The following is a 57671-nucleotide window of genomic DNA, read 5'->3' on the forward strand; positions in this document are numbered from 1 at the left end:
TATATAAATATGCGACCTTTTCATAGGTTTCATAATGCTTTGTTATTTCAATGTAAATCGCCATGCGATTCAGCCCTTCTTCCCTGAGGTGAATGGTCGTTATTTTAATGTCTGCTAAATGAGTTGTTTGATCGTTGGATTAAAGTGATTCTGATGAGCGGTTATGAAGGGCATCAGGATAGTTCCCAGCGCAAGCATCTCTGGTGACATAAAAATGAAAATTAAGGCATCTTCAATGGCTGCTTGTTGCAGGGGAGATGATATCAAGGCTGATATCAGAGAGAAGACACCTGCAATTACAGACAATGTGCCTATTATCAGACCTAATGTGAACCATAACGACATAAACGCCAGGTTGGTATATACGACTTCAAGGACTACCCCCGAAGTAGTTTCTAGCCAGGAACCACGGAGCGTCGTTGTATGGCTTCTTCCCCAAAACCAGGTCGTATGCGAGATAGTAAATTGCTCATGACCAATCTTACCTTTCATTTCATCGTCGTCATCAATAGCGCTGGTTAGTTTCCGACGGGCTTCATCGATGGAATATGGCGTTGAACAGGAAAAGGTTTCGAGAGGTGGATACCAGATACGGTGTAATTTTTAGGGATCATTGTTCATCCTTGAACGGTCCACGCCCGCAGGCGTGGACGCTATCGTTATTACTTCGCCGGAATTTCTTTCAGCAGTTCAGTCAGAAGCCGCCAGTAATGACCTACGCTTTCGATGTGGACTTGCTCATCCGGAGAGTGTGGACCGGTGATTGTTGGCCCGATAGAAACCATGTCCATTTCCGGATACGGTTTTTTGAACAGACCACATTCCAGGCCCGCATGGATAATCTGGATGTTCGGCGTCTTGTTGAACAGACGCTGATAGGTTTCACGTACCAGATGCATTACCGGAGAATTAGCGTCCGGCTGCCAGCCAGGATATGCGCCTTTCGCTTCGGTTTTCGCGCCTGCCAGTTTACCCAGCGAATCCAGCATGCTCACCACGTAGTCTTTACCGCTGTCGATCAGAGAACGGATCAGGCAGTGAATTTCTACGTTGTTGTCGGTCATGGTCACCACACCGACGTTCAGGGAGGTTTCAACCACGCCTTTGGCTACATCGGAGTTACGAATCACACCGTTCGGGGTGGCGTTCAGCAGACGAATAAAGGTATCGCGAGATTTCGCAATCAGGGCAGCTTTATCGTTCGCTACAGAGTCCAGCAACAAGGCCAGATTCTTCTCTTTTTCTGCCAGTTCGTTTTTCAGGATGTCCTGATAGGTATTCACCAGAGATTTCAGTGCGTCGACTTTATCAGCTGCGACAGCAATGGTCGCAAAGGCTTCACGCGGGATGGCGTTACGCAGTGTGCCGCCGTTGAAATCAATAAGACGCAGATCCAGTTCTTCTGCATGACCCGCCAGGAAGCGAACCAGCAGTTTGTTCGCGTTACCCAGGCCAACGTGGATTTCACCGCCGGAGTGACCGCCTTTCAGACCTTTTAAGGTTAACTTGAAGGTTTCAAAGCCAGCTGGAACCGCTTCACGATCTAAATGCAGGTTGGAGGTGAAGTCGATACCCCCCGCACAACCCATGTAGATTTCACCTTCTTCTTCGGAGTCGGTGTTAATCAGAATATCAGCCTGCAACCAGTTGCTTTGTAAACCGAATGCGCCGTCCATACCGGCTTCTTCGGTCATAGTCAGCAGCACTTCCAGCGGGCCGTGAACCACGTTTTCGTCAGCCAGAACCGCCAGCGCAGACGCCATACCAATGCCGTTATCTGCACCCAGCGTGGTGCCGCGCGCTTTAACCCATTCGCCATCAATATAAGGCTGGATAGGATCTTTGGTGAAGTCGTGCACGGTGTCGTTGTTTTTTTGCGGCACCATATCGAGGTGAGCCTGCAGGACAACCGGTTTACGGTTTTCCATACCTGCGGTAGCAGGTTTACGAATCAGGATATTACCTACCTGATCGCGTTCGACATGGAAACCTTTCTCTTTTGCCCAACCAACAATGTATTCAGCGAGTTGCTCTTCATGATAGGACGGGTGAGGAATAGAACAGATTTTGGCAAAAATATCCCACAGCGGCTGTGGAGATAATTGAGACAGTTCAGACACGTTAAGTCTCCTTGTCGATCACCCGCAAAACAGTATTGCAGGTCACAGGGTTAGCAGAAAATGTTGTCAACACAAGACAGGCTTGCGAGATATGTTTGAGAATACCACTTTATCCCGCGTCAGGGAGAGGCAGTACGTAAAAAGACGCGGACTCATGTGAAATACTGGTTTTTAGTGCGCCAGATCTCTATAATCTCGCGCAACCTATTTTCCCCTCGAACACTTTTTAAGCCGTAGATAAACAGGCTGGGACACTTCACATGAGCGAAAAATACATCGTCACCTGGGACATGTTGCAGATCCATGCACGTAAACTCGCAAGCCGACTGATGCCTTCTGAACAATGGAAAGGCATTATTGCCGTAAGCCGTGGCGGTCTGGTACCGGGTGCGTTACTGGCGCGTGAACTGGGTATTCGTCATGTCGATACCGTTTGTATTTCCAGCTACGATCACGACAACCAGCGCGAGCTTAAAGTGCTGAAACGCGCAGAAGGCGATGGCGAAGGCTTCATCGTTATTGATGACCTGGTGGATACCGGTGGTACTGCAGTTGCGATTCGTGAAATGTATCCTAAAGCACACTTTGTGACTATCTTCGCGAAACCGGCTGGTCGCCCGCTGGTTGATGATTATGTGGTTGATATCCCACAAGATACCTGGATTGAGCAACCGTGGGATATGGGCGTTGTGTTCGTTCCGCCAATCTCCGGTCGCTAATCTTTTCAACGCCTGGCACTGCCGGGCGTTGTTCTTTTTAACGTCAGGCAGGTTACAATAGCTTCCAGTAAGTATTCCTGGAGGTTGCATCCATGACACAGGCTAACCTGAGCGAAACCCTGTTCAAACCCCGCTTTAAACATCCTGAAACCTCGACGCTAGTCCGCCGTTTTAACCACGGTGCGCAACCGTCGGTGCAGTCGGCCCTCGATGGCAAAAATATTCCTCATTGGTATCGCATGATTAACCGCCTGATGTGGATCTGGCGCGGTGTTGATCCGCGTGAAATCCTCGACGTTCAGGCGCGCATTGTGATGAGCGATGCTGAACGTACCGACAATGATTTATACGATACGGTGATTGGCTACCGTGGCGGCAACTGGATTTACGAGTGGGCCACCCAGGCGATGGTGTGGCAACAGAAAGCCTGTGCGGAAGAAGATCCGCAACTCAGCGGGCGTCACTGGCTGCACGCAGCTACGTTGTACAATATTGCCGCCTATCCGCACTTGAAGGGCGATGATCTGGCTGAACAGGTACAGGCGTTGTCAAATCGCGCGTATGAAGAAGCTGCGCAACGTCTGCCTGGAACAATGCGGCAAATGGAGTTTACCGTTCCGGGGGGCGCGCCCATCACTGGCTTTTTGCATATGCCAAAAGGTGATGGTCCATTCCCGACAGTATTAATGTGTGGTGGTCTGGATGCGATGCAAACCGACTATTACTCCCTTTATGAGCGCTATTTTGCACCGCGCGGCATTGCGATGCTGACTATTGATATGCCTTCAGTCGGTTTTTCCTCAAAATGGAAACTCACCCAGGATTCCAGCCTGCTGCACCAACATGTCTTAAAGGCGCTGCCTAACGTTCCATGGGTAGATCACACTCGCGTTGCCGCCTTTGGTTTTCGTTTCGGTGCTAACGTTGCTGTACGCCTGGCTTATCTCGAGGCATCACGTTTGAAAGCGGTGGCCTGTCTTGGCCCGGTGGTTCACACCTTGCTGAGTGATTTTAAGTGCCAGCAACAAGTGCCGGAAATGTATCTTGACGTTCTGGCGAGCCGACTGGGAATGCATGATGCTTCTGATGAAGCGTTGCGTGTTGAGCTGAATCGCTATTCATTAAAAGTGCAAGGATTGCTGGGACGTCATTGCCCAACGCCAATGTTATCAGGGTACTGGAAGAACGATCCGTTCAGCCCGGAAGAGGATTCACGCTTAATCACGTCGTCATCTGCGGATGGTAAATTGTTAGAGATTCCGCTTAACCCCGTGTATCGGAATTTTGACAAGGCGCTTCAGGAAATCACCAATTGGATCGAAAAGCGACTGTGTTAAAAATTTGCTAAATTTTGTCAATTTGGTAAAACAGTTGCATCACAACAGGAGATCGCAATGACGTTACCGAGTGGACACCCGAAAAGCAGATTGATCAAAAAATTTACCGCACTAGGCCCGTATATTCGTGAAGGTAAGTGCGAAGATAATCGATTCTTTTTCGATTGTCTGGCTGTATGCGTCAACGTGAAACCCGCGCCGGAAGTGCGTGAGTTCTGGGGCTGGTGGATGGAACTGGAAGCGCAGGAATCCCGTTTTACATACAGCTATCAGTTTGGTCTGTTCGATAAAGCAGGCGACTGGACGAGTGTTCCGGTAAAAGATGCCGAAGTGGTAGAGCGGCTGGAGTATACCTTGCGTGAGTTTCACGAGAAGCTGCGTGAACTGTTGGTGACGTTGAATCTGAAACTGGAACCGGCGGATGATTTTCGTGACGAGCCGGTGAAGTTAACGGCGTGAATGAAATGTGCCGGATGCATCGCATCCGGCAATATTCATTAAAACTGATAGGTCATGCCAACCGCGACAATATCATCATTGTTGATATTCAGCTTATTATCGCTATCCAGCTGATTGATTTTATAATCAACAAACGCTGACATATTTTTGTTGAAATAATACGTAGCACCGACATCGATGTAATTGACCAGATCTTCATCGCCGATGCCTTCAATATCTTTCCCTTTCGATAAGACGTAACCCAGTGATGGACGCAGACCAAAGTCGAATTGATATTGTGCGACCGCTTCAAAGTTCTGCGTCTTATTGGCAAAGCCGCCAGAGATTGGCGTCATTTTGCGCGTTTCAGAATAGAAAGTTGCCAGATAAATATTATTAGCATCATATTTCAGACCTGTTGCCCATGCTTCTGCACGCTTGCCTGTGCCACGGCTTTGCAGGTTCTGCTCGTTGGTGCGATCGGAGTTGGTATAGGCCCCACTGATGGCGAAATCACTACCGCCAAAGTCATAGGTTAACGAGGTGCCGAAGCCATCGCCATTCTGCTTTTTCACATCGCGGTTTTCGTTTTTTCCTTGATATTGCAAGGTTAAATTCAAGCCATCGATAACGCCGAAAAAGTCGGTGTTACGATAAGTCGCCAGCCCGCTGGCGCGTTTGGTCATAAAGTTATCGGTCTGTGCGGAGGAGTCGCCACCAAATTCCGGGAACATATCGGTCCAGGCTTCCACGTCATACAACGCGCCCAGGTTACGACCATAATCGAAAGAACCCAAATCTTTATATTTCAACCCGGCAAAAGCGAGTCGCGTTTTTTGCTGTGCGGTATCACTCTCCGCTTTATTTCCGGCAAACTCTGCTTCCCAACGCCCATAACCAGTCAGTTGATCGTTAATTTGTGTTTCGCCTTTAAAACCAAAACGGATATAACTCTGGTCGCCATCTTTACTGTCATTATCACTCATATAATGCATGGCTTTAACTTTGCCATAGACATCCAGTTTATTACCGTCTTTGTTATATACTTCTGCGGCCTGTACGGATGCAGATGCCACAATACCCATCACCACTAATGCCAGAGTGCTCTTTTTCATTTTCTTTCCTGATTTTAATTTACGCGCGAATATTCAGCGGGAGAGTCCCGTTGAAAACAGGAAAGTTTTTAACCTGAGATTGTTAAAGATATATTACAGCTTAATAATATTCTTAAAATGTGCTAATTTATTAAATCTGTAATAAAAGCGTAAACAACTGCCGTTACGCTTGCTGATCCCGCGCAACAAAACGCTATGCTTTGCTCGCAGATGGTTGGCAACCGACGACAGTCCTGCTAAAACGTTCGTTTGATATCATTTTTCCTAAAATTGAATGGCAGAGAATCATGAGTGACAGCCAGACGCTGGTGGTAAAACTCGGCACCAGTGTGCTAACAGGTGGATCGCGCCGCCTGAACCGTGCCCATATCGTTGAACTTGTTCGCCAGTGCGCGCAGTTACATGCCGCCGGGCATCGGATAGTCATTGTGACGTCGGGCGCGATTGCCGCCGGACGTGAGCACCTGGGTTACCCGGAACTGCCAGCGACTATTGCCTCAAAACAACTGCTGGCGGCGGTAGGGCAGAGTCGACTGATTCAACTGTGGGAACAGCTGTTTTCGATTTATGGCATTCACGTCGGGCAGATGCTGCTGACTCGTGCTGATATGGAAGACCGTGAACGCTTCCTGAACGCCCGCGACACCCTGCGTGCGCTGCTCGATAACAACATCGTTCCAGTAATTAATGAGAACGATGCTGTCGCTACGGCAGAAATTAAAGTTGGTGACAACGACAACCTTTCTGCTCTGGCGGCGATTCTGGCGGGTGCCGATAAACTGTTGCTGCTGACCGATCAAAAAGGTTTGTATACCGCTGACCCGCGCAGCAATCCGCAGGCAGAACTGATTAAAGATGTTTACGGCATTGATGACGCACTGCGCGCGATTGCCGGTGACAGCGTTTCAGGTCTTGGAACCGGCGGCATGAGCACTAAATTGCAGGCCGCTGACGTGGCTTGCCGTGCGGGTATCGACACCATTATTGCCGCGGGCAGCAAGCCGGGCGTCATTGGTGATGTGATGGAAGGTATTTCCGTCGGTACGCTGTTCCATGCCCAGGCGACTCCGCTTGAAAACCGTAAACGCTGGATTTTCGGTGCACCGCCTGCGGGTGAAATCACGGTAGATGAAGGGGCAACCGCCGCCATTCTTGAACGCGGCAGCTCCCTGTTGCCGAAAGGCATTAAGAGCGTAACCGGCAACTTCTCGCGTGGTGAAGTGATCCGCATTTGTAACCTCGAAGGTCGTGATATCGCCCACGGCGTCAGTCGCTATAATAGCGATGCATTGCGCCGCATTGCCGGACACCACTCGCAAGAAATTGATGCAATACTGGGATATGAATACGGCCCGGTAGCCGTTCACCGTGATGACATGATTACCCGTTAAGGAGCAGGCCGATGCTGGAACAAATGGGCATTGCCGCGAAGCAAGCCTCGTATAAATTAGCGCAACTCTCCAGCCGCGAAAAAAATCGCGTGCTGGAAAAAATCGCCGATGAACTGGAAGCACAAAGCGAAATCATCCTCAACGCTAACGCCCAGGATGTTGCTGACGCGCGTGCTAATGGCCTCAGCGAAGCGATGCTTGACCGTCTGGCACTGACGCCCGCACGGCTGAAAGGCATTGCCGATGATGTGCGCCAGGTGTGTAACCTCGCCGATCCGGTGGGGCAGGTAATCGATGGCGGCGTGCTGGACAGCGGCCTGCGTCTGGAGCGTCGTCGCGTACCGCTGGGGGTGATTGGCGTGATTTATGAAGCGCGGCCGAACGTGACGGTTGATGTCGCTTCGCTGTGCCTTAAAACGGGTAACGCGGTGATCCTGCGTGGCGGCAAAGAAACCTGCCGCACTAACGCTGCAACGGTGGCGGTGATTCAGGACGCCCTGAAATCCTGCGGTTTACCGGCAGGAGCAGTACAGGCAATTGATAATCCGGATCGCGCACTGGTCAGTGAAATGCTGCGTATGGATAAATACATCGACATGCTGATCCCGCGCGGCGGCGCTGGTCTGCATAAGCTATGCCGCGAACAGTCGACAATCCCGGTGATCACAGGCGGTATAGGCGTATGTCATATTTACGTTGATGAAAGTGCAGAGATCGCTGAAGCATTGAAAGTGATCGTCAACGCGAAAACTCAGCGTCCGAGCACGTGTAATACGGTAGAAACGTTGCTGGTGAATAAAAACATCGCTGATAGCTTCCTGCCCGCATTAAGCAAACAAATGGCGGAAAGCAGCGTGACATTACACGCAGATGCTGCCGCACTGGCGCAGTTGCAGGCTGGACCCGCGAAGGTGGTGGCTGTTAAAGCCGAAGAGTATGACGATGAATTTCTGTCATTAGATTTGAACGTCAAAATCGTCAGCGATCTTGACGATGCCATCGCCCATATTCGTGAACACGGCACACAACACTCCGATGCGATCCTGACCCGCGATATGCGCAACGCCCAGCGTTTTGTTAACGAAGTGGATTCCTCCGCTGTTTACGTTAACGCCTCTACGCGTTTTACCGACGGCGGCCAGTTTGGACTGGGTGCAGAAGTGGCGGTAAGCACACAAAAACTCCACGCGCGTGGCCCAATGGGGCTGGAAGCACTGACCACTTACAAGTGGATCGGCATTGGTGATTACACCATTCGTGCGTAAATAAAAACGGGTGATGCAAAAGTAGCCATTTGATTCACAAGGCCATTGACGCATCGCCCGGTTAGTTTTAACCTTGTCCACCGTGATTCACGTTCGTGAACATGTCCTTTCAGGGCCGATATAGCTCAGTTGGTAGAGCAGCGCATTCGTAATGCGAAGGTCGTAGGTTCGACTCCTATTATCGGCACCATTTCAAACTCTTCCCAAGTCTACCGAAATCAACTAAAAGCCCGTATACTGCGGTTCATGGCCCGTATCTTATCTCCTGTTATCAACTGGACTCAACCGAAATCAAGTCGCTGTTGGGGGCATAAGTGGGGGCATTCTGTGTTCGGTCCAGGGAGATGCCCCCAATGAAACTTAATGCGAGACAGGTAGACGCTGCTAAACCCAGAGAGAAAGCCTATAAGCTGGCAGATGGTGCTGGTTTGTATCTTGAGGTTGTTCCCTCTGGTTCCAGATACTGGCGGATGAAGTATCGTTTCAATGGAAAAGAGAAGCGTATGGCCTTTGGTGTCTATCCGGCAGTGTCCCTTGCACAAGCGAGGGCACTGCGTGACGACGCCAAGAAAAAGCTGGCTGAAGGTGTCGATCCATCTTTTGCCAAGAAAGAAGAAAAGCTGGTTCGCGATGTGCAACTCAACAACACGTTTCAGTCTGTAGCACTTGAGTGGCACGGTACGAAGGTGAGCCGGTGGTCAGAAGGCTATGCCTCCGACATTATCGAAGCTTTCAATAAAGATATTTTCCCCTATATCGGCCAACTTCCGGTGAATGAAATCAAACCACTGGTTCTGCTGAATGTGCTGCGTCGAATGGAAAGCCGTGGCGCGACAGAGAAGGCTAAGAAGGTTCGCCAGCGCTGCAGCGAAGTCTTTCGTTACGCCATCGTTACTGGCCGTGCGGAATACAATCCTGCGGCGGATCTAACCAGCGCGATGTCAGGACATGAATCGAAGCATTATCCCTTCCTTACAGTTGAGGAGTTACCAGACTTTTTTAAAGCTCTCGCAGGCTACACAGGAAGCCCGTTAGTTGTTCTTGCCGCTCGTTTGCTGATCCTTACGGGAGTTCGTACTGGTGAGCTCCGAGGTGCTTTCTGGAGTGAATTTGATCTTGAGAAAGCAGTGTGGGAAATTCCTGCCGACCGAATGAAGATGAAACGGCCTCACCTTGTCCCCCTCTCTACCCAAGCGCTGGAAATCGTACAGCAGCTCAAAGTAATGTCCGGGCAATATCCACTGGTGTTCCCAGGACGTAATGATCCCCGCAAGACGATGAGTGAAGCGAGTATTAATCAGGTGTTTAAGCGGATTGGATATACGGGGAAGGTAACGGGGCATGGTTTCCGTCACACGATGAGTACGATTTTGCACGAGGAAGGGTTCAATACGGCATGGATTGAAACCCAGCTTGCGCATGTCGATAAGAATGCGATTCGTGGGACGTACAACCATGCGTTGTATCTGGAAGGGCGGAGGGAGATGATGCAGTGGTATGCGGATTACATTGATAACATTGGTAAATTTAATCTAATCATAGCATCATAATTTCACCTACAAACTTAGCTACTTATTCGTTAGATAAAGTGAAAATACAAGCAGGTCTCCTCCAAAACGGAGGAGTTCCATACCAGAAAATTTCTTTTTTTGCTGAGTTTCATTTCTGCTTTCTGGAAAAAAGTTACATTTACTTCTGAAGATCTGCTTAGTTATGTAAGTTCAAACGATAGATACAAACGCAGGCTATAACGCTCTGTGAGGGATTCAGAAAGTCGATTGAATGTAGTGCCAATGGGGCACGGTAAGATATGTGAGTTTTACCTTTAAACTGACCATGCTAATGGAGGCATAATGGCTCGTATCGCTTGTCTTGGATGGGGTTCCTTAATTTGGGAGCCAAGGGGTTTACCTGTTCAGGGGAAATGGTCTGAGGATGGCCCACTTATATCCGTTGAATTCGCCAGACAGTCGCAAGATGGACGGATTACGCTTGTGCTAGTCGAAGCTGATCGATTAGTGCCTTCCCTGTGGGCGATAATGGAATCAGTGGATCTTACCTCTAGTATTGAGGCTTTGCGTTGCCGTGAAGGTATCCCAATAAAAAATATTGAAAAGCATGTTTGCAGGTGGTCTGCTGGTCAGCCTTCTCCAAAACTGATCCCAGGATTGTCTGAATGGGCTGATACCAATAACGTGGACCATGTGGTATGGACCGGTCTCCCTCCAAAATTCAACGGTAAAGAAATCCTTCCAACAGCCGAAAAAATTGTGAAGTATTTAGAACAACTATCTGGAGAACAAAGAGATAGGGCGGAGCAATACATTCGTCGTGCACCGCGTCAGATCGACACCATGTATCGGCGTATTATTGAATCATCGCTCCAGTGGCATTCAACGGGCGGTGAATAGGCATCTGGTCAGACCTGTGTTGAGGGCTGACATTTTAGCATGTGTTTGAGCTGATTAAGAGGAGGCAGGCTAGGATTTCGCGGGGTGCGTATAAACAGAATAAGATACCTTAACTCAGACTCGAGGACGTCCGTCATAAATGTCAGCCCCAAAACTACTAATTGCGGTGGCAAGTATGCCGTAAATTACCCCACTGCAAACCAGTAATTGTTTACGAGGTTACTATCCCCCGTTTAATCTAATGTTTTGACAGCATTGTTACAGTAGTAATGGATTGCCGATCTTGTTTTAAGGTGAATGCCCAACAAAAGGAGCTGTTATGCTACCCGACCATTTAAAAGGTTTACATTTAAGGTCAGCAGGTTTGATAACCGTTGAAGGCCGGACCATAAATGTTTGGGAGTTCTCGCCCCCAACTGATCCGGCGATTCTTGACAGTTGGGCACTGCATTTTCGTCGGCAATACTGTACAGACCAGGAGCTTCCTGAGCTCTTGTGCGGGACAGGAATGACGATAGAACAGTATCTAAATGCACATATTTTCCCCGACAAAGTCAAGGCTCCCGGGCCATCAATTCGTTCTGGTGATTTCGCTGAATTTCTCATTTCCGACTACTTGGAGTTCACGCTCAATCTGTGGGTGCCCCGAGGAAAATACGCTGACAAAGCCAGCAACAATGAGTCCGTCAAAGGCGTTGATATACTAGGCTTCCATCAGTTGGATATTGCTACTCCCAATCGAGGGGATGCCCTTTATGCCTTTGAAGTTAAAGCGTCTCTTTCAGGTGGTATATATGGTGGCCAGCTCCAAAATGCTGTTGACGATGGTTCTAACGATCAACACATAAGGCAAGCTTTCACGTTAAACGCCACTAAACGTAGGTACCTTCGTGAAGGAAAGACACTGGAAGTGAGCCGAATTGCACGGTTTCAGAATCCTGCAGATAACCCTTATACATATTACTCAGGTGCGGTTGCTGTTCTTTGCAACACAGCTTTCAATGAAGAAGAGCTTGCCAAGACACTGGCCAACACGCACTCAAATGAGGCAGCACTTTATCTGATGGTTGTGAGATCCGATCTTCAGATGAAACTGGTTCATGAACTTTACGAGAGGGCCTGCAAATGAAGGCTGGATTCAATAGCAAACGCCTCTTTGGCATAACACGCTCGAAAGGTAAGATGTACGAGTTTGGTCTGGATGAGTCTCTGCATCTCAGAATGCCTGAAGGTTCAGATCCTTTGCAGCTGTTTATTATGACCGTAGCAACCTTGGGCGACGTTACCGGGGTGCTGGCTGAGCTGTCACTGCCATTAGTTTCTCTTCCCCCTGAGCCGCAAGCGGAGCTGAATTTCTGCGCCAGCTTTTTTGACGCAGTTCTGGATTCAGGATTTGCACAAGGCCTCGAAAGCACAACATTACTATTAGCCTCTGCCGCCTATTATGTGGCTCGACGCCCGGGAAGTAGCTTAGTCCTTGCCCGTCGAATTGAACCTAAAGAAGAAGACAACAATGTTGAGCATTTGCTTCAATGGTTGCTCAAAGCGGACTGGAGGACTTACTGGCTTTTAGACGACAAACGTTATGGGCCGCTGCTAACATCGTTTTCGCGTGCTGTTGCTAACCATTTTGCCGAAGGTACCCAGCTACAAGAGATTGATGTACTGATGAAACTCCTCAGGAATGAGGCTTATAAAATGGGCACTCCCGAGGAAGTGCTTTATGCAGATGTCGCCATATCGATTTGTCGTATGAGGCTTGCAGCATCTGCTTGGGTAACCCTCTCCCAATATTCAGGTTTATCAGTGGATCATTGGCGGCCGGTCATTCAGAGGGAACGCTTTCCTAAAGAACTCTGGCCTTCTCAGATTCTTTTAGGGGAAAGAGGGATATTCAGAGGTGACTCGGGCTTGATTCAGATGCCTACAAGTGCCGGGAAAACTAGGTCGATTGAGTTAGTTCTGCGCAGTGCATTCATGTCTGGGCGCACGAAGCTTGCGGTTGTGGTTGCACCCTTTCGGGCACTCTGCCATGAAATTGCCTTATCACTTCGGCAAGATTTGGCCGGCGATGACATTAAAGTCAATGAACTGACGGATGCCTTGCAGATTGACTTCGTTGAACAAATTGCTGACCTTCTGGGAAGTGCCCCGCCCTCAACATCGAACGTATTAGTCCTCACACCCGAAAAGTTTCTCTATGTGCTGCGTCAGTCCTCTCAGGCTTTGAAACACATTGGTCTTGTCGTTTACGACGAGGGGCACCAGTTTGATACTGGCGTGAGAGGTATAACCTATGAATTGTTGCTCACCGAAATCAAGGGATTGCTGCCTGATACAGCGCAGACTCTACTTATTTCAGCTGTGATGCAAAATCCACAGGCCATTGCTAGCTGGCTGATGGGTGAGGATAAGGCACAGGTTATTGACGGCGCAACGCTATTACCTACGAGCCGGTCTGTTGCCTTTGCAAGCTGGACAGAGTCGCTTGGACAGTTAATGTTTCATGAAAATGGATATGACAAAGAGGACTACTTTGTTCCGAGAATAATCGAAGCGGCACAGCTATCGGGAATTAAAGCAGACAGCTCGATATTTCCGACCCGGACGAAATCGAGCGACGTATCGCTCTATTTGGGTCTACGCGTTATTAGTAAGGGATCCGTAGCTATTTTCTGTGGGACAAAGTTGATTGCAAATGGTATAGCAAAAAGGGCTGTCCAGATTGCGGATGCAGGATATAACACGTTATGGCCTTCAACCTACGCTAATCCTGAAGAAGTCATGGCACTGAAAACTATTATTGAGGGTAATTTCGGTAGCAATTCCTTTCTTTTAAAAGCTGCAAAGCTGGGTATATACACTCATCACAGTAATACACCTCAGGGTATACGCTTAGCACTAGAACATGGTATGCAGAAAGGACTGATTAACTTTATTGCATGCACATCTACGCTTGCACAAGGTGTAAACTTGCCTATTCGCTATCTTATCGTGCAGGGAGTATATCAGGGGGTAGGACGTGTCAAAGTTCGCGACTTCCAGAATCTTATTGGGCGTGCCGGTCGTGCAGGGATGCATACTGAGGGGGTTGTAATCTTTGCTGATTCAACAGTTTGGGACAGAAGGAAAAATTGGCAGGAAGGATGGAAATTTCGAAGCGCAGTGGAGCTTCTCTCTCCTGACCGCGCTGAAGGCGTTACCAGTTCACTCCTTTTATTGTTAAAACCTTTTGCACTCCCCCGTAACCAAGAATTGCCCTTTGCTGGGGGCGATTTGCTGGATTTTATGGATAAGGAGGTTGAGTGGGAAGGCTGGGCTAATCTGGTGGCGGATTCAGACCCTCGCCTCAGTAAGTCGCAAAAAGATGCTCTAGTAAAAGCGCTGTTGAGCTCCTTGGCAGAACGGAAAAAGATGACGCATACACTTGAAAGCTATCTAATGGCAAACTGTGCTGCGATGGATGCAACCGCCTTTGAACAGAAGGCCGGGGAACTTGCACGCGAGACATTGGCGTACTCGCTTGCCTCTGCCGAAGAGGCTGAGAAACTTGAAGAATACTTCAGATTGGTTGCCAGACGTATTGAGTCGGTTGAGAGCTCACCCTTAAAGCAGGCATTCTTCGGCAAGACATTGCTGGGCGCAAAGCAGACTAAATTTATTGAAGTATGGTCAGGCGAACATAGAGCAATGCTGCTAGCGCTGGATTCCTCTAATGGATGGCTCAATGCCGTCTGGCCACTACTGACCGAGCTCTGCGACAATCGTTTTTTCCGTAGCGTCGAGCCTGCAGGTGCAGGGTTCGAGATCGCACTTTCGTGGATGTGCGGAATGAGTTACGGAGAAATCTTCAAGAAAGCATCTCAGATGCAGGTTAAAAAGAAAGCCGGTAAGCGTAAACAAAAAGTGAGTGACGACGATATTCTTAAGTTCTTGGAGAGCATACTGGCATTTGATTGTTCGCTCATTCTGGCAGCTCTTGCACAATTCCTTTTTAGTCCAGAGGAAATAATCGGAGAGCAAGGAGCATCGCTCGCTCATTTTCAGAAGAGCCTAAAAAATGGCCTCCCTGACGCGCTATCCATGAGTATATTTGAGGCGGGATTTGCTGACCGTTTTATTTCTCAAGCTATTCGCGACGCTCTCCTCCAGGATGGATATGGAGGCAGCTCATTTGATGAGGCTAGGCAAAATCATTTAAGCGTTATTGAGCAAGTTGTCAAAGGAACCCCTGCTTATTTCAATTACGTTTTAAGCTCATACTGATGTCTGGTGGACTCGTAGCACGGGCATTATGCTGCATGGGTTCCACCACACGATGCGTACCATTTTGCATGAATAGAAATTTAACACTGTCTTGATTGCGTTACAGCTTGCTCACGTCGATAAAAAATAATCCGCGAAACGTATAACACGCTAGCGCTTAGGTGGGTTATATAGTGATATAGAGAACTCTTTTTTACTTTTAAAATACTAAGAGCTATATATTCTTGAGTCTAATTGTAGCAATCCTTTGCTACAATTAGATTATTCTTACATTTTAAGTAAGCGATTATATCTTAAGTTGAAGGCCTCTTTACCACCTTCCATTATCTCACAAACATTAAGTCTGACATCAGTGTCACATAAACCACCTGCAGATAGTAATTGCACCTGACCGCCGTTAAAATGCATAACATTTATGTACTCAGCATCTCCATTTACAACTATGTTTGGGTTGTGGGTAATGATTATAATTTGTCTTCTTCTTTTATTGCTATGTATTTGAGATACTATTAACTTATTGATTAGAGCATTATCTAAATCATCTTCTGGTTGATCGACTACTATTGGATTATCTCCATGACTTAACAGGAATGCGAGAATTGCAGCGGCTTTCTGTCCCGCAGAACCTCTGTCAATTGAGGCGAACTTCCCTTTTTCAACATCTCTTGCATATTCTACCAGTAAACGGTCTTGTGGAAGCCAATTAATTATTCTTTCTAATATTTCTGGCTGCGACTTTATTTTTTCACATAACGATGTTTTAAATCTGCCATCGACTCTATGTATAGTTACATCTTCACTTGCTGCAATTTTGAATATAGTATCCTTTATTTCTGAGATATATTTTATCGTTTTTCTTAAATCTCCACCATCATTTATTAATTTATAAAGTAAACTATCTTCACGATCATCTTGATAAATGGATGAATTGAACCCATTGCTATAACCTAGAATAGAACGGAAATCATTTTCAATATTGTTTTTATCTCCAAATGGAATGATTGACATTTTAACATATTTATTATTCCCAATTACTGAACGGATGAATTTCTCTCGTTTTTTTTGTAGGCGTCTACGTAAGATGTAACTCAAGGAAATCGAACGATTAAAATCTGTTTTGTAAGACTCAAGTTTATTTTCTTCTTCTACGATTTCATCTAACTGTTTTTGTGTGTTATTTCTTTTTTCGATCCATTGTTCATATTCTTGAGGGTTCAGTTCATGCCCTTTGCTTTCGTAAGTTTGAACAACTTCCTTATACCGATCAATGATTTTTTTACTATTTTTTTTCCATTCAGAGTTATCGAGTGCTTGTACGGTTTGCTGTACAATGTTGTCAATCTTTGCTTTTGATGATTTGATATCAGATATGACTTTATCAATTTCAGCAGTGAAATTTTTATGAATTTCACTTACTTCATTTTCATTTTCTAACTCATGTCCTAAATTAGATAAATCAAGAGGGACTGTGTTAAAATCAATAATTGATTGTAATGCATTGCTCAAACTTTCTATTTGGAAACTATCTTCTATTTTTGTTTGTTTTTTTGATAGCGTTTGATAGTTATTAAAAACATCTTTATGTCCACCCTTTTCAAAGCTGGATATATCAGAGTTTAAGTCATCAATTTGTGCTTGAATAGAGGTTTTTTCAAGAGCGCTCAGCTCAATTTTCCTAATGCTTTTTGCTAAATTAATTGATGTAACTTGTTGGGAAGCCAATTTCTGTTTCCAGCTGGAAATATCTACTTGTGGTGTTCGATCAACTATGTTTAGTAAACTTTCAGGATTAGATGCTAAGGCATTGATTTGCTTTTGGCTATAAATGCTTATATTGAATCTTTCCTCTGGTTTGCCCGGAGCATCTTGCCACTCTTCATTTTCAAATTTTTTTATTTCAATGTCATTATTTTTTGTCCATATAACATTAAATAAATCATCACGCCTCTTTATTCCTACGCTGATTTCGGTATCATCTCTAGTAACTCCATCAATAAAAGAATCTAGATCTCTTTTTATAGATTGTAAGCCGACTAACTCTTCAGATCTACCCATCGCAATTCGTAGTGATTCAACAAATGTTGATTTACCAGCGCCACGTCCACCAATTATAGCATTGAAGAGAGGGTGCAGTTTTATCTCAACAGGTTTTCCTGGGATAATTCCACAGTGGGTCATTTTTTTAATTGTTAGGTTGTTAATTGACAGGTTTGGTAGAGAATTAGGATCGTCAATTTCGTTACTTACGCAGAATTTATTATCGTATAATGCAAGCCTTAAACCATCAATTGTTGGTTTTCCCATCTTGATCCAAGAGGTATTAGCTCCTAGTCTAGACTTTTCATGAGCATCAGAACCTTTAACTCTACCTATATCTTGAAATGTCTTTTGTAGTTCTACATCTACGCTATCAAGGAAGTTTAAATCGACAAATTCTGCTGCAACAATTTTTTTTGCCCATGTACTTATTTCTGAATTGTTGTTTTTTATTCCCTTTAATAGCCCTTTAGGACCATCAATATGCGCAGGAATAGCAATTCCATTTTCCTTGCTTATCAGCTCAATTACTTTATCAACAGATTCGGTAGCGCATGTTGACTCTGCATCTCCATGTCCTTCCGTAATCCCACACATGCCAAGCACACCATTAATTTTAGCTGTGCCACAAGAGGGGTCAAAAATTGATAATATATGAACCCTAGATTGCCCGGTGCTTACGGTTATTTCACATCCTGGGAATAAAATTAATGGGCGATATTCTTGATAGGATGTTTCAAGCGCTTTTAGCTCTTGCTTCAAGATATCAATCCATGCCCCACTAACATGGTCAGTTACTGCAACGCAGTCAACCTCTCTTTCCATCAGGGCAATGAGCCACTCTTTTGCTGTTTCTGCTGGCGCTTTGTAATCTGATGAGGCAGGAGTGTGTGTATGAAAATCAAATTTATACCAATAGCTTCCTACATTAGTGTACATATCAAAGTCCTACTAAGTTATTAAGCTGAAACGTTTTATTGTTTTAAAACATGATGTTAAATCATATTTCCTATTCACATTTTTTACTATTAAATTTTAAAAATTTTGAGTTTTGCTTTCATATATGAAAAAATGCATGTGATGTTGATCGTTTCATTTTTCCGCGTGATAATGAATGTTTCCGTCAGAGTAGAAATTCCTATGAAGCCCCTACAACTCTTCAAAAACCTCTCCGATGAAACCCGTTTGGGCATCGTGTTGCTGCTCAGAGAGATGGGAGAGCTGTGCGTATGCGACCTTTGCACTGCGCTGGAACAGTCACAGCCCAAGATCTCCCGTCATCTGGCAATGCTTCGGGAAAGTGGCCTATTGCTGGATCGCAAGCAGGGGAAATGGGTTCATTACCGTTTATCTCCGCATATTCCTTCCTGGGCTGCTCAGGTGATTGAGCAGGCCTGGTTAAGCCAACAGGACGACGTACAGGCCATTGCCCGTAAGCTGGCATCAGCCAACTGCTCTGGCAGCGGTAAGGCTGTTTGTATCTAAAAAATTTGCCTGTACATATATGTTTTTACGAATGTGAGGTGTTAAAGATGAAAACGTTAACGGTGTTTGATCCGGCGATGTGCTGCAGTACCGGCGTTTGTGGTTCAGATGTCGATCAGGTTTTGGTCGATTTTTCTGCTGATGTGCAATGGCTGAAAGGGCGTGGGGTCCCGATCGAACGTTATAACCTGGCGCAGCAGCCTATGAGCTTCGTTCAGAATGAGAAAGCGAAAGCTTTCCTTGAAGCTTCTGGAGCTGAAGGGCTTCCACTGCTGTTACTCGGTGGTGAAACGGTGATGGCCGGGCGATACCCAAAACGCGCTGAACTGGCTCGCTGGTTTGGTATACCGCTGGAAAAGGTGGGTTTAGCTTCCACCAGTTGCTGTGGTGGTAAAACTTCCTGTTGTTGAGTATGTCAGGAGGACATATGAAATTCTTACAGAATATCCCGTCTTATCTGTTTTTCACCGGTAAGGGAGGTGTAGGCAAAACTTCGATTTCCTGCGCAACAGCTATACGTCTGGCTGAACTGGGAAAGCGTGTTCTGCTTGTCAGTACCGACCCGGCTTCTAACGTCGGTCAGGTATTCGATCAGACTATCGGTAACACTATCCAGCTCGTAACTGCTGTTCCTGGTCTTTCGGCTCTGGAGATTGACCCGCAGGACGCCGCCCAGCAATACCGCGCCAGAATCGTTGACCCTATTAAAGGTCTTTTGCCTGATGACGTTGTTAACAGCATCAGTGAACAGCTTTCAGGAGCTTGTACGACAGAGATCGCTGCGTTCGACGAGTTTACTGGCTTACTGACCGACGTTTCTCTGCTGACCCGCTTTGATCACATCATTTTTGATACTGCCCCAACGGGCCACACTATTCGCCTTCTTCAGCTTCCCGGAGCCTGGAGCAGCTTCATCGAAAGTAACCCGGATGGTGCTTCCTGTCTTGGTCCAATGGCTGGGCTGGATAAACAACGCGAGCAATATGCTCATGCGGTTGAGGCATTATCCGATCCTGAACGAACTCGCCTTGTGCTGGTCGCGCGATTGCAAAAATCAACACTGCAGGAAGTCGCTCGTACTCATGACGAATTATCAGCTATTGGCCTTAAAAATCAGTATTTAGTCATTAACGGTGTTCTGCCTGCGAGCGAAGCAGAACGTGATGCACTAGCCGCTGCAATATGGCAACGGGAGCAAGAGGCGCAGGCAAATCTTCCTGCCGGGTTATCTGATTTGCCGACAGACAACTTATACCTTCAGCCGCTGAACATGGTGGGTGTGTCCGCATTGAAAGGCCTGCTCAACGAACACGCTGAGATAACATCGCTTCCTGAACAAAGCATACCGAACAAGCCAGAGAATATGTCGTTGTCTGTCCTGGTTGATGATATCGCCCGCAGTGAACACGGTTTGATTATGCTGATGGGCAAAGGTGGCGTGGGTAAAACCACAATTGCTGCGGCTATCGCCGTTAGTCTGGTGGATAAGGGTTTTGATGTGCATCTCACCACCTCAGATCCTGCTGCACATCTCAGTACAACGCTCAATGGCAGCCTCAAGAATCTGCAGGTCAGCCGAATCAACCCTCACGATGAAACTGAACGCTATCGTCAACATGTTCTTGAGACGAAAGGCCGAGATCTGGATGAGGCTGGGAAACGGCTGCTCGAAGAGGATTTACGTTCTCCTTGCACAGAAGAGATTGCGGTGTTCCAGGCGTTCTCACGCGTAATTCGTGAAGCAGGCAAACGGTTTGTGGTCATGGATACGGCACCTACCGGGCATACGCTATTACTGCTTGATGCTACCGGGGCTTATCACCGTGAGATTGCCAGGAAGATGGGGGATAAAGGTCATTTTACCACTCCGATGATGCAGCTTCAGGACCAGGAACGCACCAAAGTCTTGCTGGTCACTCTGCCTGAAACCACACCTGTACTGGAAGCGGCAAACCTGCAGTCCGATCTTGAACGTGCGGGGATTCATCCCTGGGGCTGGATTATCAATAACAGCCTTTCGATTGCACAGACGCAATCGCCGCTGCTTTGCCAGCGCGCCCTACAAGAGCTTCCTCAAATCGAGGTTGTGAAAAACCAGCATGCAAGCCGCATAGCGTTAGTACCGGTAATGGCTGCTGAGCCCACTGGCATCGAGAAACTCAGAGAGCTGGCCGTTTAATATTTTTTTGTATACACAGGGCGGCAGAGCCGTCCTGCTTGGAGGATTTATGTTACTGGCAGGCGCTATTTTTGTCCTGACCATCGTTTTGGTTATCTGGCAACCGAAGGGATTAGGGATCGGCTGGAGTGCGACGCTGGGCGCGGTACTGGCGTTGATCTCTGGCGTAGTCCATTTTGGTGATATTCCTGTTGTGTGGAATATCGTCTGGAATGCGACGGCGACCTTTATTGCTGTGATTATTATTAGCCTGTTGCTCGATGAATCCGGCTTTTTCGAATGGGCGGCGCTGCACGTTTCACGTTGGGGTAACGGTCGCGGGCGTTTGCTGTTTACCTATATCGTCTTGCTTGGTGCAGCGGTGGCGGCACTGTTTGCCAACGATGGTGCGGCATTGATTCTGACTCCAATTGTCATCGCTATGCTGCTTGCATTAGGTTTCAGTAAAGGTACTACGCTGGCATTTGTCATGGCCGCCGGGTTTATTGCCGATACGGCCAGTCTGCCGCTTATCGTGTCCAACCTGGTTAACATTGTTTCTGCAGACTTCTTTGGGCTGGGTTTCACTGAGTATGCGTCGGTAATGGTGCCGGTGGATATTGCCGCTATTATCGCCACGCTGGTGATGCTGCATCTGTTCTTCCGCAAAGATATTCCGCCTACTTACGACCTGGCTCTCCTGAAAGCACCGGCAAAGGCGATTAAAGATCTGCCAACCTTCAGAACCGGCTGGATAGTTTTAATTCTTCTGCTGGTTGGGTTCTTTGTCCTTGAGCCGCTCGGTATTCCCGTTAGCGCGATTGCGGCTGTTGGCGCTGTAATCCTGTTTGCAGTGGCTAAACGAGGCCATGCCATTAACACGGGTAAAGTGCTTCGCGGTGCGCCATGGCAGATCGTCATCTTCTCGCTGGGGATGTATCTGGTGGTCTATGGCCTGCGTAATGCAGGGCTAACAGAATATCTCTCCAGTGTGCTCAACGTGCTGGCAGATAAAGGACTTTGGGCCGCGACGTTTGGTACCGGCTTCCTGACGGCTTTCCTGTCTTCCATCATGAACAATATGCCTACCGTGCTGGTTGGCGCTCTCTCTATTGATGGCAGCACCGCAACAGGCGTTATCAAAGAGGCGATGATTTATGCCAACGTGATTGGCTGCGATCTGGGGCCGAAAATTACACCGATTGGTAGCCTGGCAACGCTGCTCTGGCTGCATGTCCTTTCACAGAAGAACATGACCATCACCTGGGGATACTATTTCCGCACCGGGATCGTCATGACTCTGCCTGTGCTGTTTGTAACGCTGGCCGCGCTGGCGCTACGTCTCTCTTTCACTTTGTAATGAGATACTGATATGAGCAACATCACCATTTATCACAACCCAGCCTGCGGCACATCACGTAATACGCTGGAGATGATCCGCAACAGCGGTACTGAGCCAACCGTGATTCTTTACCTTGAGACTCCACCTTCACGTGATGAGCTGGTCAAACTCATTGCCGATATGGGGATCACGGTACGGGCACTGCTGCGTAAAAATGTCGAGCCGTATGAGGAACTGGGTCTTGCAGAAGATAAATTTACTGACGACCAGCTCATCGACTTTATGCTGCAGCATCCAATTCTGATCAACCGTCCGATCGTAGTGACGCCACTGGGAACTAAACTTTGCCGTCCTTCGGAGGTTGTTCTGGATATCCTTCCAGATGCTCAGAAAGCGGCTTTCACCAAGGAAGATGGTGAAAAAGTCGTTGATGATGCAGGTAAAAGGCTGAAATAAAGATAAAGGGGGGCAAATGCCCCCTTCATTATTACTTCGCCATTTCTTCCAGCAGGTCAATACCAACCGGCTCTTCGCTCTGTAGCGCTGTTAATGCAATACGCTTTGCATACTGCTCTTCCACATCAGAGATGAGAGGCCGCTCGCGGTTCGCCCTGGTCTTCAGGAAAGGTGAAGACGGTTCAGATGCCGCCAGGCTGTTATTCACAACCCATGCCCACGGCTCGATCCCGGCCCGGCGCAGATCGGACTGCAGGTTTGCAGCTTCCAGTACAGGTGTCGTTTCGGCAAGCGTCACGATAATCACCTTCGTCTTCTCCGGATCCTGCAATTGCATCATTGGAGTGATGACGTGGTCATGTGTTTGCCCCATCTGACGCACCATTTCCCGGTGATAGGCTCCAGTCGCATCCAGTAGCAGGAGCGTATGGCCCGTTGGCGCGGTGTCCATAATGACAAAATGGTCGTCTGCCTCTTTGATGATTCGGGAGAATGCCTGGAAGACGGCAATCTCTTCAGTGCATGGCGAGCGGAGGTCTTCCTCCAGCACCGCCAGCCCTTCTGCATCTAATCCTTTGCCCTGATTTTCCAGGACAAAGCGGCGATAACGTTCTGTCTCTACCTTCGGGTCGATACGGCTGACCTGAAGATTGGGCAGCGAGCCATCCAACGTGTAAGACAGATGTGCTGCCGGATCGGATGTGGTCAGGTGGACTTTGTGGCCACGTTTCGCCAGCGATACCGCGACTGATGCCGCAACGGTCGTTTTGCCCACGCCGCCTTTCCCCATCGTCATGACCAACCCTTTTCCTGTTTGACTGAGTTCATCCACTAACGAGGAAAGTTTCGGTAAATCCAGAGCATTTAGCGTTGTATTGGAGAGCGACAGTGGCGCTTTGCTCTCTGTTAATAACTCTCGCAGGGCTTCCAGACCGACCAGATTAAATGGCTTCAGAGACAGCTGCGAGCGGGGAAGATTAACCAGATTATCAGGCATTGCCTGTAATGCTTTTTCTTCCCGAGCCAGAATACTTTGTGCCAGTGGATCATTTTCACCGGCAAACGGCGGCAGCACACCATTAATGGCAAGGTGTTGATGCTGCAAACCAATAGCAGAAAGCTCATCGTGCGTATGAGAAACCTCTTTCAGCGTTGAAGCCTGAGCTCGGGCAACCAGCACTAAGCGTGTGAGAGCTGCGTCGGACAGCGCTTTAACCGCATCGGAGTACTGGTGCTGTTGTTTCTCAAGCCCTACCAGAGGTCCAAGGTTTGCAGCGGCATCAGGGTTCGCTTCGAGATAACCGCTCCAGGCTCCCGGCAATTCAAGCATGCGGATGGTGTGACCGGTTGGCGCGGTATCAAATACGATATGGTCATATTTTTCCCGCAGCTCATGATTGGTCAGCAGACCAGTAAACTCATCAAACGCAGCGATTTCCGTGGTGCATGAGCCGGAGAGCTGCTCTTCAATACTGCTGACCACATCGGCTGGCATCAGCCCGCGAACCGGGTCGAGCACGCGGTCACGATAAGCCTGTGCTGCAGCCATAGGGTCAACTTCCATCGCGGCAAGATTTTCTACGGTACTGATATCTGTAATTCGGTGGCCGATAGTCTGGCTAAAGACCTGGCCGACATTGGAAGCCGGATCGGTACTCACCAGAAGCGTTCTCTTACCCTGATCGGCCAGCCATACCGCAGTAGCACAGGCCAGAGATGTTTTACCCACGCCACCTTTACCGGTGAAGAAGATGAACGGGGGAATGTCTTTTAAAAATGGCATATTCATCAGTGATTGCTCCTCTGGAATTAAGGCATACGTGGAATGCTGCAGCAACGTGGTTGCGTACTGTCTTCACTCCAGTCCTGAGTAAGCGCAATACCTGCCCAACGGGCGATATCTTCTCGCGTCGGGAGTTTGCCTGCCATTACGAGCTTGCCGTTGAGCAAGGTGACAGGAAGGGACTCCATCCCTGATGTGCTCAGGAACTCTTTGATGACAGGGGTATTCAGGAACTGCTGCGGGTTCTTCGCAAGGCTGTAGCGCTGAATATCAACGCCATTCTTTTTCGCCCATTCGGCGCTGGCGTTCCATTTGACTGCTTCGTCGCTGATCACAACGCTACTGGTTGCGCAGCAGCCTGCTGCTTCAAAGATCTCAATTTTTGACATGGACTGTTTACCTCAGTGTTTAGTCATTTGGCTTTACACTGAGGTAAACGAAGGTGACGGGAAAAAGATGCGCGATTAATTCATTTTTTTGTGGCAGCAGACGGGAGATGTGTCATCCGCCTCAATCTGACAAAGTTCTGTCATCGTTTCTTTCAGGTGCTTTCTGGCCCGAAGCAAACGGGATTTAAACGCCGTAAGCGTAATTCCCAGTTCATCGGCCAGAGACTGCTGGGGACGCCGGTTAAGGTCGGACTCTTCAATCAACCATCGCTCATCTTCGGGTAAAGCCTGTAATGTTTCAGGCAGGCAAATATCCAGCGTTGAGATTGCATCAGGGGATGCGTCTGTTAATGGGGCATCTTCTTCCAGCTCAACAAACTCCCTGGTGGTGCGGTACTCATCAATCAGCAGATTCCTCGCCGCCCGATATAGCCAGGCTCGCGGATTCTCCATCTCGCAGAAACTGTCTGAATGAGCGCGGGCACGCAGGAATAGCTCTTGCAGAAGGTCTGCTGCTTTTTCGCTATCACCTGTCTTCGATGTCAGAAAGTGAGAGAGTTCGGCTTCATGTTGCTGCCAGAACACGCTCATGCAGTTGTTGAATGCCGTTACATCACTCATAGTAGCCCTCAAATTTTGCTCTGATTAACCCGCCGGGAAAGCTCTTCTGCCGACTCTTTTCGTTCGCTGTAGCGATCAACGAGATAGGCTGAGTTACCTCGGGTTAGCAGAGTAAATTTCACCAGTTCTTCCATTACATCCACGATGCGGTCGTAATAAGACGACGGTTTCATTCGTCCATCTTCATCAAACTCCTGCCAGGCTTTTGCCACGGAGGACTGATTCGGGATGGTGATCATCCGCATCCAGCGGCCAAGAATGCGCATCTGGTTTACGGCGTTGAAAGACTGAGATCCACCGCAGACCTGCATAACGGCCAGCGTCTTACCCTGAGAAGGGCGAACAGCGCCTTCCGATAGTGGTATCCAGTCAATCTGGGCCTTCATGATGCCGGTCATCGCTCCATGGCGTTCAGGTGAGCACCACACCATGCCTTCGGACCAACGAACCAGCTCACGCAGCTCCATTACTTTAGGATGCGAGTCAGGCGCATCATCAGGAAGAGGCAAGCCAGAAGGATTGAAGATCCGCACCTCTGCGCCCATGGCAGTCAGCAACCTTGCAGCTTCCTCAGTTGCCAGTCGGCTGTAGGAACGTTGGCGCACAGATCCGTACAGCATCAGGATACGAGGAGGATGGGGAACGGCAGGAACGCCGAATCTTGCCTCTGTGATTGAGGTGTCAAACAAACCCGAATCAACATTCTTCAGATCGCCTGTCATTTTACTTCTCCGTCATCTGGGGCAGGGTGAGGCAGTCGTCAGTCCCTGAGCAGCATTCTTCTGTCAGGAAGGTAATGAGAGCCTCAAGGTTCTCATATCGAGCATGGCAATAGAGCGTTCTACCCTGGCGCTCCTGGTGTACCAGGGAGACAGATATCAGCGAGGAAAGATGATGGCTCAACGTAGACGCAGGGATTTCGAGCCGCTTCTGCAGTTCGCCAACAGGTAGCCCCTCATGCCCGGCTTTAACGAGCTCTCTGTAAACGCTAAGGCGCGTGGGATGACCCAGCTCTTTCAGGGTGTCTGCTGCTTTTAGGAGATCAATTAACATATTAATTCCATATTTCCGGTTTAGTGGAAATATAGCTTATTCCATGGATAACACCAAATTCCAGTTATCTGGCTCTCATAAGTTTTGATGGAAAGAGTATGTTTTAGGGACAGGTATCCGGTTTGTCAGTTTCGGGGGAGCTGACAGAACACCTCACTCTTCTACAAAATTAAATTCCCTGACGCAGGGCTGAGGTTGGTAAATGTGAAATGGAAGATGATTGATCTTGAAGCCCTAAGTATTGATGAAAGTATAATATAATGATGTCGATTTTGTAATTCAGGACTGATGTGTTTTACTTTCTTGATTCGTGAATACGAAAATGTAACCATTGTTCCACATCACTTTTTAACCAACGGGAGGCTCTGCCCAACTTAATTGGTTTAGGGAATGCCCCATCCTGTATCAGCTTGTAAAACCATTTGTCGCTCAGGCCAGTAAGTTGAGTGATGAATTTCATGTCAATAAACTGATCTTCCAGTAAAGCAGGTTTAGTTATCATATTGATGTGTTCCGGTAAGTTATATTAACCGGAGCTGTAGCAAACTATTTTACTACCGGCTCCTCCACATCAACGTGTTGTCCTGTAAAAAATTAGCACTGACGCGGTCTTCCACGATTGCTTCTTAAAGGTATGTTGTTCTTGTCCACATACACACCTATACCTTTTTGACTGTTTTTTGCCAGATAACTAATAATATATCTCAGGTTATTTATATCTTCAGGATTGCGATGATCGACAACACGCTCAACGCTGGCAACAAACTCTCTTTTATTTCTGCAATGATGGAAGTATCCCTCATTATCGGTACATGCTGCCCACTCATCTCCAATCATCCGAACTAACATGTAAGGATTATTGTGTTTTTGTCCGTTCAGATAAAATACTGCATGGACATGTAGCCCTTTATCAGATGAGCATTCGATAACCCAGTAATAGCCGGTTATTGATTTGTTAGCTTTAATCTCATTAATTAGGCGGTGCATGTCTTTTGCCATTACATCGATACTCTGTTTTTGATATCGCACACTGTTCTTTCTCCAGCCGAAATCAATTCTTACAGCAAGTATTCGTGAGTAACGGTTAAACATCTCATCAAGATGCTCATTAATATCACTGATAATTAGTGGATGCATTTCGTAGTTAGGGTTTGCATTGTAGGTAGTTGTCATGATTTATCCTCTGTAGTGTTCAATAGACAGGGGTATCATGTTTTTTATCAGAAGCTAGTTTCTTCAGCGATGAGTTTCATTCAAGCGGGATATGTGTGGAATGGAGTAAGCGGGGTAAGGAGGGCTATGTTAACACTTCTATAGATAATATTAAAAAACCTTAATTCGATTATCTCCGCAGATTGTCCCCCCTTATCAGTCTTCTGACCGTTAAGTAAGGCATTAACTACTCTTGCACCGCCTGCTTAATAGCTCGTGCTTCTACGCTAAAACCCTCCTGCTTAATGACAATGTCACCTTTGATCTCAGATGAAGGCTCTGTCTTGTATAAAAAATTTTCTTTAGTTAGTAAGCTTAACTATTGGCAATGCAGAAATTTCGATTTTGTAGCATGGTGAACCCTATGAAACCATCAGTCATGAACAAATATTGATCACTTATAATTACTAAAACATTACGATTTTAGCTGCCATTTATTAGTAATAAATTGACATTTTATCGTGTGATTGATGTAGTGGTTCTTGATAGTTTTAAGCCTTCTAGTGACGTGACAGGGGAACATAATGACGTTGATGGAGTATGAGCGTTGCAGGAAGTATCATCAGTATGTGAGGTATCTGAGTGAGCATCTCGGTGTGTCTGTTGATATGAAAACCGTCAATTCCTTCTGTTCACCGGCGCAGTACGCACAATTGATTCATTCGAAATTAGATCAGCTTTTTGATAATTCATCTCAGAAAAGAAAAACTATAAGAGAGATGAAACTGTATGCCACAATGCATATTGTGTCTGAAAAACATTTTGACTGGATGAAATCAAACAGGCGCATTGCCTGTTTTGCATGGTTCTGGATTTTTAGCAAACCTAGTTTAGAACTGAGAAAACTTAACTTAACAAATAATAACACTGCAGCATCTAATGCAATACCTTCATTCCTCACTGAGGAAATATTGGGGCAGTATTCAAGCGATGTAGACTTTGAAGCATTAAAGAAATATCCGATCAAAACGTCAGGTGAAAAGAACGTTAAACTCAATGACAGGGCAAACGTGAATGATGTCAGCGCGTTGGGCACACATGAGGTGATCACTGTATCCCACAGCGCAAACGGTATTAATTTCGAAAGACTTACTCCTGTATATGATTCAAAAGAAAGTTATGTGCTGTCACTGATGAAGGAAATTGATAGCTTCAGCTGCGATGTAAATGGAAAAATTAGTATCATTAATGAGCTCTATCATTCGTGGGTAAATACCTTTAATGAATTCCCTTTACCATTTTCATGGATTGATCTGGATGAAGAAGAAAATGTCTACTGGTTATGGAATTATATGTATAAGAGCTATGTCGGTTGTGATGTACAGCCAGCCACCAGCAGGCAAATGAAGGACTTTGCTGTTGCAACCTTTGATTGTTGGACTGGCTGGAGTGCAGAACAGGCTGTTATTATGAATGTGAAGGATGGTGATTTTACGCCAGGAAGGGAGATGAGCAAGCAGGAGTTTCTCGTGCGAGCACGCAATTCCTGGATACAAAAACGCCATCGGGATAAAAAATCCAAAGACAGTTCAGGTATTAAACTGACAGCGCAATCTAAAAAGAAATTAATGTCTTTGCATAAAGCCACTGGCATTGAGTCAAATGTATTACTTAAATCCTTTATTGATGAAGCATGGAGAAAAATGACATCCGATGGAAAGGAGTGATTAAAAATATTATAGATATATATCATCTCCATGAAGACTAATCAGTTAAGGCAGGGCCACGAGGTTCTGCCTAATTATTTTATTTCTCCGGAGATGCTTTTATGCATAACTCAGATAATGTTCAAGCAATTCAACAAACACTGTCAGTTCTGCCTGATTGGGTATCGGAACGTATTTTACAACACATAAATAACCTGACAAATTACGAGCCGGTTATAGGGATTATGGGCAAAACTGGAGCCGGTAAATCCAGTCTTTGCAATGCACTCTTTGCTGGGGAGATATCGCTGGTCAGTGATGTGGTCGCCTGTACGCGTGAGGCACTGCGCTTTCGTCTGCAGGTCGGTGAACGTCTGATGACAATCGTTGATTTGCCCGGCGTGGGAGAAAGCAATGCCCGCGATGCCGAGTATGCTGCGCTGTACCGTGAACAACTACCCCGACTCGACCTTGTTCTGTGGCTGATTAAGGCTGATGACCGTGCTCTGGCGGTGGATGAACACTTTTATCATCAGGTAATTGGTGAGACTTACCGGCATAAGGTGCTGTTTGTTATCAGCCAGTCAGATAAGACTGAACCCACCAGCGGTAGTCGTCAACTGTCCACGGAGCAAAAGCAGAATATCAGCCGCAAAATCTGCCTGCTGCATGAACTGTTCCGGCCTGTACATCCTGTGTGCGCCATTTCAGTTCGGGCTAAGTGGGGATTGCGGATGATGGCTGAGCGGATGATTAAGTGTCTACCGCGAGAGGCCAGTAGTCCCGTGGTGGCGCAACTGCAGACTCCCTTTCGCACAACAGCAGTCCAGGAAAAAGCGCGTAACGATTTTGGTGAAACCGTCGGGGCGGCGCTGGATGCGGTGAGTGCGCTGCCGCTGATACCAGCTCCGGTGCGGGCAGTCATACGCGCGGTGCGCGATACAGTGGTGTCGGTTGCCCGTACCGTCTGGAACTTCTTCTTCTGAATATTTAATCCTGCCAGTAGTTTCCCGAGCCCTGTCGCCTTCATGCGACGGGGCTTTCTTTTATTTGTTTTCCCCATGTTGAGGAGTCTGCTTATGACCCGTCTGGCTTCGCGCTTTGGCGCTGCAAACATTATTCGTCGTGACCGTCCGTTAACCCGTGAAGAGCTGTTTCGCGTGGTACCCAGCGTATTCAGCGAGGACAAACATGAATCCCGTAGTGAAAGATACACATATATACCCACCATCTCTTTGCTAGACAGCCTGCAGCAGGAGGGTTTCCAGCCGTTCTTTGCCTGTCAGACCCGTGTGCGGGACCCGGGTCGTCGTGAACATACGAAGCATATGCTGCGCCTGCGTCGGGAGGGGCAGATCACCGGTAAACAGGTGCCGGAAATTATTCTTCTTAACTCTCATGATGGCACCAGCTCGTACCAGATGTTGCCGGGATTATTCAGAGCCGTGTGTCAGAACGGCCTCGTCTGCGGCGAATCGTTTGGCGAGGTGCGGGTGCCCCACAAAGGGGATGTGGTGAGTCAGGTGATTGAGGGGGCCTATGAGGTGCTGGGGATTTTCGACCGCGTGGAAGAAAAGCGGGATGCCATGCAGTCGTTGCTGTTACCGCCACCTGCGCAGCAGGCACTGGCAAAAGCCGCACTGACGTATCGCTTTGGTGAGGATCACCAGCCAGTTACTGAATCGCAGATACTCTCCCCGCGCCGCTGGCAGGATGAGAGCAATGACCTGTGGACCACTTATCAGCGTGTGCAGGAGAACCTGATTAAGGGTGGCCTCAGTGGCCGTAATGCCAAAGGCGGACGGTCGCATACCCGTGCTGTGCGTGGCATTGACGGGGACGTGAAGCTCAACCGGGCACTGTGGGTGATGGCGGAAACGCTGCTCACGCAGCTGCAGTAGCCGCTTTATGTTACCACATTGTTAATATCGGACATCACCTGTCCGAGTTGCGACGTGCTGGCGGTCCTCACTCCCCCGGGAATGGTCTGTAAACCCCGCCACAACTGACATTTGCAGAAATGAAAAAAAGTTACTGCGGTGTCCATACCCTGACCGCGCCCCTCTTTAAAGTAATCACATCATTTTCAGTCAGTTAACTTTCCCGGAGAACCTCTCATGACACAGGCAGAACGCCGCCATGACCGGCTGGCAGTCAGGCTGTCGCTGATAATCAGCCGTCTGGTGGCCGGGGAGACGCTGAGCGTGCGTAAGCTGGCGGCAGAGTTTGGCGTATCAATTCGCACGCTGCGGAGGGATTTTCGTGAGCGTCTGATGTACCTGGACCTTGAGTATCAGTCCGGCTACTGCCGCCTGCGCACTGCTGGCAGTGAGATGCAGATGGTGCCGGATGTACTTATCTTTGCCCACCGTAGCGGGCTGGCCGGGCTTTTTCCGGGTTTTGACCGCCGACTGGTGAATGCATTGTTGATGTGTGATGAAGCACCCTGCGTTATACCGCCTGCCAGTCCGGCGTTCTCACCGTCAGAGCCTCTGTCATTCTGGCGACTGGTTCAGGCAATTACTGACCGCAGAAAAGTCACGCTGCTTGCTGACGGGCAGCGCTGCGAGCGACTGGCCCCGTGCCGGTTACTCATCCACCAGCAGACCTGGTATCTGATTGCCGAGCATAACGGACATATTGCCGTGTTCACCTTGGATGAAATTCATCTGGTTCAACCCCTGCAGGAGTCTTTCAGACGTAACGACAATTTATGCCGTCTGGCTGAAGACCCGGTGTTCATTCAGGCTTTACCCCATTTTCGATTTATTCAGCAGTCACTGCTTGCGTTTGTTCCGGCTGATAACAGGCCGGAATAGCGCAGCTATTTATCCACCTGGCAGCAAAGAGGAGCCCGATGCTGTTATCGCCAGTATCGTCAAAAATCGGGGTATTCAGCCGACTCCTTGCCCTGACACTGCCCACTGATGTACCGGTAGGTATTATCCGGGGCATTTATGTATTCACAAAAACTATTCATCTAATTTCAGTAAGGAAAAAAATGAAACTGATTAAATTATTACCTCTGCTGGCAATGATTGCGGGCTCCAGCTTTGCTGCATCACCGGAGAGTACGGTCAAAGCATCAGGCTGTCTGGCGGTAAACGATATGCTTGAGAACCTCAATTCGCGGGAGTCCTGTGTTTCAGTAGATATCACCAGAACCTTATCTGAAGGCCGTTATCTGGTGGTTGCTAACCTGAGTAACGGCAACATCTACCCGGTCCGTATGACCCTCAGTGACGGTGTCATTACGGCACGTCCGGACACGGATGAGATTGATAAGCTCAATCAGCAGCAGGCGCAAAAGCGCCGGGAAGAGCAGTTACAGAAAAAGCTCGATTATTACAAAGCCCACCCACAGAAAGAGAGCGGGTTCGACAAAGCGAAAAAGGCACATCTGAATCTTACTCAATATCACTCAGCCGCCTGCAGGGCCATTGGTCAAAAAGTATGGGATTCCATTCATGAAGATGTGTCGTGCCTGATGATTGAGAATGCACAGCCGGTCAGTGATAACACTCAAACAGGAACGGCCATTCTGCGCGGGCCAGGTGCGAGCAAATTTAAGCTCCCGGTGAAGTTCAGTGTGATTCAGGAGGATTTTATCCGTGTTGACGCCGATATTGCTCCAGCTGCGCTGGCACAACTAAAGGCACAGATAGACGCGTATAAAGAAAAACTGAATCAGCGCTAATTAACTGAAAAGGATAACAGTATGAAAATTAAACCCTGTTTACCTGTCCTGCTGTCTCTTCTGGCCCCTGCCTTCACTCATGCAACAGTGACCGAACAACAGTGGGGTGAATGGTACGGCAATACGGGCGGTATGGAGTTTGCACTCAGCAGCGACAATCAGGCCGGAGAGAAGCTGACCATCAGTTGCAGCAATAAAAAGATGGTTGTGGCCTGGCAGCTCCCGAAGGAGGATTACCGCGCCACCTCTGATGAAGGAATGAGCGAAGTGTATCTTCTGATAAACGATGAAAAATACTCGCTTGAGAATGAAACTCTGCTTCCGGGTGAGGCTGTTCCGGCTCAGGTGGCTTTTGAAGCACTGAAGCACACAGGAGCAAAAGACACACTGGCTTTCACCGCCTTTCAGTCAGGGGAATCGAAACCGTTCAGTGCCCGTGGCTTGCATGATTCGCTGAAAGATATCACCTGGCAGGATTGTCTCGATCAACCCTGACGGCTTTTCACATAAGTCATTCGACCAGCCCTGTAGCCCATGTGTAACAGGGCTTTTTACTTTTTAAGGTGTTCATCATGCCTGAATCCCCGTTACTACCACCTGGTTCTTTTACCCGGCAGCAGGCCGAAGCCATTATCTGTTGGTACCACAACGTCACCGTCGGAGATGACCATCACACGCATTTTCGTCTGGTTGTGTGCGACGATGATGGCTGCATGGTCTGGCGGGCCTGGAACTTTGAACCCGATGCCGGTGCAGGACTCAATCCATATATCCGGCGCTATGGCATCCGCAGGTCGTTACTCACCGACTGAAAAACCTCATTCCCGACAGCCACATATCCCGGCCCCTCCCTTATTACCTCATACGCCAGCCATCGTCGCTGGCGTTTTTTATTGACGGAGACATACCCATGACAACAGCGACACAAAGCAACCTCGCATCTGCTGCTAACGAATCTGATTTTGAACTGACCGTAATGCAGGTACCTGACGAACAGCGTATCTGCTTCTGGCCTCCGCACTTTGGCGCTATCCCGCAGTGGATAACGCTGGAACCCCGCATTTTCGCCTGGATGGGCCGCTTCTGTGCGGATTACAGCGGTGGTATCTGGTCCTTTTACACCCTCAGCAATGGCGGCGCGTTTATGGCCCCTGATGCTGACAGTGACGATAAATGGCGTCTGTTCAACAGCATGAACGGTAATGGTGCTCAAATGAGTGCAGAAGCCGCAGGTATCGCGGTCTGCCTGATTGAATACAGCCACCATGCCTGCCGTACAGAGTGTGACGCAATGACCGCGCACTATTACCGCCTGCGGGACTATGCCCTGCAGCATCCTGAAGCACACGCCATTTTGCGTATCATTGACTGACCGGAGGAGCAACGAATGAAACAGCTTTCCTTTTTACCCGGCGAGATAACGCCACAGGACCGGCGTCTCATCCAGCGGGCACTCAGGGCTCTGGACCGGCACCTGCATGAGCCCGGGGTAGCCTTCACCTCCACCCACGCCGTACGTGAATGGCTACGGCTGCATATGGCCGCACTTGAGCGGGAAGAGTTCCGGGTGCTGTATCTGGACAATCAGAATCAGTTGATTGCCCATGAGACGCTCTTTACCGGCACGATTAACCGCACTGAAGTCCATCCCCGGGAGGTGGTCAAGCGAGCTCTGTATTTCAATGCGGCAGCGGTAATACTGGCGCATAACCATCCTTCCGGCGAGACGACGCCCAGCCAGGCCGATAAAACTCTCACGCAGCGACTGGTGCAGGTGCTTCAACTGGTGGATATCCGTGTCCCTGACCATCTGATTGTTGGTGGCAGGCAAATCTATTCGTTCGCAGAACACGGTCTGCTGTGAGGTATTACATGAAAATTATCAGTAAACGCCGGGCAATGACGATATACCGCCAGCATCCTGAGTCCCGAATCTTTCGCTACTGCACCGGAAAATATCAGTGGCACGGTAGCGTCTGTCATTACACCGGCAGGGAAGTTCCGGATATTTCTGGTGTCCTGGCGGTATACGCCGAACGCCGCCAGGACACCAGCGGACCTTATACCTGTCTGATGAGTATCACCCTGAACTGACAATAAAGAGGTTATAAATGAGCAACCCCACATGGGGCCTGCAGCGGGATATCACGCCGTGCCTGGGAGCACGTCTGGTGCAGGAGGGCAACCGGCTGCACTATCTGGCTGACCGAGCAAGTATCACCGGTAAGTTTAGTGATGCCGAAAGCCTGAAGTTGGATGTCGTATTTCCACATTTTATCAGTCAGATGGAATCGATGCTGACCACTGGTGAAATGAATCCCCTCCATGCCCACTGTGTCACCCTGTACCACAACGGTTTCACCTGCGAAGCCGATACCCTTGGTAGTTGCGGCTACATATACATCGCCATTTATCCCACTCAGCGCTAACAAATTTCACGAGAGCAAACATGAAAAATCTACCTGCTACAATTTCGCGGGCGGCGAAGCCCTGTCTGTCGCCCGTTGCAGTCTGGAAAATGTTACTTACTCGTCTGCTTGAGCAGCACTATGGCCTAATGCTAAGCGACACACCTTTTAGCGATGAAATCGTTATAAAGGAGCATATCGATGCCGGTATCACTCTGGCTAATGCCGTTAACTTTCTGGTAGAGAAATATGAGTTAGTTCGTATTGATCGCAATGGATTTACCTCTCAGTTACAAGCACCATATTTGACTGCGACAGACATTCTTCAAGCCAGGAAAGCGTGCGGGCTGATGAGCCGGTGTTCTTACAGGGAGGTAAGTAATATTGTTCTTAGCCGATCACGGCTGTGAGGGGATGGAGATCTGCGAAGGTTTCCACGATACGTGAAGAATTTGATGAGATTAACGACTCGATGAAAGTCTCATCGAGTCGCATGAAAAACAAGGTGGGGGCACAAAAGGGGGCATTTATAAAGATGAAACAAGAAAATAGTTATATTTATCAAAGAATATATGTGGTGTGTTATGTTCCTATTATCGCAACATTTCAAACTCTTCCCAAGTCTATCTAAGTCAATTGACCCCGCACATACTACAGCTCACTGCCCGTTCCTTATCTTCCATTATCAACCGTATTTTCTTTAATGCGTTATCTGGTTACACAGGTAGTCCGCTGGTTGTTTTGGGGGCGAGATTGTTGATTATTACAGGTGTTCGAACCGGAGAGTGGAGAGCGGCGCTCTGGAGCGAATTCAACCTCGATAAAGCGATATGGGAGATCCCTGCGCAACGGATGAAAATGAGGCGACCACATATTGTTCCGCTTTCAATTCAGGCAATTACAATACTCAAAACGCTTCAGATAATGACAGGAAATTATCCTCTAGTGTTTCCTGGTCGTAAGGATCCAAATAAGTGCATGAGTAAAGCGCCGGTGAAATAGCATGGAGCTACTGCCTGTAACTCCCGGAGCGGATACCGGGTTTTATGGTTGATACAATTCATATATCACAACTGACAGGATCATCACGTTCAATACGACGCTGATTGCGAAGTAGGTTCTGAATGGCTGTTTCTGTGTTTTATGTCGAAAGACCTGTTGACCAATAATTGCACCAACCCAACCTCCGACAAAGCCAAACACCAGCAGAGTTGCTTCTGGCACTCTGCGCCAGCCTCTACGTGCAGCCAGCTTATCAGTACCATAAATTACCAGGGTGAGCAGGTTTACGCATGTAACCCACGCAGCAAACGGCTCCGCCAGTAACACACTGCTGGCAGCCGTTAAAAGGAGGAGCAAATAGCAAAAACGATTCAGATTCATGGCGTATTTTAGTCATACCAGGCATGCGCTTGCTATCATTTTTGTATATCTCCCTAAACGGAATGGACTCAATTTTGGGGATTATGATGTTGTGTAAGTATCCCGCATAATCGTGGCTAGTTTTTGTTGACCACTTCAATCCCTTGTATAACAGTTTCGATACGCTCTTTTATTTCCTCAAGTTGTTGCTGACGACCTTCAGGTGTTAATGTCTGATCTTCGTTAACATCCAAAACCCATCGACGAGGAAGCAATGCGCCAAAAACAATATCCATTAGCATTCCAGCGCAATTACCCGTATTTTTAACAGCAATACGCCCTTGAGCTTGCTGAATATCCAGCCATTCGATTAACAGTTCTCTTGAGCGAAGCGTTTTAGTGGCATATAAATAGTCTGAAAGCTCTGGAAAGAGAATTGATTCACGTGTCATTAATTTTAAGAGTGCTTCTCTCTCTTTAGCTTCTTCTTGACTTATATCTAATCGGAATATACGAAACAGAGTTTCATTAATGGGGAGCTTCTCGTTTTCCGGTCTTGGGAGATCGAGGAACAGGGCTTTATATTCTTTAATTACTTCTGAAAAAATTTCCTTCTTATTACTGAATACCTCATAAATTGTTCTTTTTGATACTTTTGCCCGACGAGCAATTTCTGTGGTTGAGGTTTGGGCAAAACCAAGCTCAATGAAGGCACTATACGCGCCAATAACTATCGCTTTCTTACGCTCATCAAGCCCCGCACTTTTAGGTCTTCCCCGTCGCACCGGCGTCCTCACTTCGCTCTTGTTCATCAAAATATTTACTCCTGCATTCATTTTTGGTACTTGACCAGTACCAAAAATGGTATCACTATACCAACAACATAAGCAATGATCATAACATGGTGTATGAAAACAACCAGGTAACATCACTTCATAAAATACAGGTCCTTATTTATGAGTCGATTAAATAATAGTATCTGCCCCATTCGTGATCCCCAGGTTATACGTGTTCTGGAACGCATGAATAATGAACGCAAACATCCCCCGCAGGAACTGTTTCGCGAAGCTCCGGCACTTGATCCTGAAAAATTTTCCAGTTATGGCTTTTCCATAGCCCCAGAACAGGGGGAACTCATCTACTTACTGTGCCGGGCAATGAAAGCCACTCGCGTTGTGGACTTTGCAACTTCTGTAGGTATGTCAGCGCTCTATTTTGCCGCTGCGATGAAAGATAATGGTGGCGGACTGGTGATTGGTTCTGAAATGGTACGGGAAAAGGCTGAAGTCGCGTCTCGAAATCTGGCAGAGGCAGGTCTTACGTCTTTTGTTGATATTCGTATCGGTGATGCGAGAGAAACGCTGAAAGATCTCGGTGGTCCTGTCGATTTTATTCTTATTGATGGTTTCCCTCTTGCGGATGGCCCAAGCCTCGCTCGTAAGGTTACTGAGATCGTTGCGCCACAGTTACGAGTAGGAGGATATATATTAAATGATAACGCAGAACCGGATTTTTTATCTTATGTTCGTGATCCACAGAATGGTTTTATTTCTATAACATTGCCGATAAAACGAGGTACAGAGTTAGCACTGAAGATAAGTTAAATACAAGCACGAATGATAAAGTTGAAAAAATATAGTCCTGGTATCATGCTGATATTTATTTAATTTTTATCAAAAGTAAAGAGGACATTTATGCCGACGCGCAGAGAGTTTTTAATTAAAAGTATTGCGGGTGCTTTAGTTGTTTCAATGCCTCGCATTGTATTCGCAAACACAAACAACAAGGCAATAAAGGCTACAGCTATTACACAAGTTTTTGGTGACGGAGTTCGACTTATTGCGATAGCTGTAGAATTTGAAAAGCCTATAAATAAGGAAGAACTTTCGTCAACAGAGTTTAGCGTAAAAAATTATCATATCAATAAAGTGTTTATCAGTCAGTCAACAGCTTTGGTTGAGGCAAAATCAGGTAAGTACGCGATTCTTGAACTGGACCACAGCAAACCACAAAATGAATGGCAAGAAACTATAACGGACCCAACAATACAAAAAGCAGTTCCCAAAAAAGGGCAAGGTAAACCCTCCTGGGTTGCAGGAGAAAAACTAAACCAAACTATTAGATATAAAGATGCATCTGCAACTGTGATTACACAAAATACCACGCTGGAAACTAACGCCGTTTCAAATCTGGTGGTCGATAGTTTTAGACAAGGTAAATATAAAGAAAATGAAAGTGGAAAAATACTAGAATATAATTTCTTTATTCCTGAAGAACAAAATAAAGTATTGCCATTGGTTCTTTTTATGCATGATGCAGGGGCTACCAGTGCACAAATAACAACGACTCTGTTTCAGGGGCTAGGCGCAGTAATTTGGGCAGAACCGGAAGAACAACTGAAACGTCCCTGCTATGTTTTAGCTCCTCAGTATAATGAAATCATTGCTGATGATGACTGGCGTACATCTACGTTGCTTGATACAACAATAAATCTTGTTCAGTCTTTGATGAAAGAATATAAAATAGATCCTGAACGTATTTATGTTACTGGTCAGTCAGGGGGATGTATGCTGGCCATCGCTATGAATATCAAATATCCTGACTTTTTCACAGCGAGTTACCTGGTTGCAGGAAAATGGGATGCGGAACAGGTTGCTCCAATAGCTAAAAACAAATTGTGGTTTATGGCCTCAGAAGATGATGCAGGGGCTTTTCCCAGCTTCAACGCGATTACTGAACGTCTTGAGCAGTTTGGGGGAAAAGTTTCTCGTGCAGCATGGAATGGTCAATGGGACCCTGAACAATATCGATTTGCTGCCGACACATTGTTTGAAGAACAAAGTAATATCCGTTATACCGTTTTTATAAAAGACAGTGTATTTGATGAATACTCTTCGCGAGAAGGTGCCAGCGGGCATCGTAACACATGGCGTATTGCTTACAGTATAGAACCAGTTCGTGAATGGTTATTTAACCAACGCAAACAATAAAGTGTAGGCCAGACTGTCATCAGGTATCGTGTTGGCAGTCATTTTTACCGAGAGACAGAATGAAGGCGTTATTATTTGTAATTCTATTTTTTTCTGCATCTGTATATGCAGATACTCCACCAAAAATGAATTTTGATGAAATAATAACGCGCTCTGCTCAGGGAGATGCAGAAGCGCAAGCCAGATTGGGGGAAGCATACCTGAATGGAAACTACAATCAAACGGTGAATTATACTGAGTCTTTTAAATGGTTGACGAAATCAGCAGCCAGCGGAAACCCCCGCGCGAAACTGGATTTAGGGATTTTATATCTTAATGGATATGGCGTACCGTATGATTATGCAAAAGCCTTAAGCCTTTTTGAGCAAGCTGACCTGGCGGGAGAAATGAAAGCTGCACGTTATCTTGGGATTATTTATGAAAGAGGATTAGGCGTTCCTCAGGATTATAATAAAGCGGCGAAATATTATAAGAAAGGCGATAAAAATAATGATATTACGGCGCAGTATCGTCTGGCTAAACTTTATGAACAAGGTAATGGCGTAAAACGCGATTATCAAAAAGCGATAAACCTTTATCTTAAACATATCAGCAGAATGGATCATATCACTGCTCCCAGTTTTGTGGCTTTAGGTGATATTTATTCTTTGGGATTGGGCGTAGAGAAAAATCCACAACTGGCTAAAAAATGGTATCAAAAAGCGGTTGATGCGGCTCATACACAGCATCAGCAGGTAGCAAGCCATTAATGAGTAAGAAGATACGTTTGCAGGAAAGTTAATGCTGGCGTACTGAATACACCAGCGTTAATCAGGCATGATTATGCAGCCAGCCAGGTGTCGTTGAACCTTCAAACTCAGAGTTAACGCTTTTTCTTGCGCCTCTGAACAGCCTTAAAGCGGGGATTAGATTTGCAAATGACATATAGCCGTCCTTTTCGCTTCACAATCTGACAGTCTGGATATGTGGGATTCCCGCAGCTAACTGAACGTGCCGGAAGTGAGAGATGTTGTTGGCTATCGTTGGTGACGGCACTATTCATGCTGATTTATGTCACTACCTGCTGATCGGTATGAACGCATTGAGAATGTGGGTGAGCCTTGCTTTACCGGCTGATTATTTATCACGCAGCCAAAGTAACAATTTGGTGAACCAACATGCGCATTGGGTAACTAAAATGCTGACTCAATGCGCAATCTCTTTTAGTGCGGCACAAATACGGTTTCTTTAAACTTCCCTTCGAAACCGTACGAATATCCTTCCCCACTGGCATAACTCTTACAAAGTAGGTGGAGGATACATATTTTAAATATCACCTAAGGGAATTGTTTTTAGATGTAATTAATAGTAATGGAGGAATAAATAAGCATATTCTACAACTGCAACCAAAACAACAATATTAATCAGCTTATTACTGATTTCTTGTATCTTATTCTCTTTCATTGGTATTTCCTCGCTTTAAAAAAGAGCGCACCTCATAAGCGCCTCTTATATAGATAACGAGTTTGGTCAATCAATTTTTTGAACTGTATCACAAATTTGGAAAGATGTATTACATCAATTATTACTAATCGCACACAAGTGATCCATAGTTTACGCTGAGATTGGCCCTGAGGATTACGCTGCTCTCCTTGTATGATCCCCGCATAATTGTGCTATTCACACTTAGAAATGTACCGTGTTTACAATCTGCTGAGACTGCATTTTCGTCGTAAGGACAAGCCATGGAACCGATGCTCATGATAAACAGTCCATGGCACATCATTTACTATTTACTTATAGATTTCAGCAACTCCGTGCAGTTTGTTATTCCCCGTGGTAGACAGGATTTTGAACGACGTTGCTCCTTGCTCATCAGCCTTACGAGAAAGCGCATTCGATAACTCATCAAGCGTCAAGGCATTGCTGGCTGAGATTACACCAATCTTTTCTTTGCCATCTGTATGATTAATTTCTTGCGCTGCAAATGCAACATTCACCGAAATAAAGCCCATGACTAATGTAGTAACAAGTAGTGTTTTCATAACTAATACCTAATCTAAGTTATATGTTTGAAAATGAATTAATATAGGAGAGAACGTCTCTTTCCTGATAATTGTACAGATTAAAGCTGTCATAATACTGACCGCTATATGATAAAATTGTCATATTTTAAAATTAGTTAACCTTGGTGTGCAGATTCAGGTCATTAATAATACATTCAGGTTCTTCACGCAGAGGCATATTGTCTATATCGAAAACCCCATCGTTTTTTTGAGGATTATCACTCTGCAGGTTTGCAAACAGAGGGGGCAGATCCTGCTGCGCTTCTCCTCGTTCTGCGACCAGTTCGAATGTTTTATTTTTAGCGGCGTCGTTGCTCAGGGTACTGACCAGAGCTACGGGCTGATGACCCATTGCAATAGCGGTATTTACTACATGAATACCGATGCATCTTGTTGCTCCTGCAACGAGTATTTTCATGGTAAACCTCATGATAATTAATCTTTATTTTCGATACATACAGATTATCAATTATCATAATTGTCAGTAATGTAGCTAAAATAATTGTATCTATGAACGCCCTTCATGAGTGCGCTTTGAAAAGTGTGGATAAGGATATGATTGCAGTGCGGATTGGACCAGAGATGCGGATGGCCGTGGGGGGGCACCGGAGTATTTTGCCGCTAACGCCTTACCTGAAACGCCTCACGAGCTACAAAATCATCGCTGCATCAATATGCGTTTGCCAACCGCCGGTGGGCTTTACCACTGGGAGTTCGAGCGAGAAGGGAAACCACCTCGCGTCAAGGTTGAGGGGCAACTGACGTGTAGCCCATTGCCAGTAAGAATTGATGCCGCGTTATCAGGTTTTGGGATCGCTTTCTCTGAAGACATGGTTCAGAAGTATGTAAAGTCAGGCAAGCTTATTCAGGTGTTGCAGGAGTGGTGTCCAACTTTTCCAGGATATTACCTTTACTACCCCAGCCACAAGCAGCATCCGCCAGCTTTTGCGCTGTTGATCGTATTCAGAGTAACGGGTCCACATTTTGTTGTGGACCCGTTTGGGCATTAACGGCCTACGCGTGCCTGGTGCTCAGGCGAGTAACGTTCACCGACGATTTTAATTGTTTCCAGTGCCTCGGTTATCTGCTGCGTATCATTGCGCGAAAGAACAATGTCGACAGCACCCAGGTTTTCTTCCAGCCGGTGTAGTTTAGTGGTGCCAGGGATGGGTACAATCCATGGCTTTTGTGCTAACAGCCATGCCAGTGCGATTTGTGCAGATGTTACCCCTTTCTCCGCGGCCAGTTCACCTAACAAGGTGACCAGTTTTTCATTGGCTTCAATAGCTTGTGCCGCGAAACGCGGTACGGTGCTACGGTAATCATCCTTGCCGAAAGTGGTTCCTGGCTTAATCGACCCCGTCAGGAAACCTTTACCTAGTGGGCTGAAGGGTACAAAACCAATCCCCAGTTCCTCCAGCAACGGCAGAATTTCCTGTTCAGGCTCACGCCACCACATGGAATATTCGCTTTGCAGGGCGGTGACAGGTTGTACCGCATGTGCACGACGAATGGTTTGTGCTCCCGCTTCAGACAGGCCGAAATGTTTGACCTTACCTTCTGCAATTAGGTCTTTCACCGTTCCTGCAACATCTTCAATAGGAACATCCGGATCAACACGGTGTTGATACAGAAGGTCAATGACATCAGTCTTAAGACGGCGTAATGAGCCTTCAACGGCTTCACGGATATGCTCCGGGCGGCTGTTTAAAATCTGCTGCTTATTATCATCGCCGAAGGTAAAACCGAATTTAGTGGCAATCACCACACGGTCACGAAACGGTTTTAAGGCTTCGCCGACCACTTCTTCATTCAGATACGGACCATACACTTCGGCGGTATCGAAGAAGGTGACGCCACGTTCAACCGCAGCACGAATAAGTTCGATAGCCTGACGGGTATCGGTCGCCGGGCCGTAGCCGTGGCTTAAGCCCATGCAACCGAGCCCAAGGGCGGAGACTTCGAGTCCGGATTTACCCAGATAACGTTTTTGCATTGAATGAATACCTCTTTTATCGCGGCTTAAACATCAAGTTTGCGGCCAGTCAGCCATTCCACCATTGTGGGATCGCGGTGAGAGAAGAACGCGCTGGTTGCGGTATCCAGGGCGGTAATTTGCAGCATATCTTCAGGGCTGAGTTCAAAATCGAGAATGTTGATGTTCTCTTCCATGCGTTCTTTTCGCACTGATTTTGCCAGTGAAACAATGCCTCGTTGGTAGATCCAGCGCAGAACAACCTGGCCCACGCTTTTGCCATACTTCGCGCCGATTGCCGTGAGAACAGGATGCTGGAACAGACCATTTTTCCCTTCCGCAAACGGTGCCCAGGCTTCTGGCTGAATGCCACGACTTTGCATCCACGGAACGGCCTGTAATTGCTGGTTGAAGGGGTTAACTTCAATCTGGTTTACCGCCGGAACGACTTTATTAAAGGCGATAAGGTCAGCCAGTCGGTCAGGATGGAAGTTACTGACGCCAATAGCGCGGATCTTGCCTGCCTGTTGCAGTTCTTCCATGGCGCGCCAGGCACCGTGGACATCACCGTATGGCTGGTGAATCAAATACAGGTCAACGTAATCAAGTTGCAGTCGATTCAGAGAGCGTTCGAACTGGGCTTTGGCCCCTTCGTAACTGGTATCCTGCAACCAGAGTTTGGTGGTGACAAAGAGCTCGTTACGGGCGATACCGCTTTGTTTCAGTGCGTTCCCGACCTGGGTTTCATTTTGATAGGAGGCGGCGGTGTCAATCAGTCGATAACCGGTGTTAATAGCGTCAATGACCGCTCTTTCGCATTCGGCGGCATCGGTCATCTGAAATACACCAAAGCCCAGCAGGGGCATTTCAATACCGTTGTTCAGTTTTACTTTTTGCATGGTGTTATCCTTCCGTTATCGTTCATGAGAAGCATAACGTAAAGGGAAGAGCTCGATTAGACGGCAGGATCTGTCAGGGGTTATGAACGAAATTCATAAATCTGTTTGAGTGTTGAGATGAGTCGTGCAAGTTCGATATCCCCGGAATTTACAGTCTGATGAAGGAAAATGAATATCCATAAAAAATATATTGGTTTATCCTGGCGTATATACCTACTTCGACGTATTGCCAATCGTGATAAATTAAAGGCAGGTCATTATTATTCACTCTGAATAATGAATTATTCACTGTCCGCAGACTAAGAAATATAACTTAGGTATCTATTTAATGACTTGCACAAAAAGCTAAATTTTCACCCATAAATAAAAATATAATCCCGCGCCCAACCACCTGATGAGTGGCTACAGGCACTGGATATATTAGGTGGCGGTGTACTTTCTTACATAAAGGTATTTCCTTTTCTGCGGAAAAGGAAACCGGGAAATTCCCGGTTTTTCTGACAAGCGGACGCCATTATTTGTGTCTGCCTATGTTCGTTAATTCGTTCATCAGGAAATTATCTCAATGTCACGTTATAAAACAGGTCATAAACAACCACGATTTCGTTATTCAGTTCTGGCCCGCTGCGTGGCGTGGGCAAATATCTCTGTTCAGGTTCTTTTTCCACTCGCAGTCACCTTTACGCCGGTAATGGCGGCACGTGCGCAGAATGCGGTTCAGCCACGGTTGAGCATGGAAAATACTACGGTAACTGCTGATAATAATGTGGAGAAAAATGTCGCGTCGTTTGCCGCAAATGCCGGGACATTTTTGAGTAGTCAGCCAGATAGCGATGCGACACGTAATTTTATTACCGGGATGGCCACCACTAAAGCTACCCAGGAAATCCAGGAGTGGCTCGGGAAATATGGTACTGCGCGCGTTAAACTGAATGTCGATAAGGATTTCTCGCTGAAGGATTCTTCGCTGGAAATGCTTTATCCGATTTATGATACACCGACAAATATGTTGTTCACTCAAGGGGCAATACATCGTACAGACGATCGTACTCAGTCAAATATTGGTTTTGGCTGGCGTCATTTTTCAGGAAATGACTGGATGGCAGGGGTGAACACCTTTATTGACCATGATTTATCCCGTAGTCATACCCGCATTGGTGTTGGTGCGGAATACTGGCGCGATTATCTGAAACTGAGCGCCAATGGTTATATCCGCGCTTCTGGCTGGAAAAAATCGCCGGATATTGAGGATTATCAGGAACGCCCGGCGAATGGTTGGGATATCCGCGCAGAGGGCTATTTACCTGCCTGGCCGCAGCTTGGCGCAAGCCTGATGTATGAACAGTATTATGGCGATGAAGTCGGGCTGTTTGGTAAAGATAAGCGCCAGAAAGACCCGCATGCTATTTCTGCCGAGGTGACCTATACGCCAGTGCCTCTTCTGACACTGAGCGCCGGGCATAAGCAGGGCAAGAGCGGTGAGAATGACACTCGCTTTGGCCTGGAAGTTAACTACCGAATTGGCGAACCTTTGGCGAAACAACTCGATACGGATAGCATTCGCGAGCGTCGGGTACTGGCAGGCAGCCGCTATGACCTGGTTGAGCGTAATAACAATATCGTTCTTGAGTATCGCAAATCTGAAGTGATCCGTATTGCTCTGCCTGAGCGCATTGAAGGTAAGGGCGGGCAGACGGTTTCCCTGGGGCTTGTGGTGAGCAAAGCAACTCACGGTCTGAAAAATGTTCAATGGGAAGCGCCATCTTTGCTGGCCGCAGGCGGAAAAATTACCGGGCAGGGCAATCAGTGGCAAGTGACGCTCCCGGCTTACCAGGCAGGCAAAAACAATTATTATGCGATTTCTGCGGTTGCCTACGACAACAAAGGCAATGCCTCAAAACGCGTGCAGACAGAGGTGGTCATTACCGGAGCAGGTATGAGTGCCGAGCGCACGGCGTTAACGCTTGACGGTCAGAGCCGTATCCAAATGCTTGCTAACGGTAGTGAGCAAAAGCCACTGGTGCTTTCTCTGCGCGATGCAGAGGGGCAGCCAGTCACGGGTATGAAAGATCAGATCAAGTCTGAGCTGACGTTCAAGCCAGCTGGAAATATTGTGACTCGTACCCTGAAGGCCACTAAATCACAGGCACAGCCAACACTGAGTGAGTTCACCGAAACTGAAGCTGGGGTGTACCAGTCTGTCTTTACTACCGGAACGCAATCAGGTGAGGCAACGATTACGGTTAGCGTTGATGGCATGAGCAAAACCGTCACTGCAGAATTGCGCGCCACGATGATGGATGTGTCGAAGTCTACTCTGAGCGTGAATGAATCTTCAGGAGACGTGGTTGCCGATGGTCAGCAATCCCACACGCTGACGCTGACTGCGGTGGATACTGATGGTAACCCGGTGACGGGAGAGGCCAGCCGCTTGCGATTTGTTCCGCAGGATAGCAATGGTGTCACCATTGGTACCATTTCGGAGGTAAAACCAGGCGTTTACAGCGCTACGGTTTCTTCGACCCGTGCCGGAAACGTTGTTGTGCGTGCCTTTAGCGAGCAGTATCAGTTGGGCTCATTACAACAAACGCTGAAGTTTGTCGCCGGGCCGCTTGATGCAGCACATTCGACCATCGCCCTTAATCCAGAAAAACCGGTGGTTGGCGGTACAGTTACGGCAATCTGGTCGGCAAAAGATGCTAATGACAACCCTGTAACTGGCCTCAATCCGGATGCACCGTCATTATCGGGCGCAGCCGCTGCAGGTTCTAAGGCCTCAGGCTGGACGGATAATGGCGACGGGACCTGGACTGCGCAGATTTCTCTCGGTACTACGGCGGGTGAATTAGAGGTAATGCCGAAGCTCAATGGACAGGACGCGGCAGCGAATGCGGCTAAAGTGACCGTGGTGGCTGATGCGTTATCTTCAGGCCAGTCGACAGTCTCTGTGGCAAAAGATCGCGTAAAAGCAGGCGAAAGCACAACCGTGACGCTTATTGCAAAAGATGCGCATGGCAACGCTATCAGCGGCCTTTCCCTGTCGGCAAGCCTGACAGGTGCTGCATCTGAAGGGGCGACGGTATCCAACTGGACCGAGCAAGGCGATGGTTCCTATGTCGCTACGCTGACCACAGGCGGAAAGACAGGTGAGCTTCTCGTTATGCCGCTATTCAACGGCCAGCCAGCAGCCACCGAAGCCGCGCAGTTGACTGTCATTGCGGGGGAGATGTCATCAGCGAACTCTACGCTTGTTGCGGACAATGAGGCTCCGACCGTCAAAGCGACGACGAAACTCACCTTCACCGTGAAGGATGCGTACGGGAACCTTGTCACCGGGCTGAAGCCAGATGCACCGCAGTTTAGTGGTGCTGCCAGCACGGGGACAGAGCGACCTTCAGCAGGAGACTGGACAGAAACAAGTAATGGGGTCTACGTGGCGACCTTAACTCTGGGATCTGCCGCGGGTCAGCTGTCTGTGATGCCGCGAGTGAACGGCCAAAATGCCGTTGCTCAGCCACTGGTGCTGAATGTTGCAGGCGATGCTTCCCTGGCAGTGATCAGTGATATGACGGTGAAGGTTGATAACCAGCTGGCTAATGGACAGTCGACTAACCAGGTAACCCTGACCGTTGTGGACAGCTATGGCAACCCGTTGCAGGGACAAAATGTGACGCTGACTCTGCCGAAAGGTGTGACCAGCAAGACGGGGAATACGGTAACAACCGATGCGGCAGGTAAAGCCGACATTGAGCTGATGTCAACGGTTGCCGGGGAACACAGCATCGCGGCCTCAGTGAATAATACTCAGAAGACGGTTACGGTGAAATTCAAGGCGGATTTCAGTACCGGTCAGGCGAGTCTGGAGGTTGATGGCGCTGATCCAAAAGTGGCAAACGACAAAGATGCCTTTACGCTGACGGCAACGGTTAAGGATCAATACGGCAACCTTCTTCCTGGCGCTGTGGTCGTCTTTAATCTGCCTCGGGGCGTCAAACCGCTTGCAGACGGTAATATCATGGTGAACGCTGACAAGGAGGGTAAAGCGGAACTGAAAGTGGTTTCCGTGACTGCCGGAACGTATGAGGTCACGGCGTCGGCAGGAAATGACAAGCCTTCGGATGCGCAGACTATAACGTTTGTGGCCGATAAGGCTACCGCAACCGTCTCCGGTATTGAGGTGATTGGCAACTATGCACTGGCGGACGGCAATGCCAAACAGACGTATAAAGTTACGGTGACTGATGCCAATAACAACCTGTTGAAAGATAGTGACGTGACGCTGACTGCCAGCCCGGAAAATTTAGTTCTGACTCCCAATGGGACGGCGAAAACTAATGAGCAAGGGCAGGCTATTTTCACCGCCACGACTACTGTCGCAGCGAAATATACACTCACGGCGAAAGTGAGTCAGACCGACGGTCAGGTATCGACGAAAACTGCCGAATCTAAATTCGTCGCGGATGATAAAAACGCGGTGCTCGCCGCATCATCTGATGTAGATTCTCTGGTGGCGGATGGGGTAACGACCGCAACAATGACGGTTACCCTGTTCTCGGCAAACAATCCCGTAGGAGGAACTATGTGGGTCGACATTGAGGCTCCGAAAGACGTGACAGAGGCGGATTATAAGTTCTCGCCGTCGAAGGCCGACCATTTCTCGAGCGGGGAAATCAAGCGTACATTTAGTACCACCAAGCCAGGTACCTATACGTTCACATTCCACGCACTGACGTATGGCGGGTACGAAATGACGCCTGTGAAGGTGACAATTAACGCCGAGGCTGTAGAGACTGAAAAGGGCGAGGAGGAGATGCCATAATTTGAATAGTATGAACGTTACGATCTAATAAAGAATAATGGTGTTGACATGTTCAACGCCATTATTCACTGAATACCTGGCCTGCTACTGATTAAACAGTAGCAGGCCAGGATAAAACTCAATAAGACATAGCGACAAACTAAACCGGACGAACGGGGATAAGAATTTCGCAAACAACATCATTGCCATCCTTTTCTACGAAATCTTCATTGTAATAAAATCGCTCAATATCGCTGCCGTTCACTCTGGCTAACCCCCTGGCAGGCAACTCTATCAGATAGATGTTCCGAACCCAGTCAGAGTAATGTTCCCAGTTTCCTTCATAACGGAAAGAAGCATAAAGTCCTCGGGTCGTTGTCCACTCTTTCGGCATGTCAGCATATTCACATACCGTACCAGCAAAGGTTTCAACTGTGAGTAAATCGACCGACTTTGTTGATGGTTTAAACGTTGAGACGAAATAGATATCCGTCTTAAAATCCTTCATACACCGGGCTAAATGATGACGTCGCAATTTGACTTCTTCATCCGGTGATTTATTCGATATTTCAGTATCATACTTAAATGAATTGCCAAAAATACGTGTTTCAGGGAAATGAATTAATGTGCAATCAGTTTTTGTATGTTGGCGTGCTAAAAATGGAGGGAAGATATTTTCCAGATCCCAATAATCACGGAGCCGGTATTCTCGGGGAGAGCATCCGAACAACTTTTTAAATTCGCGACTGAATGACTGCTGTGAATCAAAATGCAAAGATAGTGCAATATCAAGCATAGATTTCGCTGTGAGTCGGACAAGAATAGCCGCCCGGCAAAGTCTTCGTTTGCGAATGTATTCTCCCAGCGGCACATGCATGAAGTTTCTGAACAGGAGCTGGATATTGCGTCTACTGTAGCCTGATTTCTGTGCGATATCTTCGATTGAGATAGGGTTACCGAGATTGCACTCAATCCACTCCAGGAGTTGCTGCAAAATCTTCTGCCTGATCATAACATTCTCCATTTACCCTTCGCCATTTCGTACATTTTTCGTATGACAAAGGCTATTAGTGTATCAAAAACAGAAAGGTCCGAGGCCAGGCGACTGACAGTATCTCAGATTGTTGACAAATGCTTGTTGTGTATACCGGAACTTATCCCGCCTACAAAATAGCGCAAATTCAATAAATTGCGATTCTCTGGTCGGCATGATAATCATAGCGCATCAGGCAATTTTGTGCTTGTCATCAATCTCATCGTGTCTGCTTCATTTTTCCCATAATAGAGAGAGTACAGTCCCCTATTATTAATGAAATTTTTACATAAGTGATATCAAAATCCACATACTAATCTGCGGTCATGTTTTAACGTAGACTAATGATTCATATGTAATGGAGGGACTGCTAGTGGAATTTTCCGTATTAAGCAACAATCTGAAAATGCCGATGATGGGATTTGGTGTTTTTCAGGTTACCGATAAAGAAGTATGTAAACAATCAGTGTTGAATGCTATCCGAACCGGTTATCGACTCATCGACACTGCAGCGGTATATGGTAATGAAGACGCCGTCGGCGACGCTATTCGTGAAGCCATTTCGGAAGGTTTCTGTACCCGCGAGGAGTTATTTATTACGTCTAAACTGTGGGTGCAGGACATGGTTGATCAGGATACGGCAAAAGCAGGTATTGAAGCGTCATTAAAAAAATCGGGACTTGAATACTTTGATCTCTATTTATTGCACCAGGCAATGCGCGATTATTTCAGTGCATGGCGTGCACTGGAAGAGGCTTATGAAGAGGGCAAACTGAAAGCGATTGGGGTTTCCAATTTCTATCCTCATGTTCTGGCAAACTTTTGTGAAACAGTCAGAATTAAGCCAATGGTCAACCAGGTTGAGTTGCATCCCTATTTTGCCCAACCAGAAGCGCTGGCAACCATGAAATACTACAACGTGCAGCCTGAAGCATGGGCACCATTAGGCGGTGGAAGACATAAACCATTTGAAAACAGCCTGCTTCAGGGTATTGCAAATGCTCACCAAAAATCGATTTCTCAGGTAATTCTACGCTGGAATATTCAACGGGGAGTGGTTGTTATTCCAAAATCGACTCATCAGCATCGTATTGAAGAGAACTTCGCTATCTGGGATTTTTCACTGACAGAGAAAGAAATGGCGCAAATAAGCTCACTTGATCTGGGGTATGTTGGCGAATCCGTAAAACATTTTAATCCTGAGTTTGTTCGTGGCTGTCTTGGCGTAAAAATACATAACTAATTAGAGTTATCAGGATACTACCTGACCCGCACTCTGAAAATATAACTTATAGCAGATGTTATTATATATTTTCCGAAGGCGGGGCCTCATTATAAAAACACACTGAATCGCTTCAGTAAGATAAAATTACAGTTATTAATGGTTGTGTAATTATTGTTAATAATTTTATTTATACTCATTTGGTGGACTTTTTTAACAGATACTAAATGAGTGTCTCTAAATGGGGGTTTAAGATAAATTCGATTGGATTCATGACGTTATTATATCGAATGCATGATTCCGTATTGTTAGTGGCGATCATTATAAAAATGTGAGCGACGCCGAAAGAAATAAAATTAGCTATTGCATCCAGGTATCCAATGATGGATTATTGATTTGTCATACAAATCAGTTTGAGTTTGTATTCTGCTACCCAATAAAAAAGCCGCCATTTTTATTGATGTCTGATAACCCGGAAGGAGTGGTTGCGATCAGGCATAAATAGAAATGAAGCAATGGAGTATTGGTTGTGAATGTAAATTTCTTTGTTACCTGTATCGGTGATGCCCTGAAATCAAGGATGGCACGCGACTCCGTGCTGCTCCTGGAAAAACTCGGCTGTCGCGTAAATTTTCCTGAGAAACAGGGATGCTGCGGTCAGCCTGCGATCAATAGTGGTTATATCAAAGAAGCGATCCCTGGAATGAAAAATCTGATCGCTGCACTTGAAGATAACGACGATCCCATTATTTCGCCCGCCGGTTCCTGCACTTACGCCGTAAAAAGTTACCCAACATATCTGGCTGACGAACCAGAATGGGCATTACGTGCAGAAAAGGTCGCCGCGCGTATGCAGGATCTCACTTCTTTTATTGTCAATACATTAGGGGTCGTCGATGTAGGCGCCAGCTTGCAAGGGAGGGCGGTATATCATCCATCCTGCAGTCTGGCCCGTAAGCTGGGTGTGAAGGATGAACCACTTACGCTGCTGAAAAACGTACGCGGACTGGAGCTGTTGCCCTTTGCCGAACAGGATACTTGCTGCGGGTTTGGCGGTACGTTCTCGGTCAAAATGGCCGAAATTTCCGGCGAGATGGTGAAAGAAAAGGTTTCACACCTGATGGAGGTCTGTCCTGAGTATTTAATTGGTGCCGACATTAGTTGCTTGCTGAATATAAGTGGGCGATTACAACGGGAAGGGCAGAAAGTCAAAGTGATGCATATTGCTGAAGTGCTGATGAGCCGCTGAGGGTATAAAGATGTCGATCAAAACCAGTAATACAGAGTTCAAGACACGCATCCGTCAGCAAATTGAAGATCCGATCATGCGCAAAGCGGTGGCAAACGCGCAGCAGCGTATTGGGGCAAATCGGCAAAAAATGGTCGATGAATTAGGTCACTGGGAGGAGTGGCGCGATCGTGCCAGCCAGATACGTGATCATGTTCTGAGTAATCTCGACGCTTATCTGTACCAGCTCTCCGAAAAAGTGACGCAAAACGGCGGTCACGTCTATTTTGCAAAAACCAAAGAAGACGCTACCCGCTACATTTTACAGGTCGCCCAACACAAAAATGCCCGGAAGGTGGTGAAATCTAAATCGATGGTGACCGAAGAGATTGGCGTCAATCATGTGTTGCAGGACGCTGGCATTCAGGTGATTGAAACCGATCTGGGTGAATACATTCTTCAGTTGGATCAAGATCCGCCATCTCATGTTGTGGTCCCGGCTATCCATAAAGATCGCCACCAGATCCGCCGGGTGCTACACGAACGTCTGGGCTATGATGGCCCGGAGACGCCTGAAGCGATGACCTTATTCATTCGTCAAAAGATCCGTGAAGATTTCCTCAGTGCCGAAATCGGTATAACCGGCTGTAATTTCGCGGTAGCAGAAACAGGTTCGGTATGCCTGGTGACCAATGAAGGCAATGCGCGAATGTGTACCACGCTACCTAAAACGCACATCGCGGTGATGGGGATGGAGCGTATTGCCCCCACGTTTGCCGAGGTTGATGTATTGATCACCATGCTGGCGCGTAGTGCCGTTGGCGCACGTTTGACGGGATACAACACCTGGCTGACAGGGCCGCGCGAAGCGGGGCATGTGGACGGGCCAGAAGAGTTTCATCTGGTTATTGTTGATAACGGGCGTTCTGAAGTGCTGGCCTCTGAATTTCGGGATGTGCTGCGCTGTATTCGCTGCGGGGCCTGCATGAATACTTGTCCGGCATATCGCCACATTGGAGGTCACGGATACGGATCTATTTACCCAGGGCCAATCGGCGCGGTGATTTCTCCGCTACTTGGCGGCTATAAAGATTTTAAAGATTTACCCTACGCCTGCTCTTTATGCACGGCCTGTGACAGCGTGTGTCCGGTGCGTATTCCTCTGTCAAAACTGATTTTGCGCCATCGTCGAGTGATGGCTGAAAAAGGGATCACCGCAAAAGCAGAGCAACGGGCGATTAAAATGTTCGCTTATGCCAATAGTCATCCGGGATTGTGGAAAGTCGGAATGATGGCAGGCGCTCATGCGGCAAGCTGGTTTATCAGTGGCGGCAAAACACCACTCAAGATCGGGGCGATTAGCGACTGGATGGAAGCCCGCGATCTTCCTGAAGCTGACGGCGAGAGTTTCCGTAGTTGGTTTAAGAAACATCAGGCGCAGGAGAAAAAGAATGGATAATCGAAGCGAATTCTTGCAAAACATCGCTCAGGCACTGGGGCGTCCGTTGCGACTCGAACCGCAAACAGAAGATGCACCGCTTAACAACTATGCAAACGAGCGTCTTACTGAACTTAACCAGCAACAGCGCTGTGACGCGTTTATCCAGTTTGCCAGTGATATCATGTTGACGCGTTGTGAACTGATCAGCGAGGCGCAGGCCGCGGATGCTGCATTACGCCTGTGTAAAGAGCTGGGAGATCAGTCGGTTGTGGTTAGTGGCGACAGGCGACTGGAAGAACTGGGGATCAGTGAACGTTTACAGCAGGGATGCAATGCCGTCGTGTGGGATCCGCTGAAAGGTGCCGAGAATATCTCGCAGGCAGAGCAGGCTAACGTTGGCGTAGTGTATGCTGAATATGGCTTAACAGAATCGGGAGGCGTGGTGCTTTTTTCCGCTGCTGAGCGTGGACGCTCGTTGAGTTTGCTCCCTGAGTCCTCAATTTTTATCCTGCGCAAAAGCACCATCCTGCCACGTGTGGCGCAACTTGCAGAAAAATTGCATCAGAAAGCGCAGTCCGGTGAACGTATGCCGTCCTGCATTAACATTATTAGTGGCCCCAGTTCAACGGCGGATATTGAGCTTATCAAAGTCGTCGGGGTTCATGGCCCGGTAAAGGCGGTGTACCTGATCATTGAGGATTGCTGAGAGGGAGTAACATGAGAGTTACCTCACGTTTTTATGGCAGGATTCAGTCCCATATCAAAACGGTAACTCTCAACCTTACAAGGCCTACAGCCAAATCAAGTCGCGACTGAATTTTTAGTTCTCAGCGGCATTCCATTCGCCACAAAATACGCAGCCGTGCTTTTCGCCAATCATAATTGATGCATCCACCACGCGCAGGCCCTCCAGTTCGTATACGGCCCGCCGTCTCGTCGTAGTCTGTTCTGTACGCATCGCACGGGGGAAAGGCGGTTTCGGTGCAATTACGCACAAGTTCGTTGAGCTGTTCATCGGTCTGACAATCGACACACAGGAAATAGTGTGATGTTCCAGGACGTGCATAAAACTGCGCCATCTCTGCATATGGTACGGGAATTATTGACCCACTGTAGAATTTTATGCATATATTATATATAGTTGTAATTTCATATCTTGTAATTCCTCTTAGTCACTTGTAAATCTTATATTCTATTAATTAACGGTTTTATATGAATGAAAGCTGAATGGATTCAGTCTTATGCGCACATATATTTATTAATAAGACAATTCTTATAATTAAATACCTAATAAGAGTTATCACCTTTGTCGGTTATATATTAAATGTGTAATGCCTGCTTCTTGTTTATATTTTGAGTTGATTTGAGCTCTTAGATACATATAATGCGCATATGTTCGAGACTGGGTGCTAATGTAAGGATAAAGTTAAGATTGTTAATTTGAAATAGGTGTCCGGTAGTAAGTTAATCTATTATTACTCTCTGAACTGCATACCCAGGTATGTGGTTATCAATGTTATGCGATTTTTTTGAATTTATATATGCCATGAGCAGCAACCGGGATGGCATTTTATGCGTTGCTGTTTATGCAATCTTGGTTTTATTTGGATGTATTGCTGGAGATTGTGATGAATAAAATATATCGGCTAAAGTGGAACAGGTCCCGTAACTGTTGGAGTGTTTGCTCTGAACTGGGAAGCAAAATAAAAGGAAAAAAGTCCCGGGCTGTTTTAATTAGCGCGATAAGTTTATATTCATCTCTGGCAATGTCTAAAGATGTTACTGTAAGTGAAGATCACACAGCTGTATTCAGTAAAGATAACCAAACTATTGATTACCGTATTTCAGTGACCGACAATGCCAATCTGGTAATCGATGCGACAGACTCTTCTCGTCCACGTCTGACTCTCGCTTCTGGTGGTGGACTGGATATCACCGGAGGGAAGGTGCATATCAATGGCTCGCTTAACTTTTTGTTAAAAGGGACGGGGTTTCTGAACGTCTCCAATGCCGGCAGTGAGTTATATGCTGATGATTTATATGAGTCTTACTCTAATATTACCCACGATAGAGGCTATTTTAACGTCTCCAACGGCGGAAAAATCCATGTTAAGGGCACCAGTCGTCTGACTTATTTGCAGGGAAATGTCAGTGGTGAAGGCAGCCAGGTAAATTCCCAAACCTTTTTTATGGGCGTTTACGGCAGTTACGGTGGTAATCAGTACCTGTCAGTTAATAACGGCGGTGAAGTTAACGCCACTAAGCAAATTAGCCTGGGCTATTATGATCAAGTCTCCGATACAACACTTGCTGTTTCGGAAGGTGGTAAAATTTCTGCGCCGACAATTAGTTTAAGCACCAACTCTGAGTTGGCGTTAGGTGCCCGGCAAGGGAATGATGCGAAGGCTGCAGGGATTATTGATGCCGAAAAAATTGAGTTTGTGTGGGCAAAGACATCCGAAAAGAAAATCACCTTAAACCACACGGATAAAAACGCGACTATTTCCGCGGATATTGTCAGTGGCAGCGAGGGCCTGGGCTATATCAATGCACTCAATGGTACGACTTACTTAACCGGTGATAATTCCGCCTTTAGCGGCAAAGTAACGATTGAGAAAAACGGGGCTTTGGGGATTACCCAAAATATAGGCACTGCAGAAATCACCAACCGCGGGAAATTACACCTGAAGGCTGACGATAGCATGACCTTTGCCAATAAGATCTATGGCAACGGTACAATAAGTATCGACGGCGGGACGGTGGAGTTGACCGGCAATAACAATACATTCTACGGATATATTGATGTTGCTTCTGGTGCTGTCGCGGTTATTTCTGAAGACAAGAACATCGGCCGTGCAGAGCTGGATGTTGATGGCAAATTGCAAATTAATGCCAACAAAGATTGGGTATTTGATAACGATCTTGAAGGTAACGGCATTGTTGAAATAAACATGGGGAATCACGAATTCTCCTTCGATGAGTTTGCTTATACAGACTGGTTCCAGGGTTCACTGGCGTTCCAGAACACGACATTTAACCTGGAAAAGAATGCTGAGTTTCTGCAAAAAGGCGGGATCACTGCGGGTCAGGGAAGCCTGGTAACGGTGGGTAAGGGCGCTCACTCCATTAGCACTTTGGGATTCTCCGGCGGAACCGTTGATTTTGGTGCCCTGACAGCAGGTGCACAGATGACAGAAGGGACGGTCAACGTTAGTAAAACGCTGGATCTGCGCGGCGAGGGTGTGATTCAGGTTTCTGACAGTGACGTTGTCCGCTCAGTATCTCGTGATATTGATTCTGCGTTATCGCTCACTGAAGTCGATGATGGT

Annotated in this window: 55 protein-coding genes, 1 tRNA gene and 5 pseudogenes (2 of these 61 running past the window's edge); 39 read left to right on the forward strand and 22 right to left on the reverse strand. The window is 47.2% G+C overall.

The window, feature by feature from the left end; translation table 11 throughout:
• The 3 genes from AACS80_RS09480 to pepD form a co-directional block, all read right to left on the reverse strand.
• A protein-coding gene (locus AACS80_RS09480; protein ID WP_135406108.1) for a hypothetical protein crosses the window boundary here: on the reverse strand, positions 1–64 show its beginning. Its footprint begins 179 nt before the window's first position; only the first 64 of its 243 coding nucleotides appear in the window; it begins with the start codon at positions 62–64; its stop codon lies beyond the left edge, outside the window.
• A gap of 50 nt (positions 65–114) precedes the next feature.
• A complete protein-coding gene (locus AACS80_RS09485; protein WP_135409523.1) occupies positions 115–492 on the reverse strand; it encodes a hypothetical protein in 378 nt (125 codons plus the stop codon).
• Between the two features lie 170 nt (positions 493–662).
• Positions 663–2120 (reverse strand): cytosol nonspecific dipeptidase, encoded by a 1458-nt coding sequence (gene pepD / locus AACS80_RS09490; RefSeq protein WP_135409524.1) that lies wholly within the window; start codon positions 2118–2120, stop codon positions 663–665.
• Between the two features lie 260 nt (positions 2121–2380).
• Between pepD and gpt the strand changes: the two genes are divergently transcribed.
• The 3 genes from gpt (at position 2381) to crl (ending at position 4635) form a co-directional block, all read left to right on the forward strand.
• Positions 2381–2839: a xanthine phosphoribosyltransferase gene (gpt, locus tag AACS80_RS09495; RefSeq protein WP_001291990.1), complete on the forward strand. Its 459-nt coding sequence runs from the start codon at positions 2381–2383 to the stop codon at positions 2837–2839.
• A 92-nt stretch (positions 2840–2931) separates the two neighbouring features.
• Positions 2932–4176, forward strand: coding sequence for an esterase FrsA (frsA, locus tag AACS80_RS09500; protein WP_135409525.1), 1245 nt, complete (start codon positions 2932–2934; stop codon positions 4174–4176).
• Positions 4177–4233: 57 nt separating this feature from the next.
• Positions 4234–4635, forward strand: a complete 402-nt coding sequence (gene crl / locus AACS80_RS09505) for a sigma factor-binding protein Crl (RefSeq protein ID WP_130209675.1) — start codon at positions 4234–4236, stop codon at positions 4633–4635.
• A gap of 38 nt (positions 4636–4673) precedes the next feature.
• Here crl and phoE read toward each other — a convergent pair whose 3' ends face one another.
• Positions 4674–5729 carry a phosphoporin PhoE gene (gene phoE, locus AACS80_RS09510; protein WP_062883175.1) on the reverse strand — a complete coding sequence of 352 codons (1056 nt, stop codon included), beginning with the start codon at positions 5727–5729 and terminating at the stop codon, positions 4674–4676.
• A 287-nt stretch (positions 5730–6016) separates the two neighbouring features.
• Between phoE and proB the strand changes: the two genes are divergently transcribed.
• The 7 genes from proB (at position 6017) to AACS80_RS09545 (ending at position 15062) form a co-directional block, all read left to right on the forward strand.
• Positions 6017–7120 (forward strand): glutamate 5-kinase, encoded by a 1104-nt coding sequence (gene proB / locus AACS80_RS09515; RefSeq protein ID WP_001285288.1) that lies wholly within the window; start codon positions 6017–6019, stop codon positions 7118–7120.
• 11 nt (positions 7121–7131) lie between these two features.
• Entirely contained in the window at positions 7132–8385 is a 1254-nt protein-coding gene (gene proA / locus AACS80_RS09520; RefSeq protein WP_135409526.1) for a glutamate-5-semialdehyde dehydrogenase, read from the forward strand.
• A 114-nt stretch (positions 8386–8499) separates the two neighbouring features.
• A tRNA-Thr gene (locus AACS80_RS09525) sits at positions 8500–8575 on the forward strand.
• Positions 8576–8738: 163 nt separating this feature from the next.
• Positions 8739–9935, forward strand: coding sequence for a tyrosine-type recombinase/integrase (locus AACS80_RS09530; protein WP_138183763.1), 1197 nt, complete (start codon positions 8739–8741; stop codon positions 9933–9935).
• Between the two features lie 303 nt (positions 9936–10238).
• Complete coding sequence (locus tag AACS80_RS09535) at positions 10239–10796, forward strand: hypothetical protein (RefSeq protein ID WP_089618208.1); 558 nt, start codon at positions 10239–10241, stop codon at positions 10794–10796.
• Between the two features lie 319 nt (positions 10797–11115).
• On the forward strand, positions 11116–11925 hold the full coding sequence (locus AACS80_RS09540) for a hypothetical protein (RefSeq protein WP_032410149.1): 810 nt from the start codon (positions 11116–11118) through the stop codon (positions 11923–11925).
• The gene (locus tag AACS80_RS09545; protein WP_135409528.1) at positions 11922–15062 is read left to right on the forward strand and encodes a DEAD/DEAH box helicase; all 3141 of its coding nucleotides are present in this window, start codon (positions 11922–11924) and stop codon (positions 15060–15062) included. The genes AACS80_RS09540 and AACS80_RS09545 overlap by 4 nt, the downstream gene beginning before the upstream one ends.
• A gap of 267 nt (positions 15063–15329) precedes the next feature.
• Here the strand turns inward: AACS80_RS09545 and AACS80_RS09550 are convergent, their stop codons facing one another.
• Positions 15330–18038 carry a TrlF family AAA-like ATPase gene (locus AACS80_RS09550; RefSeq protein WP_138183764.1) on the reverse strand — a complete coding sequence of 903 codons (2709 nt, stop codon included), beginning with the start codon at positions 18036–18038 and terminating at the stop codon, positions 15330–15332.
• A 201-nt stretch (positions 18039–18239) separates the two neighbouring features.
• Here AACS80_RS09550 and arsR point away from each other — a divergent pair, with 201 nt between their 5' ends.
• Genes arsR through arsC form a run of 5 tightly spaced genes read left to right on the forward strand, consistent with a single transcriptional unit; the run spans position 18240 to position 22540 of the window.
• Positions 18240–18584, forward strand: coding sequence for an As(III)-sensing metalloregulatory transcriptional repressor ArsR (gene arsR / locus AACS80_RS09555; RefSeq protein WP_167852387.1), 345 nt, complete (start codon positions 18240–18242; stop codon positions 18582–18584).
• Positions 18585–18631: 47 nt separating this feature from the next.
• Entirely contained in the window at positions 18632–18994 is a 363-nt protein-coding gene (gene arsD, locus AACS80_RS09560) for an arsenite efflux transporter metallochaperone ArsD (RefSeq protein WP_135409533.1), read from the forward strand.
• Positions 18995–19011: 17 nt separating this feature from the next.
• On the forward strand, positions 19012–20763 hold the full coding sequence (gene arsA, locus AACS80_RS09565; protein WP_135409534.1) for an arsenite efflux transporter ATPase subunit ArsA: 1752 nt from the start codon (positions 19012–19014) through the stop codon (positions 20761–20763).
• A gap of 49 nt (positions 20764–20812) precedes the next feature.
• Positions 20813–22102: an arsenite efflux transporter membrane subunit ArsB gene (gene arsB, locus AACS80_RS09570; RefSeq protein WP_135409535.1), complete on the forward strand. Its 1290-nt coding sequence runs from the start codon at positions 20813–20815 to the stop codon at positions 22100–22102.
• Between the two features lie 12 nt (positions 22103–22114).
• Positions 22115–22540 (forward strand): glutaredoxin-dependent arsenate reductase, encoded by a 426-nt coding sequence (gene arsC, locus AACS80_RS09575; protein ID WP_135409536.1) that lies wholly within the window; start codon positions 22115–22117, stop codon positions 22538–22540.
• A 31-nt stretch (positions 22541–22571) separates the two neighbouring features.
• Here arsC and arsA (AACS80_RS09580) read toward each other — a convergent pair whose 3' ends face one another.
• The 7 genes from arsA (AACS80_RS09580) to AACS80_RS09610 all read right to left on the reverse strand — a co-directional run bounded on the left by arsA (AACS80_RS09580) (position 22572) and on the right by AACS80_RS09610 (position 27559).
• Positions 22572–24329, reverse strand: coding sequence for an arsenical pump-driving ATPase (gene arsA, locus AACS80_RS09580; protein WP_135409537.1), 1758 nt, complete (start codon positions 24327–24329; stop codon positions 22572–22574).
• Between the two features lie 20 nt (positions 24330–24349).
• The gene (locus tag AACS80_RS09585; RefSeq protein WP_135409538.1) at positions 24350–24712 is read right to left on the reverse strand and encodes an arsenic metallochaperone ArsD family protein; all 363 of its coding nucleotides are present in this window, start codon (positions 24710–24712) and stop codon (positions 24350–24352) included.
• Between the two features lie 75 nt (positions 24713–24787).
• Positions 24788–25333, reverse strand: a complete 546-nt coding sequence (locus tag AACS80_RS09590; protein ID WP_135409539.1) for a sigma-70 family RNA polymerase sigma factor — start codon at positions 25331–25333, stop codon at positions 24788–24790.
• Between the two features lie 8 nt (positions 25334–25341).
• Positions 25342–26055, reverse strand: coding sequence for an arsenical resistance protein ArsH (arsH, locus tag AACS80_RS09595; RefSeq protein WP_135409540.1), 714 nt, complete (start codon positions 26053–26055; stop codon positions 25342–25344).
• 1 nt (position 26056) lies between these two features.
• Complete coding sequence (locus AACS80_RS09600; RefSeq protein WP_135409590.1) at positions 26057–26380, reverse strand: ArsR/SmtB family transcription factor; 324 nt, start codon at positions 26378–26380, stop codon at positions 26057–26059.
• Between the two features lie 301 nt (positions 26381–26681).
• Positions 26682–26888: a helix-turn-helix transcriptional regulator gene (locus tag AACS80_RS09605; RefSeq protein WP_135409541.1), complete on the reverse strand. Its 207-nt coding sequence runs from the start codon at positions 26886–26888 to the stop codon at positions 26682–26684.
• 92 nt (positions 26889–26980) lie between these two features.
• Positions 26981–27559 (reverse strand): YagK/YfjJ domain-containing protein, encoded by a 579-nt coding sequence (locus tag AACS80_RS09610; RefSeq protein WP_135409542.1) that lies wholly within the window; start codon positions 27557–27559, stop codon positions 26981–26983.
• Positions 27560–28122: 563 nt separating this feature from the next.
• Here AACS80_RS09610 and AACS80_RS09615 point away from each other — a divergent pair.
• The 13 genes and pseudogenes from AACS80_RS09615 to AACS80_RS09675 form a co-directional block, all read left to right on the forward strand.
• A complete protein-coding gene (locus AACS80_RS09615) occupies positions 28123–29265 on the forward strand; it encodes a hypothetical protein (RefSeq protein ID WP_138183765.1) in 1143 nt (380 codons plus the stop codon).
• Between the two features lie 101 nt (positions 29266–29366).
• Positions 29367–30230, forward strand: coding sequence for a GTPase family protein (locus AACS80_RS09620; protein WP_135409544.1), 864 nt, complete (start codon positions 29367–29369; stop codon positions 30228–30230).
• 93 nt (positions 30231–30323) lie between these two features.
• The gene (locus tag AACS80_RS09625; RefSeq protein ID WP_135409545.1) at positions 30324–31145 is read left to right on the forward strand and encodes a DUF932 domain-containing protein; all 822 of its coding nucleotides are present in this window, start codon (positions 30324–30326) and stop codon (positions 31143–31145) included.
• Positions 31146–31361: 216 nt separating this feature from the next.
• The gene (locus AACS80_RS09630) at positions 31362–32063 is read left to right on the forward strand and encodes a WYL domain-containing protein (RefSeq protein ID WP_135409546.1); all 702 of its coding nucleotides are present in this window, start codon (positions 31362–31364) and stop codon (positions 32061–32063) included.
• 182 nt (positions 32064–32245) lie between these two features.
• Positions 32246–32941, forward strand: a complete 696-nt coding sequence (locus AACS80_RS09635; protein WP_135409547.1) for a hypothetical protein — start codon at positions 32246–32248, stop codon at positions 32939–32941.
• Between the two features lie 21 nt (positions 32942–32962).
• On the forward strand, positions 32963–33436 hold the full coding sequence (locus tag AACS80_RS09640; RefSeq protein ID WP_135409548.1) for a hypothetical protein: 474 nt from the start codon (positions 32963–32965) through the stop codon (positions 33434–33436).
• Positions 33437–33513: 77 nt separating this feature from the next.
• On the forward strand, positions 33514–33753 hold the full coding sequence (locus AACS80_RS09645) for a DUF905 domain-containing protein (RefSeq protein ID WP_135409549.1): 240 nt from the start codon (positions 33514–33516) through the stop codon (positions 33751–33753).
• Positions 33754–33851: 98 nt separating this feature from the next.
• Complete coding sequence (locus AACS80_RS09650) at positions 33852–34313, forward strand: antirestriction protein (RefSeq protein ID WP_135409550.1); 462 nt, start codon at positions 33852–33854, stop codon at positions 34311–34313.
• Between the two features lie 15 nt (positions 34314–34328).
• Positions 34329–34805, forward strand: coding sequence for a JAB domain-containing protein (locus AACS80_RS09655; protein ID WP_088583106.1), 477 nt, complete (start codon positions 34329–34331; stop codon positions 34803–34805).
• A gap of 8 nt (positions 34806–34813) precedes the next feature.
• A complete protein-coding gene (locus tag AACS80_RS09660) occupies positions 34814–35035 on the forward strand; it encodes a DUF987 domain-containing protein (protein WP_135409551.1) in 222 nt (73 codons plus the stop codon).
• A 17-nt stretch (positions 35036–35052) separates the two neighbouring features.
• Positions 35053–35370: a type IV toxin-antitoxin system YeeU family antitoxin gene (locus AACS80_RS09665; protein WP_135409552.1), complete on the forward strand. Its 318-nt coding sequence runs from the start codon at positions 35053–35055 to the stop codon at positions 35368–35370.
• A 20-nt stretch (positions 35371–35390) separates the two neighbouring features.
• The gene (locus AACS80_RS09670) at positions 35391–35759 is read left to right on the forward strand and encodes a TA system toxin CbtA family protein (RefSeq protein ID WP_135409553.1); all 369 of its coding nucleotides are present in this window, start codon (positions 35391–35393) and stop codon (positions 35757–35759) included.
• Between the two features lie 237 nt (positions 35760–35996).
• Positions 35997–36345: pseudogene (locus AACS80_RS09675) on the forward strand (tyrosine-type recombinase/integrase); the annotation flags it as partial.
• A 48-nt stretch (positions 36346–36393) separates the two neighbouring features.
• Here the strand turns inward: AACS80_RS09675 and AACS80_RS09680 are convergent.
• Both AACS80_RS09680 and AACS80_RS09685 read right to left on the reverse strand, forming a co-directional pair.
• On the reverse strand, positions 36394–36732 hold the full coding sequence (locus AACS80_RS09680) for a DUF1294 domain-containing protein (RefSeq protein ID WP_130210782.1): 339 nt from the start codon (positions 36730–36732) through the stop codon (positions 36394–36396).
• A gap of 116 nt (positions 36733–36848) precedes the next feature.
• Positions 36849–37523, reverse strand: a complete 675-nt coding sequence (locus AACS80_RS09685) for a TetR/AcrR family transcriptional regulator (RefSeq protein ID WP_135409554.1) — start codon at positions 37521–37523, stop codon at positions 36849–36851.
• 210 nt (positions 37524–37733) lie between these two features.
• On the opposite strand from AACS80_RS09685, the gene AACS80_RS09690 reads away from it, so the two are divergent.
• The 3 genes from AACS80_RS09690 to AACS80_RS09700 all read left to right on the forward strand — a co-directional run bounded on the left by AACS80_RS09690 (position 37734) and on the right by AACS80_RS09700 (position 40450).
• A complete protein-coding gene (locus AACS80_RS09690; RefSeq protein WP_240725791.1) occupies positions 37734–38315 on the forward strand; it encodes an O-methyltransferase in 582 nt (193 codons plus the stop codon).
• A 90-nt stretch (positions 38316–38405) separates the two neighbouring features.
• Positions 38406–39701 carry a PHB depolymerase family esterase gene (locus AACS80_RS09695; protein ID WP_138183766.1) on the forward strand — a complete coding sequence of 432 codons (1296 nt, stop codon included), beginning with the start codon at positions 38406–38408 and terminating at the stop codon, positions 39699–39701.
• A gap of 59 nt (positions 39702–39760) precedes the next feature.
• Positions 39761–40450 carry a tetratricopeptide repeat protein gene (locus tag AACS80_RS09700; RefSeq protein WP_130218368.1) on the forward strand — a complete coding sequence of 230 codons (690 nt, stop codon included), beginning with the start codon at positions 39761–39763 and terminating at the stop codon, positions 40448–40450.
• A 113-nt stretch (positions 40451–40563) separates the two neighbouring features.
• Here the strand turns inward: AACS80_RS09700 and rpmJ are convergent.
• A pseudogene (gene rpmJ / locus AACS80_RS09705) lies at positions 40564–40665 on the reverse strand (50S ribosomal protein L36); the annotation flags it as partial.
• Between the two features lie 42 nt (positions 40666–40707).
• Here rpmJ and AACS80_RS09710 point away from each other — a divergent pair.
• Positions 40708–40932 (forward strand): hypothetical protein, encoded by a 225-nt coding sequence (locus tag AACS80_RS09710; RefSeq protein WP_167852386.1) that lies wholly within the window; start codon positions 40708–40710, stop codon positions 40930–40932.
• Between the two features lie 110 nt (positions 40933–41042).
• Here the strand turns inward: AACS80_RS09710 and ykgR are convergent, their stop codons facing one another.
• From ykgR to AACS80_RS09725, 3 genes and pseudogenes are all read right to left on the reverse strand, one after another.
• Positions 41043–41144 (reverse strand): small membrane protein YkgR, encoded by a 102-nt coding sequence (gene ykgR, locus AACS80_RS09715; protein ID WP_064530486.1) that lies wholly within the window; start codon positions 41142–41144, stop codon positions 41043–41045.
• Between the two features lie 329 nt (positions 41145–41473).
• Positions 41474–41725, reverse strand: a complete 252-nt coding sequence (locus tag AACS80_RS09720) for a DUF1471 domain-containing protein (RefSeq protein ID WP_130210792.1) — start codon at positions 41723–41725, stop codon at positions 41474–41476.
• Between the two features lie 133 nt (positions 41726–41858).
• Positions 41859–42077: pseudogene (locus AACS80_RS09725) on the reverse strand (SDR family oxidoreductase); the annotation flags it as partial.
• Positions 42078–42283: 206 nt separating this feature from the next.
• Here AACS80_RS09725 and AACS80_RS09730 point away from each other — a divergent pair.
• Positions 42284–42756 (forward strand): annotated as a pseudogene (locus AACS80_RS09730) (LysR substrate-binding domain-containing protein); the annotation flags it as partial.
• Here the strand turns inward: AACS80_RS09730 and AACS80_RS09735 are convergent.
• Complete coding sequence (locus tag AACS80_RS09735) at positions 42753–43742, reverse strand: aldo/keto reductase (RefSeq protein ID WP_130218362.1); 990 nt, start codon at positions 43740–43742, stop codon at positions 42753–42755. The pseudogene AACS80_RS09730 and the gene AACS80_RS09735 sit on opposite strands and share 4 nt — an antisense overlap.
• A gap of 26 nt (positions 43743–43768) precedes the next feature.
• Entirely contained in the window at positions 43769–44620 is an 852-nt protein-coding gene (locus AACS80_RS09740; protein WP_135409557.1) for an aldo/keto reductase, read from the reverse strand.
• Positions 44621–45185: 565 nt separating this feature from the next.
• Here AACS80_RS09740 and fdeC point away from each other — a divergent pair.
• Complete coding sequence (gene fdeC, locus AACS80_RS09745; protein WP_138183767.1) at positions 45186–49439, forward strand: inverse autotransporter adhesin FdeC; 4254 nt, start codon at positions 45186–45188, stop codon at positions 49437–49439.
• A gap of 139 nt (positions 49440–49578) precedes the next feature.
• On the opposite strand, the gene AACS80_RS09750 is transcribed toward fdeC, so the two are convergent.
• A complete protein-coding gene (locus tag AACS80_RS09750) occupies positions 49579–50430 on the reverse strand; it encodes a helix-turn-helix domain-containing protein (protein ID WP_135409558.1) in 852 nt (283 codons plus the stop codon).
• 394 nt (positions 50431–50824) lie between these two features.
• Here AACS80_RS09750 and AACS80_RS09755 point away from each other — a divergent pair, with 394 nt between their 5' ends.
• From AACS80_RS09755 to AACS80_RS09770, 4 genes are all read left to right on the forward strand, one after another.
• A complete protein-coding gene (locus tag AACS80_RS09755; RefSeq protein ID WP_130218354.1) occupies positions 50825–51694 on the forward strand; it encodes an aldo/keto reductase in 870 nt (289 codons plus the stop codon).
• 508 nt (positions 51695–52202) lie between these two features.
• Positions 52203–52922: a (Fe-S)-binding protein gene (locus tag AACS80_RS09760; RefSeq protein WP_135409559.1), complete on the forward strand. Its 720-nt coding sequence runs from the start codon at positions 52203–52205 to the stop codon at positions 52920–52922.
• Between the two features lie 10 nt (positions 52923–52932).
• Positions 52933–54360: a LutB/LldF family L-lactate oxidation iron-sulfur protein gene (locus tag AACS80_RS09765; protein ID WP_135409560.1), complete on the forward strand. Its 1428-nt coding sequence runs from the start codon at positions 52933–52935 to the stop codon at positions 54358–54360.
• Positions 54353–55048 (forward strand): LutC/YkgG family protein, encoded by a 696-nt coding sequence (locus tag AACS80_RS09770; RefSeq protein WP_135409561.1) that lies wholly within the window; start codon positions 54353–54355, stop codon positions 55046–55048. The genes AACS80_RS09765 and AACS80_RS09770 overlap by 8 nt, the downstream gene beginning before the upstream one ends.
• Positions 55049–55143: 95 nt before the next feature.
• Here the strand turns inward: AACS80_RS09770 and AACS80_RS09775 are convergent.
• A pseudogene (locus AACS80_RS09775) lies at positions 55144–55373 on the reverse strand (choline dehydrogenase); the annotation flags it as partial.
• Positions 55374–55970: 597 nt separating this feature from the next.
• On the opposite strand from AACS80_RS09775, the gene AACS80_RS09780 reads away from it, so the two are divergent.
• Positions 55971–57671, forward strand: partial view of an autotransporter outer membrane beta-barrel domain-containing protein gene (locus AACS80_RS09780; RefSeq protein ID WP_138183768.1) — the 5' portion only. The gene runs 2271 nt beyond the window's last position; only the first 1701 of its 3972 coding nucleotides appear in the window; it begins with the start codon at positions 55971–55973; the stop codon falls past the right edge of the window.

The sequence above is a fragment of the Escherichia sp. E4385 genome (assembly GCF_963883145.1).
In the GTDB taxonomy this organism is placed as follows: domain Bacteria; phylum Pseudomonadota; class Gammaproteobacteria; order Enterobacterales; family Enterobacteriaceae; genus Escherichia.

Excerpts from the sequence above, each read along its gene's own strand:
- AACS80_RS09665 (WP_135409552.1), top strand. The coding sequence starts at position 35,053 with ATGAGCAACCCCACATGGGGCCTGCAGCGGGATATCACGCCGTGCCTG.
- AACS80_RS09645 (WP_135409549.1), top strand. The coding sequence starts at position 33,514 with ATGCCTGAATCCCCGTTACTACCACCTGGTTCTTTTACCCGGCAGCAG.
- AACS80_RS09590 (WP_135409539.1), bottom strand. The coding sequence starts at position 25,333 with ATGAGTGATGTAACGGCATTCAACAACTGCATGAGCGTGTTCTGGCAG.
- AACS80_RS09695 (WP_138183766.1), top strand. The coding sequence starts at position 38,406 with ATGCCGACGCGCAGAGAGTTTTTAATTAAAAGTATTGCGGGTGCTTTA.
- crl (WP_130209675.1), top strand. The coding sequence starts at position 4,234 with ATGACGTTACCGAGTGGACACCCGAAAAGCAGATTGATCAAAAAATTT.
- AACS80_RS09630 (WP_135409546.1), top strand. The coding sequence starts at position 31,362 with ATGACACAGGCAGAACGCCGCCATGACCGGCTGGCAGTCAGGCTGTCG.
- AACS80_RS09640 (WP_135409548.1), top strand. The coding sequence starts at position 32,963 with ATGAAAATTAAACCCTGTTTACCTGTCCTGCTGTCTCTTCTGGCCCCT.
- AACS80_RS09530 (WP_138183763.1), top strand. The coding sequence starts at position 8,739 with ATGAAACTTAATGCGAGACAGGTAGACGCTGCTAAACCCAGAGAGAAA.
- AACS80_RS09700 (WP_130218368.1), top strand. The coding sequence starts at position 39,761 with ATGAAGGCGTTATTATTTGTAATTCTATTTTTTTCTGCATCTGTATAT.
- arsA (WP_135409537.1), bottom strand. The coding sequence starts at position 24,329 with ATGAATATGCCATTTTTAAAAGACATTCCCCCGTTCATCTTCTTCACC.
- ykgR (WP_064530486.1), bottom strand. The coding sequence starts at position 41,144 with ATGAAAGAGAATAAGATACAAGAAATCAGTAATAAGCTGATTAATATT.
- AACS80_RS09585 (WP_135409538.1), bottom strand. The coding sequence starts at position 24,712 with ATGTCAAAAATTGAGATCTTTGAAGCAGCAGGCTGCTGCGCAACCAGT.
- arsH (WP_135409540.1), bottom strand. The coding sequence starts at position 26,055 with ATGACAGGCGATCTGAAGAATGTTGATTCGGGTTTGTTTGACACCTCA.
- AACS80_RS09660 (WP_135409551.1), top strand. The coding sequence starts at position 34,814 with ATGAAAATTATCAGTAAACGCCGGGCAATGACGATATACCGCCAGCAT.
- arsD (WP_135409533.1), top strand. The coding sequence starts at position 18,632 with ATGAAAACGTTAACGGTGTTTGATCCGGCGATGTGCTGCAGTACCGGC.
- AACS80_RS09740 (WP_135409557.1), bottom strand. The coding sequence starts at position 44,620 with ATGCAAAAAGTAAAACTGAACAACGGTATTGAAATGCCCCTGCTGGGC.
- AACS80_RS09655 (WP_088583106.1), top strand. The coding sequence starts at position 34,329 with ATGAAACAGCTTTCCTTTTTACCCGGCGAGATAACGCCACAGGACCGG.
- phoE (WP_062883175.1), bottom strand. The coding sequence starts at position 5,729 with ATGAAAAAGAGCACTCTGGCATTAGTGGTGATGGGTATTGTGGCATCT.
- AACS80_RS09720 (WP_130210792.1), bottom strand. The coding sequence starts at position 41,725 with ATGAAAACACTACTTGTTACTACATTAGTCATGGGCTTTATTTCGGTG.
- arsR (WP_167852387.1), top strand. The coding sequence starts at position 18,240 with ATGAAGCCCCTACAACTCTTCAAAAACCTCTCCGATGAAACCCGTTTG.
- proA (WP_135409526.1), top strand. The coding sequence starts at position 7,132 with ATGCTGGAACAAATGGGCATTGCCGCGAAGCAAGCCTCGTATAAATTA.
- arsC (WP_135409536.1), top strand. The coding sequence starts at position 22,115 with ATGAGCAACATCACCATTTATCACAACCCAGCCTGCGGCACATCACGT.
- AACS80_RS09710 (WP_167852386.1), top strand. The coding sequence starts at position 40,708 with ATGTTGTTGGCTATCGTTGGTGACGGCACTATTCATGCTGATTTATGT.
- AACS80_RS09670 (WP_135409553.1), top strand. The coding sequence starts at position 35,391 with ATGAAAAATCTACCTGCTACAATTTCGCGGGCGGCGAAGCCCTGTCTG.
- gpt (WP_001291990.1), top strand. The coding sequence starts at position 2,381 with ATGAGCGAAAAATACATCGTCACCTGGGACATGTTGCAGATCCATGCA.
- AACS80_RS09545 (WP_135409528.1), top strand. The coding sequence starts at position 11,922 with ATGAAGGCTGGATTCAATAGCAAACGCCTCTTTGGCATAACACGCTCG.
- AACS80_RS09485 (WP_135409523.1), bottom strand. The coding sequence starts at position 492 with ATGAAAGGTAAGATTGGTCATGAGCAATTTACTATCTCGCATACGACC.
- arsB (WP_135409535.1), top strand. The coding sequence starts at position 20,813 with ATGTTACTGGCAGGCGCTATTTTTGTCCTGACCATCGTTTTGGTTATC.
- arsA (WP_135409534.1), top strand. The coding sequence starts at position 19,012 with ATGAAATTCTTACAGAATATCCCGTCTTATCTGTTTTTCACCGGTAAG.
- AACS80_RS09770 (WP_135409561.1), top strand. The coding sequence starts at position 54,353 with ATGGATAATCGAAGCGAATTCTTGCAAAACATCGCTCAGGCACTGGGG.
- AACS80_RS09635 (WP_135409547.1), top strand. The coding sequence starts at position 32,246 with ATGAAACTGATTAAATTATTACCTCTGCTGGCAATGATTGCGGGCTCC.
- AACS80_RS09550 (WP_138183764.1), bottom strand. The coding sequence starts at position 18,038 with ATGTACACTAATGTAGGAAGCTATTGGTATAAATTTGATTTTCATACA.
- AACS80_RS09615 (WP_138183765.1), top strand. The coding sequence starts at position 28,123 with ATGACGTTGATGGAGTATGAGCGTTGCAGGAAGTATCATCAGTATGTG.
- AACS80_RS09535 (WP_089618208.1), top strand. The coding sequence starts at position 10,239 with ATGGCTCGTATCGCTTGTCTTGGATGGGGTTCCTTAATTTGGGAGCCA.
- frsA (WP_135409525.1), top strand. The coding sequence starts at position 2,932 with ATGACACAGGCTAACCTGAGCGAAACCCTGTTCAAACCCCGCTTTAAA.
- AACS80_RS09685 (WP_135409554.1), bottom strand. The coding sequence starts at position 37,523 with ATGAACAAGAGCGAAGTGAGGACGCCGGTGCGACGGGGAAGACCTAAA.
- AACS80_RS09540 (WP_032410149.1), top strand. The coding sequence starts at position 11,116 with ATGCTACCCGACCATTTAAAAGGTTTACATTTAAGGTCAGCAGGTTTG.
- AACS80_RS09650 (WP_135409550.1), top strand. The coding sequence starts at position 33,852 with ATGACAACAGCGACACAAAGCAACCTCGCATCTGCTGCTAACGAATCT.
- proB (WP_001285288.1), top strand. The coding sequence starts at position 6,017 with ATGAGTGACAGCCAGACGCTGGTGGTAAAACTCGGCACCAGTGTGCTA.
- AACS80_RS09735 (WP_130218362.1), bottom strand. The coding sequence starts at position 43,742 with ATGCAAAAACGTTATCTGGGTAAATCCGGACTCGAAGTCTCCGCCCTT.
- AACS80_RS09605 (WP_135409541.1), bottom strand. The coding sequence starts at position 26,888 with ATGATAACTAAACCTGCTTTACTGGAAGATCAGTTTATTGACATGAAA.
- AACS80_RS09625 (WP_135409545.1), top strand. The coding sequence starts at position 30,324 with ATGACCCGTCTGGCTTCGCGCTTTGGCGCTGCAAACATTATTCGTCGT.
- AACS80_RS09620 (WP_135409544.1), top strand. The coding sequence starts at position 29,367 with ATGCATAACTCAGATAATGTTCAAGCAATTCAACAAACACTGTCAGTT.
- fdeC (WP_138183767.1), top strand. The coding sequence starts at position 45,186 with ATGTCACGTTATAAAACAGGTCATAAACAACCACGATTTCGTTATTCA.
- AACS80_RS09765 (WP_135409560.1), top strand. The coding sequence starts at position 52,933 with ATGTCGATCAAAACCAGTAATACAGAGTTCAAGACACGCATCCGTCAG.
- AACS80_RS09680 (WP_130210782.1), bottom strand. The coding sequence starts at position 36,732 with ATGAATCTGAATCGTTTTTGCTATTTGCTCCTCCTTTTAACGGCTGCC.
- AACS80_RS09750 (WP_135409558.1), bottom strand. The coding sequence starts at position 50,430 with ATGATCAGGCAGAAGATTTTGCAGCAACTCCTGGAGTGGATTGAGTGC.
- AACS80_RS09610 (WP_135409542.1), bottom strand. The coding sequence starts at position 27,559 with ATGACAACTACCTACAATGCAAACCCTAACTACGAAATGCATCCACTA.
- AACS80_RS09690 (WP_240725791.1), top strand. The coding sequence starts at position 37,734 with ATGAATAATGAACGCAAACATCCCCCGCAGGAACTGTTTCGCGAAGCT.